The sequence below is a fragment of the Bradyrhizobium iriomotense genome (genome assembly GCF_030160715.1).
Classification (GTDB): Bacteria; Pseudomonadota; Alphaproteobacteria; order Rhizobiales; family Xanthobacteraceae; genus Bradyrhizobium; species Bradyrhizobium iriomotense.
The window spans coordinates 57,672-114,392 of the sequence record NZ_BSOW01000004.1; the positions used below are offsets into that span (position 1 = coordinate 57,672).

Annotated in this window: 54 protein-coding genes (1 of these 54 cut by a window edge); 31 read left to right on the forward strand and 23 right to left on the reverse strand. The window is 63.8% G+C overall.

Going from position 1 to position 56,721, the window contains the following annotated elements; genetic code table 11:
• Positions 1-1,033, forward strand: partial view of an FAD-binding oxidoreductase gene (locus QQL28_RS06800; RefSeq protein WP_284262623.1) — the 3' portion only. Its footprint begins 389 nt before the window's first position; the window shows 1,033 of its 1,422 coding nt (coding positions 390-1,422); its start codon lies beyond the left edge, outside the window; its stop codon occupies positions 1,031-1,033.
• A gap of 334 nt (positions 1,034-1,367) precedes the next feature.
• Positions 1,368-2,129, forward strand: a complete 762-nt coding sequence (locus QQL28_RS06805) for an enoyl-CoA hydratase-related protein (RefSeq protein ID WP_284262624.1) — start codon at positions 1,368-1,370, stop codon at positions 2,127-2,129.
• Between the two features lie 66 nt (positions 2,130-2,195).
• Here the strand turns inward: QQL28_RS06805 and QQL28_RS06810 are convergent, their stop codons facing one another.
• The 6 genes from QQL28_RS06810 to QQL28_RS06835 form a co-directional block, all read right to left on the reverse strand.
• The gene (locus QQL28_RS06810) at positions 2,196-3,560 is read right to left on the reverse strand and encodes an FGGY-family carbohydrate kinase (RefSeq protein WP_284262626.1); all 1,365 of its coding nucleotides are present in this window, start codon (positions 3,558-3,560) and stop codon (positions 2,196-2,198) included.
• 135 nt (positions 3,561-3,695) lie between these two features.
• Positions 3,696-4,811 (reverse strand): autoinducer 2 ABC transporter substrate-binding protein, encoded by a 1,116-nt coding sequence (locus tag QQL28_RS06815; protein ID WP_284262628.1) that lies wholly within the window; start codon positions 4,809-4,811, stop codon positions 3,696-3,698.
• Positions 4,812-4,861: 50 nt separating this feature from the next.
• Complete coding sequence (locus tag QQL28_RS06820; protein WP_284262630.1) at positions 4,862-5,854, reverse strand: ABC transporter permease; 993 nt, start codon at positions 5,852-5,854, stop codon at positions 4,862-4,864.
• Positions 5,851-6,837: an ABC transporter permease gene (locus QQL28_RS06825; RefSeq protein WP_284262632.1), complete on the reverse strand. Its 987-nt coding sequence runs from the start codon at positions 6,835-6,837 to the stop codon at positions 5,851-5,853. The genes QQL28_RS06820 and QQL28_RS06825 overlap by 4 nt, the downstream gene beginning before the upstream one ends.
• Positions 6,834-8,375, reverse strand: a complete 1,542-nt coding sequence (locus QQL28_RS06830) for a sugar ABC transporter ATP-binding protein (RefSeq protein WP_284262634.1) — start codon at positions 8,373-8,375, stop codon at positions 6,834-6,836. Before QQL28_RS06830 ends, QQL28_RS06825 begins: the two co-directional genes overlap by 4 nt.
• Positions 8,376-8,377: 2 nt before the next feature.
• Complete coding sequence (locus tag QQL28_RS06835; RefSeq protein WP_284262636.1) at positions 8,378-9,190, reverse strand: DeoR/GlpR family DNA-binding transcription regulator; 813 nt, start codon at positions 9,188-9,190, stop codon at positions 8,378-8,380.
• Positions 9,191-9,374: 184 nt separating this feature from the next.
• Between QQL28_RS06835 and QQL28_RS06840 the strand changes: the two genes are divergently transcribed.
• Positions 9,375-11,474 carry a bifunctional rhamnulose-1-phosphate aldolase/short-chain dehydrogenase gene (locus QQL28_RS06840; protein ID WP_284262638.1) on the forward strand — a complete coding sequence of 700 codons (2,100 nt, stop codon included), beginning with the start codon at positions 9,375-9,377 and terminating at the stop codon, positions 11,472-11,474.
• Complete coding sequence (gene rhaI, locus QQL28_RS06845) at positions 11,471-12,769, forward strand: L-rhamnose catabolism isomerase (RefSeq protein ID WP_284262640.1); 1,299 nt, start codon at positions 11,471-11,473, stop codon at positions 12,767-12,769. The genes QQL28_RS06840 and rhaI overlap by 4 nt, the downstream gene beginning before the upstream one ends.
• A gap of 57 nt (positions 12,770-12,826) precedes the next feature.
• On the opposite strand, the gene QQL28_RS06850 is transcribed toward rhaI, so the two are convergent.
• Positions 12,827-13,759 (reverse strand): 3-ketoacyl-ACP reductase, encoded by a 933-nt coding sequence (locus QQL28_RS06850; protein WP_348522481.1) that lies wholly within the window; start codon positions 13,757-13,759, stop codon positions 12,827-12,829.
• Between the two features lie 23 nt (positions 13,760-13,782).
• Here QQL28_RS06850 and QQL28_RS06855 point away from each other — a divergent pair, with 23 nt between their 5' ends.
• From QQL28_RS06855 to QQL28_RS06900, 10 genes are all read left to right on the forward strand, one after another.
• Positions 13,783-14,829 carry a LacI family DNA-binding transcriptional regulator gene (locus QQL28_RS06855; RefSeq protein WP_284262642.1) on the forward strand — a complete coding sequence of 349 codons (1,047 nt, stop codon included), beginning with the start codon at positions 13,783-13,785 and terminating at the stop codon, positions 14,827-14,829.
• Positions 14,830-14,834: 5 nt separating this feature from the next.
• The gene (locus QQL28_RS06860; RefSeq protein ID WP_284263545.1) at positions 14,835-15,833 is read left to right on the forward strand and encodes a Gfo/Idh/MocA family protein; all 999 of its coding nucleotides are present in this window, start codon (positions 14,835-14,837) and stop codon (positions 15,831-15,833) included.
• Positions 15,834-15,840: 7 nt separating this feature from the next.
• Positions 15,841-17,430 carry an acyl CoA:acetate/3-ketoacid CoA transferase gene (locus QQL28_RS06865; RefSeq protein ID WP_284262644.1) on the forward strand — a complete coding sequence of 530 codons (1,590 nt, stop codon included), beginning with the start codon at positions 15,841-15,843 and terminating at the stop codon, positions 17,428-17,430.
• The gene (locus QQL28_RS06870; protein WP_284262646.1) at positions 17,427-18,200 is read left to right on the forward strand and encodes an enoyl-CoA hydratase/isomerase family protein; all 774 of its coding nucleotides are present in this window, start codon (positions 17,427-17,429) and stop codon (positions 18,198-18,200) included. The genes QQL28_RS06865 and QQL28_RS06870 overlap by 4 nt, the downstream gene beginning before the upstream one ends.
• A gap of 154 nt (positions 18,201-18,354) precedes the next feature.
• Complete coding sequence (locus tag QQL28_RS06875) at positions 18,355-19,620, forward strand: ABC transporter substrate-binding protein (protein WP_284262648.1); 1,266 nt, start codon at positions 18,355-18,357, stop codon at positions 19,618-19,620.
• 130 nt (positions 19,621-19,750) lie between these two features.
• On the forward strand, positions 19,751-20,707 hold the full coding sequence (locus QQL28_RS06880) for a carbohydrate ABC transporter permease (RefSeq protein ID WP_284262650.1): 957 nt from the start codon (positions 19,751-19,753) through the stop codon (positions 20,705-20,707).
• Positions 20,704-21,651: a carbohydrate ABC transporter permease gene (locus QQL28_RS06885; protein WP_284262652.1), complete on the forward strand. Its 948-nt coding sequence runs from the start codon at positions 20,704-20,706 to the stop codon at positions 21,649-21,651. Before QQL28_RS06880 ends, QQL28_RS06885 begins: the two co-directional genes overlap by 4 nt.
• A 4-nt stretch (positions 21,652-21,655) precedes the next feature.
• On the forward strand, positions 21,656-22,768 hold the full coding sequence (locus QQL28_RS06890) for an ABC transporter ATP-binding protein (RefSeq protein WP_284262655.1): 1,113 nt from the start codon (positions 21,656-21,658) through the stop codon (positions 22,766-22,768).
• Between the two features lie 26 nt (positions 22,769-22,794).
• Complete coding sequence (locus QQL28_RS06895; RefSeq protein WP_284262657.1) at positions 22,795-24,312, forward strand: GMC oxidoreductase; 1,518 nt, start codon at positions 22,795-22,797, stop codon at positions 24,310-24,312.
• On the forward strand, positions 24,309-25,976 hold the full coding sequence (locus QQL28_RS06900; protein ID WP_284262659.1) for a GMC family oxidoreductase: 1,668 nt from the start codon (positions 24,309-24,311) through the stop codon (positions 25,974-25,976). The genes QQL28_RS06895 and QQL28_RS06900 overlap by 4 nt, the downstream gene beginning before the upstream one ends.
• Before the next feature lie 13 nt (positions 25,977-25,989).
• On the opposite strand, the gene QQL28_RS06905 is transcribed toward QQL28_RS06900, so the two are convergent.
• From QQL28_RS06905 to QQL28_RS06930, 6 genes are all read right to left on the reverse strand, one after another.
• Positions 25,990-27,222, reverse strand: a complete 1,233-nt coding sequence (locus QQL28_RS06905) for a Zn-dependent hydrolase (protein ID WP_284262661.1) — start codon at positions 27,220-27,222, stop codon at positions 25,990-25,992.
• Complete coding sequence (locus QQL28_RS06910; protein ID WP_284262663.1) at positions 27,215-28,000, reverse strand: ABC transporter ATP-binding protein; 786 nt, start codon at positions 27,998-28,000, stop codon at positions 27,215-27,217. Before QQL28_RS06910 ends, QQL28_RS06905 begins: the two co-directional genes overlap by 8 nt.
• Positions 27,997-28,770: an ABC transporter permease gene (locus QQL28_RS06915; protein WP_284263547.1), complete on the reverse strand. Its 774-nt coding sequence runs from the start codon at positions 28,768-28,770 to the stop codon at positions 27,997-27,999. Before QQL28_RS06915 ends, QQL28_RS06910 begins: the two co-directional genes overlap by 4 nt.
• 75 nt (positions 28,771-28,845) lie before the next feature.
• On the reverse strand, positions 28,846-29,790 hold the full coding sequence (locus QQL28_RS06920; RefSeq protein ID WP_284262665.1) for an ABC transporter substrate-binding protein: 945 nt from the start codon (positions 29,788-29,790) through the stop codon (positions 28,846-28,848).
• Between the two features lie 85 nt (positions 29,791-29,875).
• Complete coding sequence (hutC, locus tag QQL28_RS06925) at positions 29,876-30,607, reverse strand: histidine utilization transcriptional repressor HutC (RefSeq protein WP_284262674.1); 732 nt, start codon at positions 30,605-30,607, stop codon at positions 29,876-29,878.
• On the reverse strand, positions 30,604-31,962 hold the full coding sequence (locus tag QQL28_RS06930; RefSeq protein ID WP_284262676.1) for a formimidoylglutamate deiminase: 1,359 nt from the start codon (positions 31,960-31,962) through the stop codon (positions 30,604-30,606). The genes hutC and QQL28_RS06930 overlap by 4 nt, the downstream gene beginning before the upstream one ends.
• Before the next feature lie 84 nt (positions 31,963-32,046).
• Between QQL28_RS06930 and hutI the strand changes: the two genes are divergently transcribed.
• From hutI to hutU, 3 genes are read left to right on the forward strand one after another with little or no spacing between them, the layout of a single operon-like run.
• Positions 32,047-33,261, forward strand: coding sequence for an imidazolonepropionase (gene hutI, locus QQL28_RS06935; RefSeq protein WP_284262679.1), 1,215 nt, complete (start codon positions 32,047-32,049; stop codon positions 33,259-33,261).
• The gene (gene hutH / locus QQL28_RS06940; RefSeq protein WP_284262681.1) at positions 33,258-34,832 is read left to right on the forward strand and encodes a histidine ammonia-lyase; all 1,575 of its coding nucleotides are present in this window, start codon (positions 33,258-33,260) and stop codon (positions 34,830-34,832) included. The genes hutI and hutH overlap by 4 nt, the downstream gene beginning before the upstream one ends.
• Positions 34,829-36,499, forward strand: a complete 1,671-nt coding sequence (gene hutU, locus QQL28_RS06945) for a urocanate hydratase (protein ID WP_284262683.1) — start codon at positions 34,829-34,831, stop codon at positions 36,497-36,499. The genes hutH and hutU overlap by 4 nt, the downstream gene beginning before the upstream one ends.
• Positions 36,500-36,544: 45 nt before the next feature.
• On the opposite strand, the gene QQL28_RS06950 is transcribed toward hutU, so the two are convergent.
• Together QQL28_RS06950 and QQL28_RS06955 are read right to left on the reverse strand one after the other, a co-directional pair.
• Positions 36,545-36,718, reverse strand: a complete 174-nt coding sequence (locus QQL28_RS06950; RefSeq protein WP_284262685.1) for a hypothetical protein — start codon at positions 36,716-36,718, stop codon at positions 36,545-36,547.
• A gap of 119 nt (positions 36,719-36,837) precedes the next feature.
• A complete protein-coding gene (locus tag QQL28_RS06955; protein ID WP_284262687.1) occupies positions 36,838-37,098 on the reverse strand; it encodes a hypothetical protein in 261 nt (86 codons plus the stop codon).
• Positions 37,099-37,377: 279 nt separating this feature from the next.
• Between QQL28_RS06955 and QQL28_RS06960 the strand changes: the two genes are divergently transcribed.
• Positions 37,378-37,788: a DUF3775 domain-containing protein gene (locus tag QQL28_RS06960; RefSeq protein ID WP_284262689.1), complete on the forward strand. Its 411-nt coding sequence runs from the start codon at positions 37,378-37,380 to the stop codon at positions 37,786-37,788.
• 106 nt (positions 37,789-37,894) lie between these two features.
• Here QQL28_RS06960 and QQL28_RS06965 read toward each other — a convergent pair whose 3' ends face one another.
• Positions 37,895-38,158 (reverse strand): hypothetical protein, encoded by a 264-nt coding sequence (locus QQL28_RS06965; RefSeq protein ID WP_284262691.1) that lies wholly within the window; start codon positions 38,156-38,158, stop codon positions 37,895-37,897.
• Between the two features lie 286 nt (positions 38,159-38,444).
• On the opposite strand from QQL28_RS06965, the gene QQL28_RS06970 reads away from it, so the two are divergent.
• A complete protein-coding gene (locus tag QQL28_RS06970; protein ID WP_284262694.1) occupies positions 38,445-38,891 on the forward strand; it encodes a hypothetical protein in 447 nt (148 codons plus the stop codon).
• Between the two features lie 117 nt (positions 38,892-39,008).
• Positions 39,009-39,881 (forward strand): DMT family transporter, encoded by an 873-nt coding sequence (locus QQL28_RS06975; protein WP_284262696.1) that lies wholly within the window; start codon positions 39,009-39,011, stop codon positions 39,879-39,881.
• 88 nt (positions 39,882-39,969) lie between these two features.
• On the opposite strand, the gene QQL28_RS06980 is transcribed toward QQL28_RS06975, so the two are convergent.
• Together QQL28_RS06980 and QQL28_RS06985 are read right to left on the reverse strand one after the other, a co-directional pair.
• Entirely contained in the window at positions 39,970-40,233 is a 264-nt protein-coding gene (locus QQL28_RS06980) for a hypothetical protein (RefSeq protein WP_284262698.1), read from the reverse strand.
• 66 nt (positions 40,234-40,299) lie between these two features.
• A complete protein-coding gene (locus QQL28_RS06985; protein ID WP_284262700.1) occupies positions 40,300-41,739 on the reverse strand; it encodes a cryptochrome/photolyase family protein in 1,440 nt (479 codons plus the stop codon).
• 119 nt (positions 41,740-41,858) lie between these two features.
• On the opposite strand from QQL28_RS06985, the gene QQL28_RS06990 reads away from it, so the two are divergent.
• Complete coding sequence (locus QQL28_RS06990; protein ID WP_284262702.1) at positions 41,859-43,595, forward strand: methyl-accepting chemotaxis protein; 1,737 nt, start codon at positions 41,859-41,861, stop codon at positions 43,593-43,595.
• An 81-nt stretch (positions 43,596-43,676) separates the two neighbouring features.
• Entirely contained in the window at positions 43,677-44,072 is a 396-nt protein-coding gene (locus tag QQL28_RS06995) for a DUF2177 family protein (protein WP_284262704.1), read from the forward strand.
• 5 nt (positions 44,073-44,077) lie between these two features.
• Here the strand turns inward: QQL28_RS06995 and QQL28_RS07000 are convergent, their stop codons facing one another.
• A complete protein-coding gene (locus tag QQL28_RS07000; protein WP_284262707.1) occupies positions 44,078-44,737 on the reverse strand; it encodes a peroxiredoxin in 660 nt (219 codons plus the stop codon).
• A 382-nt stretch (positions 44,738-45,119) separates the two neighbouring features.
• On the opposite strand from QQL28_RS07000, the gene QQL28_RS07005 reads away from it, so the two are divergent.
• Positions 45,120-45,704, forward strand: a complete 585-nt coding sequence (locus tag QQL28_RS07005; protein WP_284262709.1) for a hypothetical protein — start codon at positions 45,120-45,122, stop codon at positions 45,702-45,704.
• Positions 45,705-45,742: 38 nt separating this feature from the next.
• On the opposite strand, the gene QQL28_RS07010 is transcribed toward QQL28_RS07005, so the two are convergent.
• Positions 45,743-47,596: an alkaline phosphatase family protein gene (locus tag QQL28_RS07010; RefSeq protein ID WP_284262711.1), complete on the reverse strand. Its 1,854-nt coding sequence runs from the start codon at positions 47,594-47,596 to the stop codon at positions 45,743-45,745.
• 861 nt (positions 47,597-48,457) lie between these two features.
• On the opposite strand from QQL28_RS07010, the gene QQL28_RS07015 reads away from it, so the two are divergent.
• From QQL28_RS07015 to QQL28_RS07025, 3 genes are all read left to right on the forward strand, one after another.
• A complete protein-coding gene (locus QQL28_RS07015; RefSeq protein WP_284262712.1) occupies positions 48,458-48,898 on the forward strand; it encodes a phasin family protein in 441 nt (146 codons plus the stop codon).
• A gap of 197 nt (positions 48,899-49,095) precedes the next feature.
• Complete coding sequence (locus QQL28_RS07020; RefSeq protein ID WP_284262714.1) at positions 49,096-49,308, forward strand: hypothetical protein; 213 nt, start codon at positions 49,096-49,098, stop codon at positions 49,306-49,308.
• A gap of 40 nt (positions 49,309-49,348) precedes the next feature.
• Positions 49,349-49,540, forward strand: coding sequence for a hypothetical protein (locus QQL28_RS07025; protein ID WP_284262715.1), 192 nt, complete (start codon positions 49,349-49,351; stop codon positions 49,538-49,540).
• A 50-nt stretch (positions 49,541-49,590) separates the two neighbouring features.
• Here QQL28_RS07025 and QQL28_RS07030 read toward each other — a convergent pair whose 3' ends face one another.
• Positions 49,591-50,340, reverse strand: coding sequence for a Crp/Fnr family transcriptional regulator (locus tag QQL28_RS07030; protein WP_284262717.1), 750 nt, complete (start codon positions 50,338-50,340; stop codon positions 49,591-49,593).
• 789 nt (positions 50,341-51,129) lie between these two features.
• Here QQL28_RS07030 and QQL28_RS07035 point away from each other — a divergent pair.
• Entirely contained in the window at positions 51,130-51,585 is a 456-nt protein-coding gene (locus QQL28_RS07035) for a hypothetical protein (protein ID WP_284262719.1), read from the forward strand.
• A gap of 9 nt (positions 51,586-51,594) precedes the next feature.
• Here QQL28_RS07035 and QQL28_RS07040 read toward each other — a convergent pair whose 3' ends face one another.
• Positions 51,595-52,434, reverse strand: coding sequence for a GNAT family N-acetyltransferase (locus QQL28_RS07040; RefSeq protein WP_284262721.1), 840 nt, complete (start codon positions 52,432-52,434; stop codon positions 51,595-51,597).
• A 98-nt stretch (positions 52,435-52,532) separates the two neighbouring features.
• Between QQL28_RS07040 and QQL28_RS07045 the strand changes: the two genes are divergently transcribed.
• The gene (locus tag QQL28_RS07045) at positions 52,533-53,237 is read left to right on the forward strand and encodes an SDR family oxidoreductase (RefSeq protein ID WP_284262724.1); all 705 of its coding nucleotides are present in this window, start codon (positions 52,533-52,535) and stop codon (positions 53,235-53,237) included.
• Positions 53,238-53,514: 277 nt separating this feature from the next.
• Complete coding sequence (locus QQL28_RS07050) at positions 53,515-54,363, forward strand: outer membrane protein (RefSeq protein ID WP_284262726.1); 849 nt, start codon at positions 53,515-53,517, stop codon at positions 54,361-54,363.
• Positions 54,364-54,415: 52 nt separating this feature from the next.
• Here QQL28_RS07050 and QQL28_RS07055 read toward each other — a convergent pair whose 3' ends face one another.
• A complete protein-coding gene (locus QQL28_RS07055) occupies positions 54,416-55,471 on the reverse strand; it encodes a serine hydrolase (RefSeq protein WP_284262728.1) in 1,056 nt (351 codons plus the stop codon).
• 286 nt (positions 55,472-55,757) lie between these two features.
• Between QQL28_RS07055 and QQL28_RS07060 the strand changes: the two genes are divergently transcribed.
• Both QQL28_RS07060 and QQL28_RS07065 read left to right on the forward strand, forming a co-directional pair.
• Positions 55,758-56,153, forward strand: coding sequence for an ArsR/SmtB family transcription factor (locus QQL28_RS07060; RefSeq protein WP_284262730.1), 396 nt, complete (start codon positions 55,758-55,760; stop codon positions 56,151-56,153).
• Positions 56,146-56,634, forward strand: coding sequence for an SRPBCC family protein (locus QQL28_RS07065; protein ID WP_284262732.1), 489 nt, complete (start codon positions 56,146-56,148; stop codon positions 56,632-56,634). Before QQL28_RS07060 ends, QQL28_RS07065 begins: the two co-directional genes overlap by 8 nt.
• The last annotated feature ends 87 nt before the right edge of the window (positions 56,635-56,721 follow it).

Below are 56,721 nucleotides of genomic sequence, written 5' to 3' on the forward strand. Positions count from 1 at the left end.
CTTCCCGCTCAGCCTCGGGGCGGAGGGAAGCTGCCAGATTGGCGGCAACGTCTCCACGAATGCCGGGGGAACGAGTGTCTTGCGCTATGGCAACACGCGCGACCTCGTTCTAGGAATGGAAGTGGTCCTGCCGGACGGTCGTATCTGGAATGGTTTGCGCACGCTTCGCAAGAACAACACCGGCTACGATCTGAAGCACCTCTTTATCGGAGCCGAAGGATCGCTCGGCATCGTTACGGCCGTATCGCTGAAGCTTTTCCCTAGCCTGTCGAGTCTGACCTCAGCGCTGATCGCCTTCGACGATATCGCTCACCTGACCGCGATTACCGAACCGCTGCGCCGGACGTTTGATACCTCGATCATTGCGATGGAGTTGATTTCCGGAAGCGAGCTGCGCATCGTCAAGCGGATCTTCCCTGATATCACTTTCCCGTTCGATGAGCGCAATGGCTGGTTCCTTCTGGTGGACATCGCGACTGACCAAGATGTCAGCGTGAACGACAGCCTTGAATCAGCTCTTGCCGAAGCCATGGAGGACAGCCGCATCGCCGACGTCGTCGTCTCGGTCAATGAGAGCCAGAGAGCGACATTCTGGCGCTTGAGACACAGCGTCACCGAATCTCACAAGAAGTATGGCATGGGAATGTCGCACGACATCGCTGTTCCGATCGCGCGCATCCCCGAGTTTTTGCAGGTCGCTCAACGCAAGGTCGAAGGCTCCTTCCCGGAGGCGGAGATCGCGGTCGTGGGCCACGTCGGCGACGGTAACCTTCACTACAACGTGATCTTCGAGAAGTCTCGGTGGGACAGGATTCCAGATCAGGCCCAGACGAGGAAGGATGTATTCAAGGCGATCTATGACATTGCCGTTGGCATGAATGGTACGTTCAGCGCCGAGCATGGTATCGGAGCGCTCCATGTGGCCGAGATGCGATCATACAAGTCGACCGTCGAGCTGGACATGATGAAGGGCATCAAAGCGCTGTTTGATCCCAAGAACATCATGAATCCAGGACGTGTTATTCCGCGCTGACAGCAGTACCAATCGCGATGCATTGCTCGTTACCGTCGCCCTTGCCGCGCTTTAATGACGGGGGCGCATTCTGGTCTCGGCCGCGGTGGCGATGTCGGAGTCCGCGGCCAAGGCCCTGGGCTTGGTCGCAGCCGCGGGAATTCGGGGCCGCCGCTCGAAAACCACCCGAAGGTCGACGAGATGGCGTATAATGCGGGTCTCGACAGGATTCCCGTGCCGGCCGAGAAGTACGATCCGTGAGAAGGGGCGCGCGCCGTCGATCCGGCCAAGCCGCCCAAGAAGTCGAACTAGGACGCGCTCCGGCGATTGTCAGCGTGGATTTGCGAGGGATGCCATGACCGAGCACATCATCGTTACCGACGACGGCGCCACCCGCATGATCACGATGCGACGTCCCGAGAAGAAGAACACGCTTACCCAGGACATGTACCTGGCGATGAGCGACGCCATCAACGCGGCGCAATCCAACCCGGCCATCCGCTGTCTGATCGTGACGGGGCGTTCGGGTGTCTTCACCGCCGGCAACGACATCGGCGACTTTCTCAAGGCTGCAACCGAGGCTGACGATGGCGCGCGGCCGCGCAATTCCGTGATTTTCCTGGAAGCGCTGGTCAACAACAAAAAGCCGATCATCGCCGCGGTCGACGGCATCGCGATCGGCATCGGTATGACGATGGTGGTGCACTGCGACTACGTGATCGCGAGCACGACGACGACGTTCTCCTCGCCCTATATCCAGTACGGCCTCGTGCCGGATGGCGCCACCAGCCTGCTCATGCCGCACATGGTCGGGCACCAGCGCGCCTTTGCGATGCTGGTCATGGGCCGCGAGATGAGTGCGGAGGATGCGAGGGAGGCAGGCCTCGTCAACCAGGTCGTGGCGCCCGGGCACGCCGTGGTCGAGGCCCAGAAGGTGGCGCGCGAAATCTGTGCGCTCCCGGCCGACGCCGTCGCGATCGCACGCAAGCTCCTGAAGCCTCCGACCGACGAGATCGAGCGACGGATCGGACAGGAGAACCACTTCTTCGCGGAGCGCATGCGCTCGCCCGAGGCGCTCGCGGCATTCCAGAACTTCTTTGCGCGCAAGATCAGGTAGATCGGCGTACCGCCTATGTCTTAGGCGACCAGACCGACTGCTGATTGGTCCAATGCGGCGATCGGCTTAGCGACCGATCAGGCCGATCTGTGCCGTCCAAACGTCACGATATGCGTCAAGGCCGGCGACCGGGGCTGCGGGGACGGGCGTCGGGGCCACGATGGGATAGGAGGGTGGCCAATGCGCAAGCATTGCGGCGCCGCGCGCGGTGCCTGCGGCGTCGTCCGCAGCAAACACGCGCTGCGTCGGTCGTAACGCGCCGAGCGTCTGACAGAATGCAAGATTGCCGGCGAAGGTTCCCTCCACGATGAGATCGCCGCTCGTTGCTCCCATGCGCGTCAGCATCAGATCGCTGACCAGAGCGCAATAGAGCGTCGCGAGTGCGGTTCGGTCGCGCGCTGCGACTTCGCCGCGGATCACGCCTTTGGTCGTCGCATAAGGTCCGCCATGGCTGGAGAAGCAGGGTAGGGCCATCGCGCCCGAGGCGATGACGCGCTCGATCGCGTCAAGATCGGGATTACCGCTGCCGCCCGCGATGGCGGCGTATTCGCGTCCGCCCATGAAGCGTCCGCAGGCGATGGGTCGGCCCAGCGCGTCGACGTTGGCGAGCGTATCGTCGCGAGGATCGAGCTGGTCGAGCGAAAGGCCCACACACATCAGGATCACCCAGGTGCCGGTTGACAACACGGTGAACGGCGCCTGGCGCGAGACGAGGTAGGGCAGGAGTGAAGCGTTGGAATCGTGGATACCGCAAAAGACCTGCGTTTCAGGCGCGAGCCCGGTTACGGCAGCGATTTCTGGCCTGATCGGACCGAGCGGATCGAAGGCGCGGCGCAGCGGCGGCAGCAACTGGTCGACGCCGAGAGCTTTGGCGAGGCTCGAGACCTGTCCCCGCCGCGGCGCCCAGAGATCCGTATGGGCGCCGAGCGTGGTGACTTCCGAGACCGCGACGCCGCTCAGGCGCCAGGTCCAGTATTGCGGATAGCCAACGAAGTACTTCGCTTTGGCGAAGAGGTCCGGATAGCGCCACTTCTGATAGGCGAGCTGCCGGCCGAGATTGAGGCCGGCCGGCACTTTCGGCGACAGGCTCTCCGAAAAGGGCGGCCGCAGCCTGGCATAGTCGGGCTCGATCGCTTCTACGCCCGTGAATTCATAGTCCATGACCGGAGCGGCGAGCTCGATCTCGCCGATCAAGGCACCGGCTGCGCCATGCGCGGTCGGAACGATCGCACTGATCTGACGCGTGCGCGCGGCCTCACGGAGTGCATCGAGGAAGAAGTTCCAAGCGCTCTCAACATCTTCGTGCGGATAGGGTGGGCCCGGCAGAACGCGATTGGGCGCCGACTTTTCCCAGAGAAGCCGGCCGCCGTCGAACAAGGCAAGCTTTGCATTGGTCTTGCCGATGTCGAGGACTGCGACGGTCTGGCTCATCGTTTGGCTCAAGGCAAGTGGAACGGCTCGACAGCAACATCAACACCGTGTCACGGCCGGCTTGTCCCGGCCATGACAGTGGAGACCAAAAGTGCGTCGCCCGGCCGCGCCCCGCGGCCGGGCGACGAGTCCAGATCAGAAATCGAAGTCCTTGATGTTCTGCTTCGTGAAGATGAAGGGCGAGCCAAGCAGGATTTCGCTGCCATTGACCACGGTCAGCTTGCCGAGCTTGCCCGCTTCCACCGAGGTTGCGCCGGGCTTCAGGCTGCCGTCCACGACGGCGCGCATCACGTAGGTCGCGGCATAGCCGAGATCGACTGGATTCCATAGCACGACCGACTTGACGCAGTCCGCGTTGACATACGGCTTCATCGCATTGGGTGTGGCAAGGCCGACCACCGCCACCTTGCCGCAGAGCCTGGCCTTGGTCACGGCTTCCGCCGAAGCGGGAGTCGCGACCGAGGTCATGCCGAACAGGCCAGCAAGCTTGTCGCCATGCTTGTTGATCAACGTCGTTGCCTGGTTGAAGGACAGGTTGTTGTCCTCCTGTGCCTCGACCGTTTCCAGCCATTTCAGCTTGGGATGGCACTTCTGCGCATAGGCCCACATCTCGGCGATCCAGCGTGCCTGGTTCGGCGTCGTGAAGGTCGAGGTGACGATCGCAAAGCTCTTGTCCTCGCCGGCCTCCTTGGCCATCGAGTCGATCATCGCCTTGGCGATGCCGTTGAACTCGGCCTGGTTGACGAACCATTCGCGCGCATCCGGCGTCGAATTGGCGTCATAGCCGACGACATGGATGCCCTTCGACAGGGCCTTCTTCAGGACCGGCGCGATCGCCACCGGATCGTTGGCGGCGAAGAGAATGCCGTCGACGCCGCTGGTGATGTAATTGTCGATGAACTTGATCTGCTCGTCGATCTTGGCTTCGGTCGGGCCGTCGGTCTTCACCGTGACATTACCGAGTGCCTTGGCAGCGTCCTGCATGCCTTTCGACGTCGCGTTGAAATATCCGATGCCGATCAGCTTCGGCACGTCGACCAGCGTGATCGGCTTGCCGGCCTTGTCGGCCGCATTGGTTGGCCGGCCGCCGTCATAAGGCTTGGCCGCGGGTGCGGCGTTGGCCTCGCCAGCCGAGCAGGCAAGCGGATTGACCGGCAGGTCGTCCGCGCCGTCCCATCTCTTGTCCGCCGCCGAGGCCGTTCCGGCCAGCAGCGTCGCGCTGAGGAATGCAGCAGCTAATCCGAGTTTCATTTTGTTTTCCTCCCATGTTGAAGCCGCTTGTCCCGCGGCCAGTCACTCCATCAAATTCCCTCACGTCGCCGCTGGAGCGAACTCGCCACAAGAGTTGAAAGGATGAGCACCGTGCCGATGACGACGATCGTCGCGTCGCCTTTGACGCCGGTCAGGGCCAGCCCATTTTTCAAGAGCTGGATCATGGCCAAGCCGACCACCGTGCCCCAGATCGTGCCGACGCCTCCGAATATGCTGGTGCCGCCGAGCACCACCGCCGCGATCACGTCGAGCTCATAGCCGATCCCCATGTCAGAGCGGGTCGTGGTCACGCGCGAGACGAGAACACAAGCCGAAAGGCCGGCCATGAAGCCAGATAGCGTGTAGATGATCAGCTTGGCGCGATCGACCGGCAAGCCGGAAAAGCGCGCGGCGGTCTCGTTGTTGCCGATCGCATAGAGCGTCCGGCCGAAAGTGGTGCGGTCCAGAACGATTGCGGAGACCACGATCGCGATCAGCAGGAGCCAGAGCTGCGCCGGCACGCCGAAGAGGTTTTCCTGTCCGATGAAGTAGAACCATTCCGGGTAGCCGCGCACAGAACGCGCCTGGCTGATCCCCTCGGCGAGCCCGCGGTAGAGAGCAAGCGTCGCGATCGTCATGATCAGCGGCGGCACTTTCACTCTGGTGATGACGATCCCGTTGAGAAAGCCCGCCGCGGCACCGACGAGCAACGAGAAGCAGATCGCCAGCGGCAAGGGAAAGCCGAAATTCTTCCAGGAATAGCCGAGCAAGATCGCGCAGAGCCCGACGATCGAGCCGACAGAGAGATCGATGCCGCCGGTGATGATGATGAAGGTCATCGGCAGCGCGATCAGCCCGACCTCGGTCGTCAGCCTGCCTTGATTGAGCAGATTGTCGAGTGTAAGGAAGCGATTGTTCAAGCCGCCGAGCACGATCAACGCAATGAGCAGGATCACTGCGAGCATCGTCTCGTGGCGCAGCAGCCACCAGGGCACGACGCGCTTGGCGGAGTGGGGGAGAGGGATTTCGCTCATGGCGCTCATGCTCCCGCCATGCGCCGGCGCCGCAGAATGTCGGCGATTACGGTCACGAGGATGAGCACGCCCTGGACCGCGCGGATCCAGTAGGGCGAGACGTCGATGAAGACCAGCGCGCTCGCGATCTCGGCGATCAGTACGGCGGCAAGCGTCGAGCCGGCCACCGTGCCAACGCCCCCGAGGATGCTGACGCCTCCGACGACCGACGCGGTGATGATCGTCAGCTCGAGATTGGGCGGCACGGTCGACTGGATGACGCGCAACTGCGTCGCATAGAGCAGGGCGGCCGCTCCGGCGAACAATCCATGCAGCGCGAAGACCATCACGATCGTGCGCGGCTGCGAAATGCCGCAGAGGCGCGCCGCTTCGGCGTTGCCGCCGACCGCGTAGATGGCGCGGCCCGAGGCCGAATAGCGCATCCACAAGGCTGCCAGGACCGTTACCAGGATCATGAGAAAAACCGGAAACGGCAGCACGCCGGAGAGTTCGATATCGGCGAGATGGAAACTGTCGGGCAGGTCGGTGATCCATTTGCCGCCCGTGACGCTGATCAGGCCGCCTTTGAGGATCGACAGCATGCCGAGCGTAACCACGATCGCCGGAATGCGCAGATAGGCGATGATGACGCCCTGCAAGGCCATCACGAGGACGCCGGCAACGAGCGCTGCCAGCCAGGCAATCACGATCGGCGCGCCGTTCACGGCCAGAGTGCCGCTGATCGTCGCCAGGACGCCGATCAGCGCGCCGACGGAAATATCGATGTTGCCGGAAACGATCACCATCGACATGCCGACCGCGGCGACGGCGATATAGGCGTTGCCGAGCAGCACGTCGGAAAGATTGCGCGCCGCCAGAAAGCGCGGATTGTAAAGGCCGACGGCGACGGCGAGGCCGATCACGGCGATCGCGAGCAAAGCCTCCTGCGAGGCAAGCACTTTCAGCCGCCGCCGCGGATCAGCCTCGGCGCCGGCTAAGGTCACGGCCGTCATGCGGCTTTCTCCGCGTTTTCATGACTGCCCATCATTGCTGCGCCGATCGACTCCTGGGTTGCTTCTTCGTGCGAGAACTCGGCAACAATACGGCCTTCGCGCATCACGAGGATGCGGTCGCTCATGCCGAGCACCTCTGGCAGCTCGCTCGAAATCATCAGGATGGCGAGCCCCTGGGCCGCAAGCTCGCCCATCAGCCGATGGATCTCCGCCTTCGCGCCTACATCGATGCCGCGCGTCGGCTCGTCGAGGATCAATAGCTTCGGCCCGTTGGCGAGCCACTTGCCGAGCACGATCTTCTGTTGATTGCCGCCGGAGAGCTTGCCCGCCGTCTGCTCGAGCGAGCTCGCCTTGACCGCAAAGCGCTTGACGCCGTCGCCGGCAAGCTTGCGCTCGGCGCCGCGATCGATGAAGCCGCCGAATGCGACCTTGCCAAGCGCGGCGAGGCTGAAGTTCTCGCGCACCGTCATCGGCCGCACCAGGCCTTGCGTACCGCGATCCTCGGGAACATAGGCGAGTCCCAAGGACCGCGCCTGCGCCGGCGAGCGAATGTCGACCTTCTGTCCGGCGATCCGGATTTCGCCGCCATCGGCCGGCGTGACGCCGAAAATGGTTTGCGCCAGCTCGCTGCGACCCGAGCCAACGAGGCCGGCAAGGCCGACGATCTCACCGGCGCGCACCGTGAGCGAAATGCTCCGTGTCAGCGGCCGTCGTTCGAGGTCCTTCACCTCCAGCACCGGCTTGCCGATCGGAACCGTGATCTTCGGGAACAGGCTTTCGATCCTGCGGCCGACCATCAATTGCACGAGCTCGGCCGCGTCCGTGTCGGCGACGCGCTTGGTCGCGACATGTGCGCCATCGCGCAGCACGGTGACGCGATCGGCGATCGCGAAAATCTCGTCGAGCCGATGGCTGATATAGATCACGGCGACCCCGCGCGCCTTCAGCTTGCGCACGATATCGAACAGCCGCGTGACGTCGTACTCGGTCAGGGCTGCGGTCGGCTCGTCCATGATCAGTATGCGCGCGTCCTGTGACAGCGCGCGCAGGATTTCGACGCGCTGGCGATTGCCGACGCTGAGCGTGCCGACGACTCGCTCGGCCTCCAGGTCATGAATCTCGAGCGAAGCGAGCAGCGCATTCGTCTTCTCCCGCATCGCTCGCCAGTCGATCCGGCGCAGGCCCGCCCGCGGCGCATGCCCCATGAAGATATTTTCGGCAACGGTGAGCTCCGGAAACAGCAGCAGCTCTTGATAGATCGTGGCGATGCCGGCACGACGGGCATCGTCCGGCCGCGCGAGATCGACCGCCTTGCCGCCCACGAGCACCTCGCCGCGATCGGGCGGGAACACGCCGGAAACGATCTTGATCAGCGTCGACTTGCCGGCGCCATTCTCGCCGAGCAAGGCGTGGACTTCGCCCCTGGCAGCATCGAAGGAGACGCCGGACAGCGCCCGCACGCCAGGAAAGGACTTCTCGATCGCGCGCACCGAGAGAAGCGGTGTTGTGGGGGGGGCATAGTGCGCGCTCGCTGTCATGGTTACGCCGCCGCATTGGTTTGAGCGCTTGCATCGACCACAACGACGCGCACACCGTGTCCGCGCAGCATGTCGAGTGCATCGCTTGGCGCGTCGGAATCGGTGATCAGCGTATCGATGCGCGAAAGCGGACAGACGACGAGGCTGCCGCGTGAGACGAATTTCGAGGAATCGGCGAGCACGATCAGCTTGTCGGCACGCTTCAGGAGCTTCGATTCGGCGCGTGCGAGCAGGGGATCGCCTTCGATCACGCCGAGCGGGCCAATCGATATCGCACTCATGAACATCCGCGTCGCCGAATAATGCTGGATCGCATCCTCTTCAAAGGGAGAGACGATCATGCCCTGCTCACGATAGACCTCGCCGCCCGGCAAGGCGACGCGGCATTTCGACGTGTGGATCAGCGCTTCGGCGAGCAGATAGGAATTGGTCAACACCTTCAGGCGTCGCTCGCGCAGATATTCGCCCATCTGATACGTGGTCGTGCCGCCATTGATGATGATCGTCTCGCCGTCGGCGCAGAGGGCGACAGCCGCTTTCGCAATGGCGCGCTTGGCGTCGATATTGAGTGTCTGGCTGACGTCGAAGGAGCGCGTGGCAAGGGAAAGGACGTCGCCCGGTGCGTTGGCGGTTTCGGGCAGGGCTTCGAGTCCGCCGTGCACCCTTATCGCGACACCTTGCTCGGCGAGCCTCGCGAAATCGCGCCGTATCGAGGCTTCGGACACTCCGGTCGCGCGGCAGGCATCGGCGATGCGCACCAGCGACCGCTCGCGCAAGAGTGCCTTGATGACCTGCCAGCGTTCCCGCTCGTGCACGTCGCCCTCCCTTTTGCCCGTAAATAGGTCACGCTCTCGACCAGTGGTCAACTCCAAACCGTCAGATTCGCTCAATATCGCGCTGCATCAATCATGCCGCGTCGCGATGATGAGCGCGGATGATTGACCGTGATTGGATGCCTGACATAAGCTGCCCGAAGATAAAGCACAGGGAGAATGCCTAATGAGCGAGGTCGTCGCGGCCACGCCCCTGCCAAGTCTATGGGACGATGCGCTCGCCGCGGAGCTCGATGAGGCAGGTCAGTTGCTGTACCGCTCGAACCTGCTCGGGGCCGATCTGCGCATCACAAATTTCGGCGGCGGCAACACCTCGGCCAAGATCGAGATGAAAGATCCGCTAACGCGCGAGAACGCACGCGTGCTCTGGGTCAAGGGTTCGGGCGGCGACCTCGGCTCGATGAAGCGCGATGGCTTTTCGACGCTGTATCTCGACAAGCTCGAGGGCCTGAAAGGCCTTTATCGCGGCCTCGCCCATGAGGACGAGATGGTCGCCTTGTTCAATCACTGCACCTTCGATCTCAATCCGCGTGCGACTTCGATCGATACGCCCTTGCACGCCTTCGTGCCGCACCGGCATGTCGATCACGTCCATGCCGATGCGGTCATCGCCATCGCCGCCTCAGTCGACGCCGAGCGTCTGACACGTGAGGTTTTTGGTGGCAAGCTCGGGTTCCTACCGTGGCAGCGGCCCGGCTTCGATCTCGGCCTGAAACTCGGCGAGATGGCCGCGCGCCATCCCGACTATATCGGCGTCGTTCTCGGTGGGCACGGTCTCTTCACCTGGGCCGAGACGTCGAAAGCCTGCTACGAGATGACCTTGCGCGTGATTCAGCAGGCCGCCGATTGGCTTGCCGCGCATGAGCAGAAGTCGGCTTTCGGCAGCGCCAAGGTCCAAGCGGCCCTGCCGGAAAAGCGCCGCGCGATCGCGGCTAGGCTGATGCCGCTGATCCGCGGCAAGATCTCAGCGGACGAGCGCAAGATCGGCCATTTCACCGATGCCCCGGAGGTGCTGGAGTTCGTCAACTCAAGCGGGCTGACGAAGCTGGCTCCGCTCGGCACCTCCTGTCCGGATCACTTTCTTCGCACCAAGATCCGGCCGCTGTTGCTGCCCTACGATCCTGCGCGCGACAATCTCGACGAGGTGATCGCCGGCCTCGACGACGTTCTCGCCGACTACCGGCGAGATTACGCCGCCTACTACGAACGTTGCAAACATCCGAACTCGCCGGCCATGCGCGATCCCAACGCGGTCGTTTATCTCGCACCCGGAATCGGCATGTTCACGTTTGCCAAGGACAAGGCGACCGCGCGCGTTGCGGCCGAGTTTTACGTCAACGCCATCAACGTGATGCGCGGCGCCTCGGGTGTCAGCGCCTATGTCGGCCTTGCCGAGCAGGAGGCCTTCAATATCGAATACTGGCTGCTGGAAGAGGCCAAGCTGCAGCGCATGCCCAAGCCGAAATCGCTCGCCGGGCGGATCGCCTATGTGACCGGCGGCGCCGGCGGCATTGGCGGGGCGACAGCGCAGCGGCTGCTCGGCGAAGGCGCTTGCCTCGTCATTGCCGATATCGACGAGAAGGCGCTCAGCGAGCGCGTTGCGGCGATCACGAAGCGCCATGGTCGCGACGCGGCCATCGGCGTGAAGCTCGATGTGACCGATGAGACGGCGGTGGTCGCTTCGTTCGAAGAGGCCGCGCGCGCCTTTGGCGGCGTCGACATCGTCGTCTCGAATGCGGGGATCGCCTCGGCCTCGCCCGTCGAGGACACGAGCCTCGGGCTCTGGCAGAAGAACATGGACATTCTCGCCACGGGCTATTTCCTCGTCTCGCGAGAGGCGTTCCGGTTGATGCAGCGTCAGAACATTGGCGGCGCCATCGTCTTCGTCGCCTCGAAAAACGGTCTCGCCGCTTCGGCGGGCGCTGCGGCCTATTGCGCGGCCAAGGCGTCGGAGATCCATCTCGCGCGCTGCCTGGCGCTGGAGGGCGCTACGCATGGCATCCGGGTCAACACGGTCAATCCGGACGCGGTGCTGCGCGGCTCGAAGATCTGGGAAGGCGAGTGGCGCCAGCAGCGCGCGGCGTCCAACAAGGTCGGGGAAGACCAGCTCGAGGAACTCTACCGCCAGCGCTCGATGCTCAAGCTGTCGGTTTTTCCCGAGGATATCGCCGAGGGCGTCTACTTCTTCGCGTCCGACCTTTCGGCCAAATCGACCGGCAACATCCTTAACGTCGACGCCGGCAATGCCCAGGCCTTCACGCGATGAGCACGCCATTCTCGATCAGCGCCGATTTCATCGCCGACCATAACAGGCGGCTCGAAGACGCGACCACCGAAGACTACGACGCCCTGAAGCGAGCGCTGGCGCGGCACGGGATCAATGCCGACGCTCTGGTGGACAAGGTCATGGCCTTCGGCGTCGCCATTCCGACCTGGGGTGTCGGCACGGGTGGCACGCGGTTCGCCCGCTTTCCCGGGCCCGGTGAGCCACGCAATGTCTTCGAGAAGCTCGACGATTGCGCCGTGATCCAGCGATTGGCGCGCGCGACGCCGACCATCTCGCCGCACATTCCGTGGGACAAGGTCGACGATTATGCCGGCTTGCGCGAACAGGCCGCGACGCACGGCCTTGCGTTCGATGTGGTCAATTCCAACACGTTCCAGGACCAGCCGGAGCAAGAGCTGTCTTACAAGTTTGGTTCGCTGTCACATACCGATGCACGCGTGCGGGCACAGGCGGTCGCGCATAATATCGAATGCATCGAGATCGGCCGCAAGCTCGGCTCGAAGGCGTTGACAGTCTGGATCGCGGACGGATCGAACTTTGCCGGCCAATCGAATCTGACCAAGACGCTCGACCGCTATATGGACGCGATGCGCGAGATCGTCACGGCGCTGCCCGCCGACTGGCGGGTGTTCCTCGAACACAAGCTTTACGAGCCGGCATTCTACTCGACCGTGATCTCGGATTGGGGCACGAGTTTCGCAGTCGCGCAGGAGCTAGGCTCCAAGGCGTATTGCCTCGTCGATCTCGGCCATCATGCGCCGAACGTGAATATCGAGCAGATCGTCGCCCGGCTGGTTCGGTTCGGGAAGCTCGCCGGCTTCCATTTCAATGATTCAAAATACGGCGACGACGATCTCGACAGCGGCTCGGTCGAGCCGTTCCGGCTGTTTCTCGTCTTCAACGAGTTGATCGACGCGGAGCGCCGCAAGGCGGAAGGCTTCGCGCCCGCTTATATGATCGACCAGTCGCATAACGTGACCGACCCGATCGAGAGCCTCATGCAGTCGGCGATCGAGTTGCAGCGCGCCTATGCGCAGGCGTTGATCGTCGATCGCGCGGCGCTCGAAGCGGCGCAAGAGGCCAATGACGCGCTCGGCGCCCATCTCGAATTGAAACGCGCCTTCACGACCGACGTCTCGCCGCTGCTCGCCATTGCCCGCCTGCGCGCCGGCGGTGCGATCGCGCCGATCTCGGCCTATCGCGCATCCGGCTATCGGTCGCAAAAGGCGAAGGAGCGTCCCGCTGTCACTGGGACTTCGGCGGGAATTGTGTAGGCGAGGCGAGGGGGCCTTCGCACGGCGCATCGATATCTGATTGCCTTGCTTCCGCCGTCAGAGCTTCCGCAGCGCCAGACCGCCATCGACGTGGATGACATCTCCCGTCGAATAGCCGAGTTGGCCTGTCGCCAGGGTTGCGACGGCCTTTCCGATATCCTCGGGCTCACCCCAGCGCCTGAGAGGCGTGAGACCTTCGCCAACGAGCCGGTCGTACTTATCCTTGGCGACAGCGGTCATCTGCGTTCGGATGATCCCTGGCCGAAGCTCGTAGGACCCGATGCCGTGATCGGCAAGCCGGATAGCAAAAAGCCGAGCCATCATGGATAAACCCGTCTTGGAGATGCAGTACTCACCGCGGTCAATCGAGGCGAATTCGGCATTGATCGACGAGATCGTGATGATGCTGCGAAAGTGGTGCGATTTCGCGCCGATCATCCGCCGCGCGACCTCCTGGGTCAGGAAGAAGGGACCGCGCAGGTTGATCCTCATGACGCGGTCATAGCTCTCCGGCGTCATCTTTAAGAGATCGTCGCGGACGCTAACGGATACACCAGCATTGTTGACGAGGCAGTCGATACCGCCGAAGGCATTCCAGGCTTCGTCCACGAATTGATGGTGCTGCTCGAGCTGCGAAATATCCATCGCGATGGCGTCTGCATCCCCGCCTGTTTCGCGGATGGCTGCCACCGTCTCGTCGAGATCTTTCGAGCCGGGAAGATCATTCACGATGATCGAGAAGCCGGCTCGCGATAGCGCGAGCGCGATGGCGCGGCCGATGCCGCGCCCCGCTCCTGTCACCAGAGCGCCAGGTCGTCGCTGATCGTCCATATCGGTTTCCTTCATGCGATCGTGCCCAGGCGAACGAACGTCGTTTGATTTGGAACGTTCTATAATATGAAGGTTCTGGCGTTCGAGGTAAAAGTTCCATATTCGCCTTAATTTGAGCCCTTGTGTGTTAAAGAGAATGGGAGTATTGGAACGTTCCAAATACGGGGAGGCTCGCGAAGGACATGGCGCGTGCGGGGCGCAAGACTCGTGCGGTGACGATCCTCGACATTGCCAAGTCGGCGGGCGTGTCGAAGTCGACGGTATCGCTTGTGCTCAAGAGAAGTCCTCTCGTCAGGGAGGAGACGCGCCAGCGGGTGGCGGGGGCGATGGACGCTCTCGGCTATGTCTACAATCGCGGTGCTGCCAGCTTGCGACGCGCGAGGGCCGACATCGTTGGGATGGTCATCAACGACCTATCGAACCCGTTTTTCGCCGAGCTTGCCATCGGCATCGAGCGCGCCTTGCAAAATTCGGGCTTTGTTCCGTTCATCGCCAATACCGCCGAGAGCGTCGTCCGTCAGGCCGAGGTGGTACGCTCGATGCGGGAGCATGGCGCTGCCGGCCTGATCCTCAGTCCGGCGCTCGACACCGACGTGGCGGAGATCTCGCGGCTCGAGGCACGCCTGCCCATCGTGCTTGCGATCCGGCGGATCATCGGGGCCCGCGCCTCGCTGGTGGTTTCGGATAATCTGGCCGGTGCAACGCGGGCGACCGAGCATCTGATCGAGCTCGGCCATCGCGATATTGCTTTTGTCGGTGGCGTCGGCCGGATGGTCGTCTTCCAGGATCGTGTTGCCGGGTTTACGGGCGCTATGGAGAAGGCGCGACTTGCCGTCGAGCCCGCGCGGATCATTGAGAGCATGCCAACGAAGGACGGCGGCTTCGATGCCATGAAGCGCCTGCTGTCGTCGGAGGGGCGACCAACGGCGGTGGTTTGCTTCAACGACGTCGTGGCCATCGGCGCGATGTTGGCGATCGCGCGACACGGGCTGACCGTCGGGCGCGATGTTGCCGTCGTCGGTTTCGACGATACCGCAGAGGCCCGTCATGTCTCTCCCGCTCTGACCACCGTGTCGGTCGATGCCGGCAGTCTCGGAGAGCGCGCCGCGCAGATGCTGCTGAGGCAGATCAACGAGGGCGAGCGTCGTCTCGAGAATTACGTGGGCGAAGCGCGGTTGGTCGTTCGAGAGAGTTGTGGAGCGACATTCAAACGGAGGATCGCATCTTGAGTGGCCTGCGTTGGGGATTAATCGGTGCAAGTACGATCGCGCGCGAATGGATGATCGAGGCCATCCGCGGGGCGGGCGGCGAGGTGATGGCTGTGATGAGCAGCGATCCGGAGCGGTCGCAGCGATTTGCCAGCGAGAACGGGATCGCGGCAGCAACGACGGATCTCGACGCGTTGCTCGGAAGCGGTATCGATGCGGTCTACATCTCGACAACGAACGAGCATCATTGTTCGCAGACGCTGGCCGCAGCCGCGGCCGGCAAGCACGTGCTGTGCGAGAAGCCGCTCGCGTTGAACTTGGCGGACGCAAGGCGAATGGTCGCGGCCTGCAAGGCGGCAGGGGTGCAGATGGGGACGAACCATCATTTGCGCAATGCAGCCACCCATCGCGCAATCCACGCGGCGATCAAGGCGGGCCATATCGGCAAGCCTCTGTTCGCCCGTGTGTTTCATGCGGTCTACCTTCCGCCGCACTTGCAGGGCTGGCGGATTGAGAGGCCGGGGGCGGGTGGCGGCGTAGTGCTCGATATCACCGTTCATGACGCCGACACCATGCGCTTCGTGCTCGACGAGAATCCCGTCGCCGTGACCGCGATGATGTCGCGGGGCGGTATGGGCCAGGCAGGTCTCGAAGACGGCGTCATGGGGGTGGTCCGCTTCGAAAGCGGGCTTATTGCCCAGTTCCACGATGCCTTCACGACTCGATACGCGGTGACGGGCTTCGAGGTCCATGGCGAAGAGGGGTCGTTGATCGGGACCGACTGCATGACCCAGCAGCCCAAAGGTGAAGTCCTGCTGCGAACCAGGGATGGCGAGAAGCAGCTCTCGATCGCACACGAGAATCTCTATCTGCGAGCGGTGCGCCTGTTCGGCGATGCGGTTGCGGGCCGTGGGGCACCCTCTGCTACTGGCGAGGATGGGATCAAGTCCCTGAGCGTTGCGCTGTCGACGCGCGAGGCTGCGCGAACGGGGCACGAGACGCCCATCGATCTGACGACGAACTGAGGCGGATATGGCACGAACGAAGGTCTTGAGCGCTTCGGAGGCGGCCCGTCTGATCCCCGACGGCGCCGTCGTCACGGTCTCTTCGTCGTCCGGGCTGGGCTGCCCGGATGCGGTGCTAGCCGCCATCGGCGCAAGATTTGATTCCGAAGGCCACCCGCGCAACCTCACGACGCTGCATCCGATCGCTGCCGGCGACATGTGGGGCGTCAAGGGCATCGACCATCTCGCCAAGCCTGGATGCCTCAGGAAGGTTCTGGCTGGCTCTTATCCATCCGGTCCTTCCTCAGCCGCTCCCCCTGCGATCTGGGAGATGATCTCGGGGGATACCATTCCCGCCTACAACGTGCCGTCGGGAATCCTGTTCGACATGCATCGTGAGGCCGCTGCGAAGCGCCCGGGCGTGCTGACCAAGGTCGGCATGGACACCTTCGTCGACCCGATGCGTGAAGGCTGCGCGATGAACGCCAAGGCCGCCGCTGAGCCGATCGTCAGCCGCGTGAACTTCGCAGGCGAGGACTGGTTGTTCTTCCCGAGCATCATTCCACAAGTCGCGATCATTCGCGCCACCACCGCGGACGAGCGCGGCAACCTCTCGTATGAGCACGAGGGCGGCATTCTCGGGCCGCTCGACCAGGCGCTGAGCGTACGCAACAATGGCGGCCTCGTGATCGCGCAGGTCAAGCGCCTTGCGGCTGCCGGCACCTTGCGTCCTCACGACGTCGTCGTGCCCGGCGTGCTCGTCGACGCTATTGTCGTGGCCCCGGACCAGCTCCAGACCACGAACACGCCGTATGAGCCCGCGATTTCCGGCGAGATCTTTCGGCCAATCGCCTCGTTCGAGACGCCAAGATTCGACGTCGGCAAAGCCATCGCCCGGCGCGTCGCGATGGAGCTTCGCGACGGCGACGCCGTCAACATCGGATTCGGTATTTCGGCCAACGTCCCGCGTATTCTGATCGAGGAAGGCCGGCACGGAGCGGTCACCTGGGTGATCGAGCAGGGCGCCATCGGCGGCGTTCCGCTGCTTGATTTCCAGTTCGGCTGCGCGTCCAATGCCGAGGCCATCGTCCAGTCGCCGCATCAATTCACCTACTTCCAGGGTGGTGGCTTCGACATGTCGCTGCTCTCGTTTCTCCAGATCGACCGCTCGGGCTCGGTCAACGTTTCGAAGCTCGGCCTCCGTCCCCATGTGACGGCAGGGGCTGGCGGCTTCGTCGACATCACGGCGCGGGCCAGGCGCATCGTGTTCTCGGGTTACTTCACCGCGGGCGCGGGTCTCGAGATCGTCGATGGCTCATTGCGGATTGCCAGGGAAGGGAAAGTCAGGAAGCTCGTCAACGAGGTCGAGCAGGTGTCCTTTTCGGGCAGGCGGGCGGTCGCGCAGGGACAGGAGATCGTCTACGTCACCGAACGCTGCGTCTTGAGGCTCGAACCCGAGGGCGTCACCGTCGTCGAGATCGCGCCCGGTGTTGACTTGCAGCGCGACGTACTTGCACAATCGGAATTCCCACTGCGAGTGGCGGGCAATCTGAAGTTGATGCCGGCCGTGCTGTTCCGTCCCGAACCGATTGGCCTCGAATTGCGGAGAGCAGCTTGAGCCCGTTTGTCGAATTGACCTTCCAGGGATCGATCGCCCGCCTCGGCCTCAAGCGCCCCGACAAGCTCAATGCGCTTGATCGTGACATGGTCGAGGCGCTCGGCGAGGCAGCGCGGGCCATCGAGGCCTCGCGCGAGACCCGCGTGGCGATCCTGTTCGGGGAGGGGAAGGCATTTTGTGCCGGCGGCGATATCGCGGCCTGGGGCGACTTGCCCGCGCTCGACATGTGGCGCGACTGGACGCGCGCGGGTCATCGCGCATTCGAGGCGCTGGCACGCCTGCGCGTGCCGCTGATTGCGGCGCTTACCGGCCACGCGTTCGGTGGCGGACTGGAACTCGCCGCGGTGGCGGACGTGCGCATCGCCGAGCGCGGCATCAAACTCGGACTACCGGAGACGGGATTGGGCATGGCGCCGGGCTGGTCGGGAACGCAGCGCCTGGTTCGCCGGTTCGGCGCCTCCGTGGTGCGCCGCATGGCGCTCACGGGCTGTCTGTTCACGGCCGAAGAAGGTTGCGAGCTCGGGCTGGTCGACGAAGTGACCGATGGCGGCCAAGCACTGACGCGCGCCGAAAGCTTGGCGTCGGATGTTGCCGCGCGTGGGCCGCTCGCCGTGCAGATCGTCAAGGCGATGATCAATTCGGCCGAAGGGGAGGATAGTGACGTCCCCATCGAAGGGCTTGCCGGCGCGCTCACCGCCACGACCGATGATCTCGCCGAGGGCGTTGCCGCCTTCAGGGGTAAGCGCGCCCCTCGTTTTGTTGGACACTAGGAAAGGAGCTTTGAAGGCGGGCCGCTTTGCTGGGTTCGGCGGCAACCGCAGGCGACAATGATAATGAAATTCAAGAGCCGATTGAACAGGCCTCTCGAAACGGTGCCGGACCGCTTCCGGCAGGAAACGACCAAAAAAGGGAAGGGACACGCGTATGAAGTTCCGCGCATTTCTGATCTCGACGGCTTTGACGGCCGTCACCATCAGCTATGGGACGCTGGCGCACGCGGCGGACGTTAAGGAAGTGCAGATGCTGCATTGGTGGACGTCAGGCGGCGAGGCGGCCGCGCTCGACGTCATCAAGCAGGCCGTCGCCAAGCAGGGATTTGCCTGGAAGGACGTGCCGGTCGCCGGAGGCGGCGGCGGCGCGGCGATGACCACGCTGAAGGCCAATGTCGCCGCGGGCAATCCGCCGACGGCGTCGCAGATCCTCGGCTACTACGCGCTCGAATATGCCGAACAGGGCTCGCTCGCCGACATTTCGTCGCTTGCGGGCAAGGACGGTTGGGACAAGGTCGTACCGGCTGCACTGCAGAAGTTTGCCAAGACCAACGGCAAGTGGGGTGCCGTTCCGATCAACATTCATTCCGTCAACTGGATCTGGTTGAACAAGGCCGTGATGGAGAAGATCGGCGGTACGGAGCCGAAGAACTTCGATGAGTTCGTCGCGCTGCTCGACAAGGCCAAGAAGGCAGGCGTCATTCCGCTCGCACTCGGCGGCCAACCCTGGCAGGAGGCGACGATGTTCGATTCGATCGTCGCCTCGACCGGCGGCACCGACTTCTACAAGAAGGCGTTCGTGGACCTTGATGAGGGCGCGCTCAAGTCCGACACGATGAAGAAGTCGTTCGACAACCTCGCCAAGCTGCGTGACTACGTCGACCCGAACTACACGGGACGGGACTGGAACCTCGCGACCGCCATGGTGATCAAGGGCGACGCGCTCGTTCAGGTGATGGGCGACTGGGCCAAGGGCGAGTTCGCGGCAGCGCACAAGGAGGCGGGGAAGGACTACCTCTGCTACCGCTTCCCGGGCACCGACGGCTCCGTCTTCTACAACTCCGACATGTTCGCCTTCTTCAAGGTCCCGGCCGATCGCCAGGCCGCGCAACTCGCGCTCGCTCAGGTGACGATGAACCCTGACGTCCAGTCGGCGTTCAACGTCATCAAAGGCTCCGTCCCGGCGAGAACGGACGTTTCCGACGCCGCCTTCGACATATGCGGCAAGAAGGGCATCGCGGACGTCAAGACGGCCAACGCAAAGGGAACGTTCTTCGGCTCGCTTGCCCAGAACTACGCCCAGCCGCCGGCCATCGCCACGGCCTATTATGATGTCGTGACCAAGTTCATGCACGGCGGGATCAAGACGTCGGACATCGCCGTGACCGAGCTGGTGAAGGCAATCAACGCCGCCAAGTAATGGCTCGGCGGCTGCTCTCCCGTTTGCGCTACTCTGCAAACGGGAGAGGCTGTCAAAATCGAAGTCATCACGCCTGCGTCGCCGTCCAGGGCTCGTCGCGGCGACGGGGCGTGGCTTTCGGAGGATCATCATGACCGCGACGACCGAACGCGAGGCGGCAACCGGGATGACCCGGCAGCAACTCGGCCCGTCGCTGCGCGGGTGGTTACAGGACTGGTTGCCGCGGCTTGTGCTGGCGCCGTCGTTCCTGCTCGTGCTGGTCTTCGTCTATGGCTTCAATCTCTGGACCGTGTTTCTGTCGTTCACGAATTCGAGGGCGTTTCCGACTACAAACCTGATCGGCTTCACCAACTACGTGAGGCTGTGGAACTGGACCTTCGAGACCGATCCGCCGTCGAACTGGTACACCGCACTCGTCAACATGGGTCTGTTCGGCGGACTCTACATCTTCTTCTGCCTGTTTCTCGGGCTGCTGCTGGCGATCCTGCTTGATCAGAAGATTCGCGGCGAAGGAATTTTGCGGCCGATCTATCTCTATCCGTTGGCGCTGTCATTCATCGTCACCGGCACGGCCTGGAAGCTGTTCCTGGATCCGCGCATTGGACTCGAAAACGCCTTGCACGATTGGGGATGGATCAGCTTCCATTTCGACTGGGTGGTCGATCCGAAGATGATGATCTATTGCGTCGCGATCGCCGGCATCTGGCAGAGCTCGGGCTTCGTGATGGCGATGTTTCTTGCGGGGCTGCGCGGTGTCGACGGCGAAATCCTCAAGGCGGCGCAGATCGACGGTGCCTCGGCCTACCAGACCTATCGCCGCATCGTCATTCCGATCATACGCCCGGTCTTCTTCTCGGCGCTGATCGTGCTGGCGCACATGGCGATCAAATCCTACGACCTCGTGCTGTCTGTGACCGGCAAGAATCCCGGCGGCGCGGCGGAGCTGCCGTCGACCTTCATGTACTCCTATACATTTACCCGCAACCAGATGGCGGTCGGATCGGCCAGCGCAGTGATCATGCTGATGACGATCGCGGCGATCATGGTTCCCTACATCTATTCGGAAACCAGGGAGAAGAGCCGATGAGCGCCGCCGACCTGGTTACGTCTGCGCCGGGGCGCCGTCCCTCCGGTCATTCGCTGACGACTCGTATCGTCATCTACGGCCTGCTCCTTTTGTTCGCCTTCGTCTACCTTGTGCCGCTTGCGGTCATGGTGCTGACCTCGCTCAAGCCACTCGATGAGGTCACGGGCGGCAATATGTTCGCGCTGCCGCGGCATCTGACCTTGGAACCCTGGTTGAGGGCTTGGGGCGAAGCGCGCATCGGCGTGTCGGACACGCGCGGGATCAGCGGCTACTTCTTCAATTCGGTCAAGATGGTCGTGCCGGCGGTCCTGATCTCGACCCTGCTCGGTGCATTGAACGGCTACGTCCTGACCAAGTGGAGCTTCCCCGGGCACAAGCTTGTGTTCGGCATGATGCTGTTCGCCTGCTTCATCCCTTTCCAGTCGGTCATCATCCCGATGGCCGTGATCCTCGGCGCACTCGGCAGGTTCGGCATGACGCTCGCCGATTTCACCGGCTGGTCGTTCGGTCTCGGCAATGCGACGGTCAATCTCGTCATCGTGCACGTGATCTATGGGCTGGGTTTCACCACGCTGTTCTTCCGCAACTACTACGCGGCGTTCCCGACCGAGCTCATCAAGGCGGCGATGATCGATGGCGCGAGCTTCTTCCAGATCTTCCGCCGGATACTGCTGCCGAACTCGACGCCGATCTTCATCGTTACCGTCATCTACCAGTTCACCAACATCTGGAATGATTTCCTGTTCGGCTCGACCTTTGCGGCGGGGGACACCGCGCCCATGACGGTCGCACTCAACAATCTCGTCAACACCTCGACCGGCGTCGTCGAATACAACACCAACATGGCGGCCGCGATCATCGCCGCCGCGCCGACGCTGCTCGTCTATGTCATTGCCGGTCGATATTTTGTCCGCGGCCTGATGGCGGGCGCCATAAAGGGATAGAGACATGGCTACGCTCGAGATCAGCTCGCTTCGCAAGCTCTTCGGCACCATCGAGGTCCTGAAGGGGATCGACATTACGCTCGAGAAGGGCGGCTTTCTAGTGCTGGTCGGCCCGTCGGGCTGCGGCAAGTCGACTCTGCTCAACACGATTGCGGGCCTCGAAACGATCTCTTCGGGTGAGATCCGCATCGGCGGCAACGTTGTGAATCATCTGCACCCGTCAAAACGGGACATTGCAATGGTTTTCCAGTCCTACGCGCTCTATCCGAACATGTCGGTTGCCGAGAATATCGGGTTCGGCATGGAGATGCGGGGAGTTGCCAAGGCGGAACGGGAGAAGGCTATCACTGCGGTCGCAAAAACTCTGCAGATCGAGCACTTGCTGGCGCGCCGCCCGAGCCAGCTTTCCGGCGGCCAGCGGCAACGCGTCGCGATGGGGCGCGCGCTTGTCCGGCGGCCCAGCATCTTTCTGTTCGACGAGCCGTTGTCGAACCTCGATGCCAAGCTGCGCGTCGATATGCGGGTCGAAATCAAGCGTCTGCATCAGACGACCGGCACCACGATCGTTTATGTCACGCACGATCAGATCGAGGCCATGACGCTGGCGACGAAGATCGCAGTGCTCAGGAATGGCGAACTTCAGCAGGTAGGAGGTCCGAGCGAGATCTATAATCGGCCCTCCAACATGTTCGTCGCGGACTTCATGGGATCGCCGGCGATGAACCTGCTGGAGGGCACGGTTACGCAGGCGGATGGCCAACAGCGCATCGCGCTCGCGCGCAAGGATGGGACGCCGATCATGCTGCCCGTGCCGGCGAGTGCCGACGCTGCCGGGCTCAAGGACGGTGCCAAGGTGATCTTCGGCATTCGCCCCGAGGCCGTCAAGGATGACGAGAGCATGGACCGCAACGCCAGATCCGTTGTCAGGTTCGATGCGGGCGTGGAGATCATCGAACCTGCCGGATCGGACACCTACGTCGTCATCCGGGTCGCGGGCAAGGAGGTGACCGCCCGCATGCGTGCCGATGCCGACGTCCGGCTCGGGCAGCCGCACACTTTCGCGTTCAACCTCGACAAGGCGGTGCTGTTCGATCCAGCAACGACGCGCCGCATCTGACTGGCGATCGAGCGCTGCGAGAGAGCATGAAGATCACGGAGACAGCCGATGTCCTCGTCATCGGATCGGGAATGGGCGGTGCGACCTTCGCCGCGGGTCTCGCGCCGACCGGCGCAAAGATTGTGATTCTCGAGCGCGGCGAGCGTCTGCGCGACTGTGAGGCCGCGCGGGACGCGAGGGCGATCTTTCAGCGCGGGGTTTTCCGGCCGCAGGAGTCCTGGCTCGATGGGGCAGGGAAGACCTTCAACCCCGGCAACTACTACTACGTCGGCGGCAATACCAAGCTCTACGGGGCGGTCCTGATCCGCTACCGCGCGGAGGACTTCGCTCCCATCGCGCATCGCGATGGAACGACGCCGGGCTGGCCGTTCGGCTATGACGAACTGGAGCCGTGGTATACCCGCGCGGAGCAGCTCTATAACGTGCGCGGCGCGCTCGGGGATGATTCCTCGGAGCCTTTTCACTCGGCGCCTTATCCGTTTGGCCCGGTGCCGGACGAGCCGGCGATATCAGCGGTGCGGCAGCGCCTCAAGAAGATCGGGCTCAAGCCGTTTTCGCTGCCGCTCGGCATCGACATCGAGCCTTGGCTCAAACGCGCCAAGACGCCTTGGGATGCATTCCCGGACACCGGGCACGGCAAGATGGATGCCGAGTCCTGCGGGCTTGCTTGTGCACTCGCTCACGACAATGTCGAACTGCGCGAAGGTGCACAGGTCGAGCGGCTGGTCGCCGAGCCGGACGGCAAACGCATCGCCGGCGTTGAGGTCATCCAAGCCGGTGAGCGGACCGTGATCGGCGCCGGAACCGTCGTGCTCGCGGCCGGCGCCGTCAATTCGGCCGCGCTGCTACTGTGCTCGTCACAGGCCGGCATCGCGAACCGCTCCGATGCGGTCGGTCGTTATTTCATGAACCACAATTCCTCGGCTGTGCTGGCGATCGACCCGCGGGTCGTGAACGACTCGATCTACCAGAAGACGATCGGCATCAACGATTTCTATCTCGATGACGGGCACGGCGGACCGCCACTCGGCAACATCCAGCTGCTTGGACGTGTCACAGCGCCAATTCTGAAGGCCAACATGCCGTTCGCGCCGGAATTGGCGCTCGGGCTGATGAGCCGGCATGCGGTCGACTGGTACGCGATGAGCGAGGATCTGCCGAGCGCCGAGAGCCGTGTGACGGTCGATGGTGCGAATATCCGGCTCGACTGGCAACGTTCAAACTGGACGACCCATCTGGCGCTGGTGGCGACGTTGAAGGAACGGCTGCGCGCGGCAGGTTATCCGATCGTACTCTCAAAGGCGTTCGACCGACGCACGCCCTCGCATCAGTGCGGAACGGTGCGCGTCGGGCTCGATCCCGCGACATCGCCGCTCGATCCGTTCTGTCGCGCCTTTGATCACCCCAATCTGTTCGTTGTCGATGCGTCGTTCCTGCCGACCTCGGCGGCCGTGAACCCGTCACTGACGATCGCCGCCCAGGCGTTGCGCGTCGCAGATCATGTTGCGAGGACCGATCTTCGAGCTCATAGGGAGATGAGATGACGGTTTACGATTATATCATCGTCGGCGCCGGCTCGGCCGGCTGTGTACTCGCCAGCCGTTTGAGCGTCGATGCGTCGACCAGGGTGCTCCTGATCGAGGCAGGCGGCAGCGACAACAACCCGCTGTTCAGCATGCCAGCGGGTTTTGCCAAGATGACCAAGGGTATCGCCTCCTGGGGATACGCGACGGTGCCCCAGCGCCACCTCGGTGGGCGGTCGCTGCGCTATACCCAGGCGAAGGTGCTTGGCGGCGGCTCCAGCATCAATGCGCAAGTCTACACCCGTGGAAATGTCCGCGACTATGATGGCTGGGCGGCGGATGGCGCGACAGGTTGGGGCTACGCGGATGTCTTGCCGTATTTCAAGCGCGCTGAAGACAATCAGCGCTTCGTCGACGCTTACCATGCGCGTGGCGGTCCCCTGGGTGTTTCGGTGCCCGTCAACCCGTTGCCGATCAGCGAGGCTTTTCTGCGAGCCGGGCAGGAATATGGAATTCCCTACAATCCCGATTTCAACGGTGCCCGGCAGGAGGGCGTCGGCCATTACCAGGTGACGGTGCGAGATGCGCGGCGGTGCTCGACCGCCACCGCCTATCTGAAGCCAATCTATGGCCGACCGAATCTCGCCGTCTTCACCGACGCCTACAGCACGCGAATCGTGGTCGAGAATGGGCGCGCGGTCGGACTGGAGATGCTGCGCCGAGGGCAGCGGGAGATCGTTCGGGCCGAGCGAGAAGTCATCCTTGCGTCCGGCGCCATCGGATCGCCGCGCCTTCTGTTGCTATCGGGGATCGGTCCGGCCGACCATCTGGATTCAGTCGGCGTCAAGCCGATCCACGATTTGCCAGGTGTCGGCGAGAATCTTCAGGATCACCTCGACCTCTATGTGATTGCTGAGTGCAAGGGCGACTTCACCTACGACAGCTATGCGAAGCTGCACCGCACGATCTGGGCGGGACTGGAATATCTGCTGTTCAAGCGCGGACCGGTCGCGTCCACCCTGTTCGAGACCGGGGGCTTCTGGTACGCGGACCCGGCGGCGAGGGCGCAGGAATGGCCGGACGTGCAATTCCATCTCGGGCTCGGCTCTGGAATCGAGGCGGGTGTGGAGAAGCTGAAGCATGCAGGCGTCACGCTCAATTCGGCATTCTTGCGGCCCAATTCGCGTGGCACCGTGCGGCTCGCAAGCGGCGATCCCTCCGCGATGCCCTTGATTGACCCGAACTACTGGTCTGACGCGCGCGATCGCTCGGCGGCGATCGAGGGGCTGAAGATGGCCCGTGAGATTCTCCGGCAACCTGCGCTCGAGCCGTTCGTCATGGTCGAGCGGATGCCCGGTGTTGCAACCACAAGCGAAGCTGCTCTCGCCGACTATGCGTTCAGGACCTGCAAGACCGATCATCATCCTGTAGGCACCTGCCGGATGGGCACTGACCAGCTGGCGGTGGTCGATCCGTCGCTGAGGCTTCGTGGAGTCGATGGTCTGCGGATTTGCGATGCTTCCGTGATGCCGCGCATCACGTCATCCAACACGAACGCGCCCACCATCATGATAGCGGAGAAGGCGGCAGACCTGATTCTCGGAAAGACGACGTTCTCCGCGCCACACCTGGCGAGCACGGAACCTGACGTGTTGAAAGGGCCGCTCAGTTGCCCTGCGACATGAGTATTGGCCGCGCTTATCCCGCGAGAATGCGCCGGCAGGCGTCCACGAACACCTGGGCGCCGGTGACGATATCGGCGTCAGCCGTGTTCTCGGTCCAGTGATGGCTGATGCCGCCGATCGAGGGCACGAACAGCATTGCAGCGGGCATGATGGTGGCGAGAACCTGGGCGTCGTGGCCGGCGCCGCTGGGCATGTGGACGGAGCGTCCGCTCGCAAAGGCCTTGCTCGCAGCTTCAATGGCCTCCTGGAAGGGCGGATGCATTTTGGCGGGCACGCCGGTGCGCAGCCGCTCCAGGGCCGCCTGACAGGGGCCGCTCGCGTTGGCCTCATCGATCATCGTCCGCAGCAGGTCCTCCAGCCGGGCGATCACGGCTGGATCGTCGTCACGGATCTGGAACAGCATCTCCGCGCCGCCCGGAATGATGCTCGGTGCCCCCGGATCGAGGGTGATGCGGCCCGTCGTCCACACCGTGCGCGGCCCGGCCACGGCCGGAAAACGCGCGTCGATCGCCACGCAGAATTTGGCCAGCGCCAGGCCGGCGTCCTTGCGCGAGGCCATGCGGGTCGTGCCCGCGTGGTTCTGCTCGCCGACGAAATTGATGCGGTACTGCCAGATACCCACGATGGAGGTGACCACGCCGATCGCGAGGCCGCTCGTCTCGAGCGCGTCGCCTTGCTCAATATGGGCCTCCAGATATCCGATGTGACGTCCCGGCTCAGCCTCGATACGCGCCCGGCCGGCAAGGCCCGCATCGCGCAGTGCCTCGCGCATGCTCTGCCCGCTGGTGCGGTCGCGCGCCGCGTCGATGTCGGCTTCGCTGACGCCGCCGACATAAGACCGCGACCCGAGGAAGTGACCGAAATGGCCTTCCTCGTCGCACCACGCCGCGACCTCGACGGCGCCGCGCAGCGACGCATCGGAATTGATGACGCGGGCGGCTTCAAGCGCATAGATGACGCCAAGCGGACCATCGAGCCAGCCGGCGTAGTTCTGGCTTTCGAGATGAGATCCGGCCAGCAGTTTCGGGCCCGTGCGCGCGCTCGTACCGAGGATGTTGCCGATGCCGTCGATCGTACCGGTAAGACCTGCTTCGGGAAGCTTTTCGACCAGCCATGCGAGCGAATTGCGATGCGGCTCGGACAAGGTCGGCTTATGCACGCCGGTCTTGTAGGCGCCGATGGCGCGGAGCGCATTGAGATCGGCGAGAACGCGCTCGCCGTTGGCAATGGGTCGATTGTCAGGCATGTTCGGCAACCTTCAGCGCCTCGGTGCGGATTTCCTCGACGAGCCGTTCCTTGAGGCGGACGAACTCCGGCGTGGTCTTGATCTTGTAGGAGCGTGGATGCGGCAGGTCGATCGCAATCTCGGCCTTGATGCGGCCGGGCCGTGCGCTCATGACGATGACGCGGCTGCCGAGGAAGATCGCTTCCTCGATGTCGTGCGTCACGAACAGCACGGTTTTCTGATCGCGTTCCCAGATTCCGAGCAGCATCTCCTGCATCAGCGCGCGGGTCTGGTTGTCGAGCGCGCCGAAGGGTTCGTCGAGCAGCAGGATCTTTGGATCATTGGCGAGCGCGCGCGCGATCGCGGTGCGCTGCTGCATGCCGCCCGACAGTTGCTTCGGCCAGTGATTTTCAAAGCCGGACAGCCCCACCTGGCGGATGAAGGCGTCAGCGATCCTGCCGCGCTCGCCTTGCGAAATCCCGCGCTCGCGCAGGCCAAAAGCGATGTTCTCCCGCACGGTCAGCCAGGGGAACAGCGTGTAGGACTGGAACACCATGCCGCGATCCGCGCCGGGACCGCTCACCTCGCGCCCGTCGAGGAGAACGCGGCCGCTGGTCGGTCGGTCGAGACCGGCGACGATGCGGAGCAGGGTGGATTTGCCACAGCCGGACGGACCGAGAATGGTGACGAAGTCGTTGTCGCCGACGTCGAGGCTGGTCGGCTCGAGCGCCTTCGTCGGGGCGTGACCCGCCCGTGCAGGAAAGGTTCGCGAAACCTGATCGATCCTGAGCTTGGTCATGCGAGCTTCCACGGAAACAGCCACGCATTGAATGCCTTGAACAGGAAGTCGGAAACGAGTCCGATCAAGCCGATGACGATGATGCCGAAGATGATCTGTCCGGTGTTGAGCAGGGCCTGGCTGTCGGTGATCATGTGGCCGATGCCTGACGATGAGCCGATCAGCTCGGCGACGATGACATAGGTCCACGCCCAGCCCAGCACCAGCCGCAGAATCTCGGCAATCTCCGGGGCGGAGGAGGGCAGCAGCACGCAGCGGATGATGCCGCGGTCGCTGGCCCCTAACGTATAGGCCGCCTCGACCAGATCGCGCCGTGTGGCGCCGACGGTCACGGCGACCATCAGGATGACCTGAAACACCGAGCCGATGAAGATGACGAGCAGCTTTTGCAATTCGCCGATGCCGGCCCACAGGATCAGGAGCGGGATGAAGGCGGAGGCCGGCAAGTATCGCGCGAAGGACACGAACGGCTCGAGAAAGGCCTCGATCGGCTTGTAGGCGCCCATGAGCACGCCGAGCGGCACGGCAATGACGGCGGCAAGCGCAAACCCGCCGACCACACGCCAGACCGTCATGCCGATGTCGAACAGGAAGCCGTGTCGGGTCAGGAGCTCAAAGCCTTCCTGCACCATGGTCAGCGGGTTGGCGAGGAAGGTCTTCGATACATGGCCCCCGAAGGTCGCCCAGGACCACAAGGCAACGAACAGCACGAAGAACGCGAGGCCGTAGGCCGTACGTTGCTTCGCAGTCACTGGATCGAGGGGACGCATCACGGGCGAGGTTTCCAGACGGGGCGAGATCATGTGCCGGTTCGCTTCGCGCGAAACGAACCGGCATGGCGCTGGCTACTTGATGAAGCTCGCGTCGAAGAGATCCTCAACCTTCGGCGCGGCCTTGATGATGCCGATCTCGAGCAGCAGGTCCGCGGCATCCTTGTTGAAGGCCAGAAACTCGCCGCCGAAGAACTTCTGGTTCGCGGCCTTGTCCTGCCAGCGCAGGTACTTTGCCGAGTTGCCGAACTGCTCGCCGGTCTGCTTCACGTCGGCGCCCATGATCTCATAGGCCTTGGCCTGGTCCTTCGCAATCATGTCGAGCGCCTCGAAATAGCTGTCGGCCAGCGCCTGCGCTGCCTTCGGATTCTCGCTCAGGAATTTCGGCGTGCAGCCGAACGTGTCCATCACCATCGGATAGTCGAGCGTGGTGGCGATGATCTTGCCCTTGTCGGGCGCGGAGCGCACCGTCGAGAGGTAGGGCTCATAGGTCATCGCGGCATCGTTCTGGCCGGAAACAAAGGCCTGCGCGGCCGCGGCCGGCTCCAGGTTCACGACCGTAACGTCCTTCACCGACAGGCCGTTCTTCTTGAGCATCCACGCCAGCGCGAAGTAGGGCGAGGTGCCCGGCGCCGAAGCCGCGACCGTCTTGCCCTTCAAATCCTTGATCGCCGCGAGATCGTTGCGCACTGCCATGCCGTCGGCGCCGTAGCTCTTGTCGAGCTGGAAAATCTGCTTGGTGGCAACGCCGTTGGCGTTCCAGGAGATCCAGGTCTCGACCGTCGTCGCCGCGCACTGGACGTCGCCGGAGGCGATGGCGAGGTGGCGGTCCTTCTGCGGGATCTTCTTGATCGTGACGTCGAGGCCGTTCTTCTTGAAGATGCCGGCCTCCTTGGCGAGCGTCAGCGGCGCAAAGCCGGTCCATCCGGAGATGCCAACGCCGACCTTGACGTCATCGGCGATCGCCGGCGTCGCCACTGCGAGAGCAATGATGGCTGCGAATGCTTTTGAATTACGCATGTTTGTTGTCCTCTTGCCGATCGATGTACTGAACCAAGTTGATCTCTTCACGTTGCGCGAATTGTGCCGCTTGCGACATCGCCGTTCAACCTCCCTTGAAGCGGGCAACGAGACGGTGTGACTCGCCCGGATAGAGCAGCCGAACCGCGGTCAGCGTCCGCGCGCTGCGCCAGGTGTAGCGGTCGATCACGAGGCAGGGCGCGCCGACGGCGATGCCGAGCGCGTCCGCCGTGCGATCATCCGCAACGACGGCGCTGATCGTGTGCTCGGCTTCCGTCCATGGGACATGATGAAGCAGCCACGAGCCGGGCGGCTCGGCCGCAAAGTCGGCACTTGCCGCCTCCGGCACCGCCTCGAGGTCGATCAGCCTGTCCTCGAGCGCGAACGGCACGTTGTCGGCGCTGTGGCGACAGGTGATTGCGATTACCTTGCCGGTTTTCCGTACCCCGAGACGCGCGCGATCAGTGGCGCTTGCGGCGCGGCGCGTGCATTGAACGAGTTGATAGCCATAGCTGCGACCAAGCGCGGTGATCTCCGCGCGAATGTCGGCGATCTTGAGCACGGCGGACAGATGCTGCGGACGACGGACGAACGTGCCGGCGCGCCGGCGCCGCTCGATCAGGTCGGCCTGCGCAAGCTCCGACAGCGCCTTGTTCACCGTCATGCGCGAGCAGCGATAGCGCGCCATCAATTGATGCTCGAACGGGATGCGATGACCCGGCGGCCACTCGCCGGTCAAGATCCTGCTCTCGATGTCCCGCCTGATCTGCTTGTAAAGCGTCGGCTTGTCGTCGAGCTTGTCGGTGGCGAGACTCATGCGATGAGCCTTCGCACGGTCGTGTTGAAGCGTTCCCGCGCCGGGCGGCGAAGCGCATGTCGGCCGCCTTCAACGACCTTCCTGCCCCCGGCCCAGACACAATCGATCGCACCGGCGCCAGCGGCAAAGATCCAGCCGTCGAGGACGGCGTCGCCGCGGCGGCCGGCGAGCGAGGGGTGGGTGGTGTCGAGGGTGACGATGTCGGCGCGTGCGCCAACTTCAAGTCCCACGACGGCTTGCGCGAGTGCCTGGCTGCCCCCGGCCAATGCGCCGTCGAGCAGCGCGCGTCCGGTCGAGACGCCTGGTCCGTTCGACAGGACGTTGCGCTCGCGGTGCTTGAGCCGCTGGCCATATTCAAGCTGGCGCAACTCATCGGCAATGCCGACCAGCACATTGGAGTCGGTACCAACGCCAAAACGGCCTTGCGCATCGAGGAATTCGCGCGCCGGAAAAATGCCGTCGCCGAGGCTTGCCTCGGTGACGGGGCAGAGCCCCGCGACTGCACCGGTCCTCGCAAGCGAAGCGACCTCCGTCGGCGTCGTATGGGTCGCGTGAATGAGGCACCAGCGCTGATCGAGAGGCGCGTGTTCGAGCAGCCATTCCACGGGGCGCTTGCCGGACCAGGCGAGGCAATCCTCGACTTCCCGCATCTGTTCCGCAGCGTGGATATGAACCGGACCGCCGTAGGCAAGCGGAACGATCGCGGCCAGTTCGTCCGGCGTCACGGCGCGCAGGCTGTGCGGCGCAATGCCGACATTGGCGCCGGGCAACCTGCCGACGGCTTCGCGCGATGCGACAAGCAATTTTGCAAACTGATCGACCGAGCAGATGAAACGGCGCTGGCCGCCATGTGGCGCGGCGCCGCCGAACGTACCGTGCGCATAAAAGCTCGGCAGCAGCGTGAGCCCGATGCCAGAGGTTTCGGCGGCGTGCGCGATGCGCATCGCCATCTCGGCGGGGTTGGCGTAGGCCGCGCCGTCATGATCATGGTGCAGATAGTGGAACTCGCCGACGCGGGTAAAACCCTGCTCGAGCATCTCGACATAGAGCAGGGTGGCGACGCTCTCGACGTCATCGGGCGTCATTGCGAGCGCGAAGCGATACATCGCCTCGCGCCAGGTCCAGAACGTGTCGGCGGTGGTGCCGCGCGTCTCGGCGAGCCCTGCCATGCCGCGCTGGAACGCGTGGCTGTGCAGGCTCGCGATGCCGGGAATGGCGAGTTGATGGCGCTCGTCTCCGCTTGCAGGCGCGACGCCCGCTGCGACTTCGGCAATGGTGCCGTCGGTGACGACGACCTGCACGTCGTCGGCCCAGCCCGAGGGCAGTAGCGCGGATGCGAAATGCAGTCGTGTCATGTTTCCTGCCGGCTGGACAGAACCGCGCCACGATTATATGTCTAGACATATAAGTCAAGCGTCCGGCAGCGAAGGAACACCTGCATGGCAGAGCGCTTCGATCGGATCTGGCACAATGCCCGGCTCGCCACGATGCGAGACGATCTGCCCGATCTCGGCGAGATCGCGCACGGCCTGGTCGCGGCGCGCGATGGCCGCATCGTCTTTGCGGGCGCACGCTCCGATTTTCGGGCAGATGCAGATGCGGCGGAGTGGATCGATTGCGCGGGGCGGTGGATCACGCCTGGCCTCGTCGACTGCCACACGCATCTGGTTTACGGCGGCAATCGCGCGCACGAATTCGAGCTGCGGCTTAGGGGTGCCAGTTACGAAGAAATCGCGCGCGCCGGCGGTGGCATCGTCTCGACGGTTGCGGCGACGCGGGCCGCGGGCGAGGCGGAGCTGGTTGCGAGCGCGCTACCGAGGCTCGACGCGCTGATCGGCGAGGGCGTGACGACGCTGGAGATCAAGTCCGGCTATGGCCTCGATACGGATACCGAGCTGCGGCAGCTTCGTGCCGCGCGTGCGCTTGCGCGCGTGCGGCCGGTTGCGATCCGCACGAGTTTCCTCGGCGCGCACGCGCTGCCCGTTGAGGCCGGCGGCGACAAGGATCGCTACATCGATCTGGTGTGCCGCGAGATGCTGCCTGCGGTGGCAGCGGCCGGGCTTGCCGATGCCGTCGATGCGTTCATGGAAGGCATCGCGTTCTCGGCAGAGCAGACCACGCGCGTGTTCGCGGCGGCGAGGGCGCTCGGTCTGCCGGTGAAGCTGCACGCCGATCAACTCTCCAATCTCGGCGGGGCGGCGCTCGCCGCGAAATTCTCCGCACTATCGGCCGATCATCTCGAGCACACCGATGAGGTTGGTGCGTCGGCGATGGCGCAGGCGGGGACAGTGGCCGTCCTGCTGCCCGGCGCCTTCTATTTCATCCGCGAAACGCAGAAGCCGCCGGTTGAACTGTTCCGCAAGCATGGCGTCAGGATCGCGCTGGCGACCGACTGCAATCCTGGCAGCTCGCCGCTCACCTCGCTTCTCCTCACGATGAACATGGGTGCGACGTTGTTCCGGATGACCGTCGTCGAATGTCTCGCCGGCGTGACGCGTGAAGGGGGGCGCGCGCTGGGCATGCTTTCGGAAGTCGGCACGTTGGAGGCCGGCAAATGGTGCGATCTCGCGATCTGGGATGTCGAGCGGCCGGCCGAACTGGTCTACCGGATCGGCTTCAATCCGTTGCACCGCCGTATCTGGAGGGGCCAGTGAGCGGCATTGCGACACCGATTGTAGTCACACCCGGCCGCGTCAGCCTCGGCGATCTCGCGCAGGTGCTTGCGGGCGCGACCGTAGAGCTCGATCCGTCGTTCTGGCCCGCGGTCGACGCTGCATCGGCGATCGTAATCGCGGCCGCGAAGGCGCCTGCGCCGGCCTACGGCATCAACACCGGGTTCGGAAAGCTGGCCTCGAAGCGCATTTCGCCCGACCAGACGGCGACGCTTCAGCACAATCTGATCGTGTCGCATTGCTGCGGCGTGGGGCCGCCGACGCCGGGGCCGGTGGTGCGCTTGATGATCGCGCTGAAGATCATCTCGCTGGGGCGCGGCGCATCAGGCGTGCGGCGCGACGTCATCGTGCAGCTTCAGGCGATGCTGGCGCGTGGCGTCTTGCCGCTGGTGCCGCAGCAGGGTTCGGTCGGCGCCTCCGGCGATCTGGCGCCGCTCGCGCACATGGCCGCGGTCATGATCGGCGAGGGGCAGGCGGTGGTTGGCGGAACGACCATGCCGGGCCGCGAAGCCCTGGCCCGCGCCGGTCTTGCGCCATTGACGCTTGGTCCCAAGGAAGGCCTTGCACTCATCAACGGCACGCAGTTCTCCACGGCCTATGCGATCTCCGGCCTGTTGCGCGCGCACGCGCTGTCCTGCGCGTCGCTGGTGACGGGCGCCCTATCCGTCGATGCGGCGATGGCCTCGACGGTACCGTTTCGTCCGGAAATCCACGCGCTGCGCGGCCATCCCGGACAGATCGTGGCCGGCGCGACGCTGATGGCCTTGCTTGAGGGCAGCGATATCCGCCAGTCGCATCTCGAAGGCGACGAGCGGGTGCAGGATCCCTATTGCCTGCGCTGCCAGCCGCAAGTGGCCGGTGCGGCGCTCGACGTGCTGACGCAAGCGGCGAGCACGTTGATGATCGAGGCCAATTCCGTCACGGACAATCCGCTTGTGCTGGTCGAGACCGGCGAGATCGTGTCGGGCGGCAATTTCCACGCCGAGCCGGTCGCCTTTGCCGCCGACGGAATCGCGCTCGCGCTGTCGGAAATCGGCGCCATCAGCGAGCGGCGCATCGCAACGCTGGTTGATCCCGCGCTGAATTTCGGCCTGCCGCCTTTTCTCACGCCCGATCCCGGCCTCAACTCCGGCTTCATGATCGCCGAGGTCACGGCGGCGGCGCTCTATGCCGAAAACAAGCAGCGTGCCGCGCCATGTTCGATCGATTCGACGCCGACCAGCGCCAATCAGGAAGATCATGTGTCGATGGCCGCGCATGCCGCGCGGCGGCTCTCCGACATGGCGGATAATCTCGGCTCCATCCTCGGCATCGAGCTGCTGGTCGCCGCGCAAGGCATCACGCTGCGCCTCCCGCATTTGACCAGCCCCGCGCTCGCGTCTGTCATTGCAGCCTTGCGTGAGGTGGTGCCGGCACTCGGGCCCGACCGCTACATGGCCGACGACCTCGCCAGGGCCAAGGCGCTGGTCGAGGCCGGCGCGCTGCCGCGCATCGCGAGCTCTGTGCTCGCGAAAGATCCGTTTCCATTGCTTGCCTCAGAGGTCGCCTCATGAACCGCCGAATGGACAATGAACGCACGATCCGCGCGCCGCACGGCTCCGACATCAGCGCAAGAAGCTGGCTGACGGAAGCGCCGCTCCGCATGCTCATGAACAATCTCGATCCCGATGTGGCCGAGCGGCCGGGTGAACTCGTCGTCTATGGCGGGATCGGCCGCGCGGCGCGCGACTGGGAGAGTTTTGACCGGATCGTTGCTTCGCTGCGCAAGCTCGAGGGCGACCAGACGCTGCTCGTTCAGTCGGGCAAGCCGGTCGGCATCTTTCGCACCCATGCCGATGCGCCGCGGGTGCTGATCGCGAACTCCAATCTCGTGCCGCACTGGGCAACGCTCGATCACTTCAACGCGCTCGACAAGGCCGGCCTGATGATGTTCGGCCAGATGACGGCCGGCTCCTGGATCTATATCGGCAGCCAGGGCATCGTGCAGGGTACCTACGAGACCTTCGTCGAGGTCGGGCGCCGCCATTATGGCGGGAGCCTTGCGGGCAAATGGATCTTGACGGCGGGTCTCGGCGGCATGGGCGGCGCGCAGCCGCTGGCGGCGACGATGGCCGGTGCTTCGCTGCTCGCGATCGAGTGCCAGCCGAGCCGCATCGAGATGCGCCTGCGCACCGGCTACCTCGATCGTCAGGCGAGCTCGCTGGATGAAGCACTCGCGCTGATGGCGGAGGCAGCGCAAACCAAAAAGGCGGTCTCTGTCGGCTTGCTCGGCAATGCCGCCGACGTCTTTCCCGAGCTTATGCGCCGGAGCGTCAAGCCCGACATCGTGACCGACCAGACCAGCGCCCATGATCCGATCAACGGGTATTTGCCGAAGGGATGGACGCTTGCGGAGTGGGAATCGAAGCGCAAGGACGATCCCAAGGCCGTGGAACTCGCGGCAAAGTCCTCCATGGTCGACCACGTCAAGGCGATGCTGGATTTCCATGCGCAGGGCATTCCGACGCTCGACTACGGCAACAACATCCGCCAGATGGCGAAGGACATGGGGCTGATCAATGCGTTCGATTTCCCGGGCTTCGTGCCGGCCTACATCCGCCCGCTGTTCTGCCGCGGTGTCGGGCCGTTCCGCTGGGCCGCGCTGTCAGGCGATCCCGAGGATATCTTCCGCACCGATGCGAGGGTGAAGGAGCTGATGCCGCACGACAAGCACCTGCACAACTGGCTCGACATGGCCAAGGCGCGCATCAAGTTCCAGGGGCTGCCGGCGCGGATCTGCTGGGTCGGTCTCGGCGACCGGCATCGGCTTGGGCTCGCCTTCAACGAGATGGTGGCGCGCGGCGAAGTGAAGGCGCCGATCGTGATCGGCCGCGATCATCTCGACAGCGGCTCGGTGGCAAGCCCGAACCGCGAGACCGAGGCGATGCGCGACGGTTCGGACGCGGTGTCGGACTGGCCGCTGCTCAATGCGCTCTTGAATTGCGCCAGCGGAGCCACCTGGGTGTCGCTGCATCACGGCGGCGGCGTCGGCATCGGTTATTCGCAGCACGCCGGCATGGTGATCGTCGCCGACGGCACGGCGGATGCCGCCCGCCGTCTCGAACGCGTACTGTGGAACGATCCGGCGAGCGGCGTCATGCGTCACGCCGATGCAGGCTACGAGACGGCGATCGACTGCGCTCGCGCAAGTGGGCTCGATCTGCCGAGCCTCACGGGCTAGTTGGCGGCCTTCGGGATGAATGCCAGACGTTGGGTGCCGAGCCGCTCAGCGATTCCGGCTCATCGGCTGTCCGGACACCAGATCGATGAAATGGACGCGCGCACAGGCGGGGCAGGTGAAGGCCTCAAAACTCCGCCCTTCGGCTCCCTGCTGCTTTTCCAAATGAGTTTGCACATTCATGCCCGTCTGGGGGCAACGAAAAACGATCAAATCGGCCATCGCGACAGCATGTAGGGATGGCCTGTTTCGTCCTTGATCTAGATCAGTTTTGGAAACGCTCTGAGCCCGACGATAGCATCTCGCATATGCGAAGGGGCCCCGGAGGGCCCCTCGAAATCTCACCAACGGCGCCAGCCATAATAGCGCGGGGCATAGTAGCGCGGCCCATAATATCTGGGAGCATAATACGGCGCGTAACCGTAACCCATGTAGTAGGTCGGCTGCCGCCAGCAGCGTCCCCAGGCGTCGCAGACCAGGCGAACCTGCTCGGCGCCCGATGAGACCTGCGGGGCAGGTGCCAACGGCATGGCCGACGCGGCCGGCGATGCTGCGACCGCAGCGAACAATGACGCGGCAACGAGGCCAATTCTAAGCTTCATGATGCGTGTTTTCCTCTGCTTACCGGCGCGAAGATACCGAACAGGTTCTGATCAAATTGTGGCGGAACCAAAATGTAATGCTGATGAACAATTCTTCAGCCCGGCGGCCACGGCCCAATTCCAACCGGCAAAAAGCGCGTCATGCCGCCGGGACGTTGGCTCTCCCGCGCAGCACCGCTTTGATACTTGATCTCGCGCAATTCGCGCGCCCTGCGGCGCCGCTAGGCTGCATGTCGTGGGAGCGGCGACGCGCCGGTTCCCTCAAGAAGGTGAACCACCATGCGGAGCATTCCCAGCCTGTCGATCTCGCCCGAGAAGGTCTTCTTCATCATCGCGAAATCGCGTCAATCCGACAGCGGGGCGGACAGTGGCGGCGTCATCCTGGATAGCGGCGACGACGACATGAGCTACGGCCGCAGCGGCCGGGGAGAGGCGACCGACCGCGCGGAGCTGGCCGGCTTTATCCGCGACCTCAATGTTGACGAGCAGATTGATCTCGTGGCGCCGACGTGGCTCGGCCGCGGCGATGGCGACCTTTCGACCTGGCGCGAGCTGCAGGCCCAGGCCGCCCAGGCCCACAACAATCGTACCGCCTCCTATCTGATCGCGACGCCGATGCTCGCGGACTATCTCGAGGAGGCGATGACGCAGTTCGGCAAGTCCTTCGAAGAGTTCGAAGAGCATCTCTGACCGGCCGCGCGCCCGGCATGATTCGGGCCGATTACTCGGCCGCCATGCGCAACGCTCTGCATCGCGAGGTCGGCAAGGACCTCCCGCCGGCAGCGCGTCGGTGCCCTCAGTAGCAGGGGTGCCGGCGCCTATCCTGGCCGATATAGGCCGCCGAGCTCTGGTAACACTGGATGGTCGACGTTCCGTCGTAATAGGCGAAGCTGCCGGGCGTGGCCCCCGGACCGTAATTGTGGATGTAGCTGATCGGGTAGGGCAGCGGATTGGCGTAATAGCGGTGGTACCGGTGATGGACCCGCGCCTCGGACAGGCTCGGAGCGAGCGTCACCACCGACAGGGCGGCGACCGCCGCAAGGCACTTCAACTTGCTCATCTTGATTCTCCGGAACCCGACCTACGGGCAACGATGTTATAGCGATTTGCGACCCGTAGGGCACCCGCTTTGCGACCGTAAACCGGGTGAAATTCCACAGATTTACCCTTGGTGCGGCTGGGACGGCCGACGAGCCCCAAGGTCTGCCCATTTTTGGCCTTTTCCGGATGCTTAACGAATTCCCAACACAGTTTGGCCAAGAGTTCGTTCGCACTAGGTGGCCGGCCCCTTGGGGGGCTCTTTGAGGTCGGCTCACTTCAAACAGGGCTTCAGCCGTTACTCTGCAATGCGCATCACGCTCATCAGCTTGCTGTTGCTGTCCTGCGTCGCCGCGGCGCCCGCGCGCGCGGATTTGCACATCACGCGCGACCACGGCGGTTACGTCGAGGAATACAAGGTCAAGTACAAGCGCGTCCGCGACAAGGGCGAGCGTGTCATCATCGACGGCATCTGCAATTCGGCCTGCACCCTGGTCCTGGGTATCGTGCCCATGAGCAAGATCTGCGTGACGCCGCGCGCCAGCCTCGGCTTCCACCAGGCCTACTACGACAAGGCCTTCACCTTCGGCATCAAGGTGACGAGCGCGTCGGGCACGTCCGATCTGATGTCCTACTACCCGGACACGGTGAAGGACTGGATCCAGCGCAATGGTGGGCTCACCACCGAGATGAAGAAGATCAAGAACGGCGTCGATCTCTGGAAGATCGTCGATCCCTGTCCCGACGAATGGTGAGCCGCCGGGCCGCCTGACGTCGTCCCCGACGCGGCTTGCGCGTCCCTCCTACCGCAGCATCAGACCCGCCCAAATTCGCATTGCCGCGCTGCCCGTGGTCGGGCAATGAGAGCGGCAATGAATCATAATCAAGAAAATTGGGCCGCGCGCGCGGCGCCGGTCCTCTTCGTCGTGTTGTGGAGCACCGGGTTCATCGCCACCAAATCCGTCGTCAACAACGCCGATCCCTTGACTTACCTCGCCATCCGCATGGCGATCGTGGTCGGCTTGATGGCGATCATCGTGGCAATTGCACGTCCCAAATGGCCCGACGGCACCGGCATCGCCCACAGCGCGGTCGCGGGTATTCTCGTCCACGGCTTCTATCTCGGCGGCACCGCGATCGCGATCGCGCATTCGATTCCCGCCGGCCTCTCCGCGCTCATCCCGGGCCTCCAGCCGATCTTGACCTCGACCATTGCCAATCGCTGGCTCGGCGAGCGGGTGACGCCGCTGCAATGGGGCGGGCTCTTGCTGGGTCTCGGTGGCGTGGTGCTGATCCTGCACAACCGTCCGATGACGGGGGAGGCGGGCCTCGGATGGCTCGCCTCGGTGGTCTCGCTGATCAGCATCACGCTCGGCACGCTCTACCAGCGCCGCTACTGCAACCACATCGACTGGCGCGCCGGCAATCTCGTGCAATATGTCGCAGTGACGCTGTTCTTTGCGGTCGGCGCCTTCGCCTTCGAGGACCGCGTGGTGCACTGGACGCGAGAGTTCGTGCTGGGGCTGGCCTGGCTCGCGGTGGTGCTCTCGATCGGATCGATCGGCCTGTTGTACTGGCTGATCCGGCATTCGGCCGCGACCGCGGTTGCGAGCCTGTTTTATCTGGTGCCGGCGGTCACGGCGCTGATGGCCTATCTGCTGTTCGGCGAAAGGCTCGATGCGGTGGCAGTTGCCGGCATGGCGATCTGCGCCGCGGCGGTCTTCCTGGTCAACAGGCACTTCTAGCCGCGGGCGGACTTCGACGCGGCGGGCGAGAAGAGTGTGCAGGCCGCCGGACACAGGGCATCCGGAGGCCTGGCCTTTAGGTCCGCGATCAGCGCTTGGCTTTCTTCTTTTTCTTGGCGGCTTTCTTCACGGCCTTCTTGGGAGCCTTCTTCGCGGCTTTCTTCTTGGTGGCCTTCTTCTTGGAAGCCTTCTTGGCCTTCTTTGCCGTCTTCTTCTTCGCCGCTACTTTCTTTGCGACCTTCTTGGCGGCTTTCCGCGCCTTCTTCGGCGCGGGCTTTGCAGCCGCTTTCGGCGGCTCCGCAACGGGCATAGCTTCGATCGCCGGCTCAATGACGGGTGTGTCGTCGTTCATATCGTCCCCCAGGGTTTGAACGGAGCGATGACGATAGCGGGATTCGACAACCTGTCAAAGCAGCGCTCAACCTTTGCGGATCTTCGCGTAGGCTGCGAGCGCGCGCTCGCGCCCCCTCGCATGATCGACGAACGGACAGGGATAGCTGCGGCCGAGCTCGACGCCTGCGCTCGCAAGCTCGATCGGAGTTGCCTTCCAGGGTTGATGGATCAGCTTGGCCGGCAGATGCTTCAGCTCGGGCACCCAGCGCCGGACATAGGTGCCATCAGGATCGAATATCTCGCCCTGGAGCACCGGGTTGAAGACGCGGAAATAGGGCGCAGCATCGGCGCCGCAGCCGGCGACCCATTGCCAGTTGGCGGGGTTGCTGCCGGCGTCGGCATCGACCAGCGTGTCCCAGAACCACGCTTCGCCCTGTCGCCAGTCGATCAGGAGATGCTTGACCAGGAAGGAGGCCACGACCATCCGCACCCGGTTGTGCATCACGCCGGTGTGCCAGAGCTCGCGCAGGCCGGCATCGACGATCGGATAACCGGTCCGGCCGCGCTGCCAGGCGGCAAGCGCGGTCTCATCACGCCTCCACGGGAAGGAATCGAAGCTGGATTGCAGATTCTCGGTCGCAAGATCGGGATGGTCGAACAGGAGGTGGCGGCAGAACTCGCGCCAGCCGAGCTCGCTGAGGAATTTCTCGACGCCGCTCGCAAGAGCGGGGTCCTCGGCGGCGGCGAAGCGCGCGGCGTGCCAGAGCTGGCGTGGGCTGATCTCGCCGAAGCGCAGATGCGGCGACAGCCGCGAGGTGCCCGGCAGGTCGGGCCGGTCGCGATCGCTGGCATAGCCACGCGCGGTGGTCTTGAGGAAGTCGCGCAGCCGGCCGCGGGCCTGGGTCTCGCCGGGCTGCCAGGTCGCGCGCAAGCCGCCGGTCCAATCGGGTCGCGTCGGTTCGAGCCCGTAGCTTTCGAGGGTATCGCTCGCAAGCGCCAAACCAGCCCGCAGCGCTTTCGGTGCCGGTAGAGGCTTTGGTGGATCGCCCAGCGCCAACACGCGCCGCCAGAATGGGGTGAACATGCGCAGGCCACGGCCCTCCTTGTTGCGGATCGCGCCAGGTGAGGCCAGGAGGTCGCCAGGGAAGCTTTGTGGGTCCACGCCGAGCTTTGCAAGGCTCCCCTTGAGTTTTGTCTCAAGCGCTTGATGCGGTGCCTGCGCAATCTCGTTCCAGTAGACCGCGGCTGCCTCGCTTTCGCGTGCCACCTCGGGGATCACCTTAACCGCTGGTCCTCTGCGTAGCGTGAGCACGCCGCCGATCGCGGCGAGGCCTGCGGCAAGCGACCGCAGCGACTGCGCCAGCCACCAGCGCGCCGCACCCCCCGGCGGCCGTCCCACGGTGTCGTCGAGGACATGGAGGCAGATCACCGGTGCGCCGGCGCGCGCGGCGGCGTGGAGGGCCGGGTGGTCGGACAGGCGCAGGTCATCCCGAAACCAGACGATGAGCGGTCGCGGGCTTGGCATGGTCGCAGATGACCCTCGTTTACCTTTTGGAAAGCATGCCGTACGCGGCGATACGAACCGCCGTTAATGCGTTCGTAAGCCGGTTCCCTCAAATATACGCCGCTTTTTGGGGGAGTTTCATGTCCAATCAGTTGACTGGGAAGTACGTTCCGCAGTTCAAGTTCAAGCTCGGCACCAAGGCGGTGCTGTGCGCGGTGCTCCTGATTGCGGTGAATACGGCACTCGTGGTCGGTGCGGGCTATTGGTCTCTCACGTCCGAGTTCAACGATCGCGCGCTGCGCGACATCGAGGTCAATCTGCGCACGCTGGCGCTCGCCTTCTCCGAGATCGTGCCCGACGCCAAGATCACGACGAAGGACGGCATGGTCGTCCGCGCTGAGATCCCCAAGATGCCCGACTTTAGGGATCACGCGATCGTCGATCGCGCCGTATCGTATGTCGGCGGCAATGCCACGCTGTTCGTGTTCGACGATGCCAGCGGGCAGTTCGTCCGCCGCTCGACCAACGTGAAGAAGGAGAATGGTGACCGCGCCGTCGGCACCCAGCTTGCCGCCGATCACCCCGGCCAGGGCCCCCTGCGCAAGGGCGAGGCGTATAAGGGACCGGCCACGCTGTTCGGCAAGTCCTACATGACCGCCTATTTCCCGGTCTCGGATGCCGCCGGCAAGGTCGTCGGCATTCTCTATGTCGGCATCCCCATGGCGCAATTCGAGAGCATGTTGGCGGAGGCGATCCGCAACATGGCGATTGCGGCCGGCATCGCAGCGCTGCTGGTGCTCGCTCTCACCATGTTGGTCGTGCGCCGCGTGACCAGGCCGCTGAGCTCGGTGACGAATTCGCTGACGGCGCTGGCCAATGGCCAGAACGACATCAGCATCGATTGCGAGGACCGGGCGGACGAGATCGGTGAGATCGCGCGCACGGCCGCGGTGTTCAAGAGCAATTCGCAGGAGCGGGCACGCCTGCGCAGCGAGCAGGCTGCGACCGCGGCGGCGGCCGCCGAGCAGCGCAAGTCCGAGCTGCGCAACTTCGTCGACCAGTTCCGCGGCAGCGTCGGCGGCATCCTCAACAACGTGCTGGACTCATCGAGCGAGTTCGAGCGCGTTGCGCGGCAACTGACCGATGCCGCTCGTTCGACCGCCGAACTGTCGGCACACTCCGCCGGCGCCTCGGAGACCGCCTCCGACCACGTGAGGTCGGCGGCTGCGGCCTCCGACGAGCTCTCCAAGTCGATCAGCGAGATCACCCGCAGGGTGCAGGAGTCGAACGAGATCTCCGCCGAGGCGGTGAAGCAGGCGGAGGCCACCGATCAGCGCATCGCGCAGCTGTCGGAAGCCGGCGCCCGCATCGGCGACGTCGTCAAGCTGATCACCTCGATCGCCGAGCAGACCAATCTGCTGGCGCTCAACGCCACGATCGAAGCTGCCCGCGCGGGCGATGCGGGACGCGGCTTTGCCGTGGTGGCACAGGAGGTCAAGACCCTCGCCGGCCAGACCGCCAAGGCGACCGACGAGATCTCCAGCCAGATCGCCAGCATGCAGCTCGCGACCGAAGAGTCGGTCGCCGCCATCAAGGCGATCGGCCAGACCATCGAGCGCATCAGCGGCATCGCCACGTCGATCTCTGCGGCGGTCGAGCAGCAGAAGGGCGCCACCCACAACATCGCCGGCAGCGTTCGGGCTGCGGCGAGTGGCACGGCGGATGTCGCCGCCAACGTCCGTCATGCGGCCAAGGGTGCGAACGAGACCGGCGAGACCTCGAGCCGGATGTTCGCCTCCGCCCAGGCGCTGTCGGGCGAGAGCCTCAATCTGAAGTCCGAGGTCGAGAAATTCCTCGACCGCGTGCGCGCGGCTTGATCGGCGCGGCGGGCTGAAACCATCCGGCCCGCCACGCCGTAGCTTGCGGCATCATGTGGCTGTCCGGACGGGGAGGCTGCCGTGAACCGCATTGTCGTGCTGTACCTTGCCACCCTGGTCGTCCTGATGGGCCTGGATTTCCTGTTCCTGGGCCTGATCGCGAAGGGCTTCTTCGTCGCTGAAGTCGGCGACATGCTGGGCGAGCTGAAGCCGGTCCCGGCGGCGCTGTTCTACCTTCTCTATGTCGTCGGCGTGCTGGTCTTCGTCAGTGGACCGAAGGATGCGACCTGGCAGTCGACGCTGCTCTATGGCGCCCTGTTCGGTCTGTTCTGCTACGCGACCTTCGACCTCACGGCGCTGGCTCTGCTCAGGCACTGGAGCTGGCCGGTCGCGCTGGTCGATATCGGCTGGGGCGCAGTGGTGACCGCGGTCTCATCGACCGCGGGTCTCTTGGTGGCGGAGCGTACGACCGGGTAGGGCCGTTATTTCGGCTGCGGCACGATCCGGATGTAGGGCTTCGGCTCCTTCCAGCCCTGCGGCCAGATCGTCTTGGCTTCGTCGTTGGACACCGAGCCCGCGATGATTACGTCCTCGCCCTGCTTCCAGTCGGCTGGCGTGGCGACGCGGTGCTTCGCCGTCATCTGCAGTGAGTCGATGGAGCGCAGAATTTCCTGGAAGTTGCGACCGGTGGTCATCGGATAGACCATCACCAGCTTGATCTTCTTGTCCGGGCCGATGACGAAGACGTTGCGGACGGTCTGGTTGTCGGCCGGCGTCCGGGTGAGTGGATCGCCCGAGGTCGAGGCCGGCAGCATCTCGTAGAGCTTGGAGACGTTGAAGTCGGTGTCGCCGATCATCGGGTAGTTCGGCGCGGCGCCTTGCGTCTCCCTGATGTCCTCCGACCACTTGGCGTGGCGGTCGACCGGATCGACCGAGAGACCCATCAGCTTGACGCCGCGCTTGTCGAATTCGGGCTTCAGCTTGGCGAGCGCACCGAGCTCGGTGGTGCAGACCGGGGTAAAATCCTTGGGATGCGAGAACAGGAGCACCCAGCTGTTGCCGATCCAGTCGTGGAACTTAATTTTCCCTTCGGTGGTTTCGGCTTCGAAGTCGGGGGCGGTGGTGCCGATCGGAAGTGGCATGGTTTTACCTCATCTCATTGAAGTTGCTGGTAAATTCATTTTGGAGGCAACCCCGCCAGTATAAGACGGAGAAGGCCTCAAGTGAACCGGTTCAAGTAAAATGTGAAATCATTCTCTCAAGGCGTCGATCTCCTAGCATCTTCTTGCTCACCGCGCCGCTGCGGCGAAATATCCCCGCCGGCGGGAAGAGGCTGGATTGCCGCGATATTGCCTTTTATGACCCGCATCACGCCCGCCCGACGTTTGATGGAACCAAATTGGTCCTGACAGCGACCAATCGGCAACCATCTAGAAAAGTCGCAACCCCCGTATCGAATCGTTAACCACTCGTTTAGGCCCGCATGGAAATGCTGGTCGATCAGAAGAAATCTGGAAGTGAACTATGTCTGCCGCTGCCAAGTCCGTTGAGTTCAAGTCCGTTGAGTCGTCGTCCCTCGAACCGTCCTGCCGCGATACCGCGGCTCATGCGCTCACCATCGTGCGCGACGGCGTGATCACCGGCGAGGGCCCCACCACCAAGGGCCGCGTACATTTCTCCCGCTCGCTCGATGCCGATGACGCCGCCTGGTGCGCGCGCATCCTGACGGCTGTCGCCGTCAACGACCAGCCCGTCAGCCGCGCCGAAGCCGAGGCGCTGTTCGAGATCAACGAGGCCGCGACCGAGCGCACCGACGCCGGCCGGTTCGACGACCTCCTGGCGAAAGCCGTCGCCCATCACGCCGCGAGCGCCTCCGGCCTGCCGGTGCCGCCGCGCAGCGTCGCACTGTCCCCCGAGACCGACATCGAGAGCTGGGCGCCGGCCTATGCCTCGAAGGTCAAGACCGAGATGCTGGAATGGATCGCCGGCCAGATGCGCGGCAAGCGCCAGGGCAACCGTCGCCTGATGGCGATGGTGGCAACCTTCCTGGGTGCCACCGCGCTGCCGCTGGCGGGCCAATTGCCGAACGTGTTCGACATTGGCATGTGAGATCGCGCGATGCGCTGATCGCTTGAGGGACGGCGGGGTTATTTCCCCGCCGTTTTTTGTTTGTCGCTGTCGGGCTCGAGCCCGAGCGTTCGGCCCGGGAAGCCGGCCGTGTCGAAATAGCGCTGGCTGCCGACACGCTGGAAGTTCAGGACCGTGCGCAGGCCATTCTCGGCAGGCTTCGATTTGATCGAGCCGGTATAGGCCTTCGGCGTCTCGCCGTTCGGCATCGCTTCCGTCATCACGCGTCCGACAAGGCTGCCCTTGGGCTTGGTCGTGAAGCCCATCAGCTTGGCTGCGGTGGCGCCGACGTCGGCATTGCTGACGGGGAGGGCATCGGCATAGCCCGCTTTGAAGTCCGGCCCGATCGCCGCCATGAAGTTCATGGTGTCGCCGCGGCTGAAGCTGCCGTGCATGCCCTGGCCCTGGCGCAGCACGGTGTCGGCGACCTGCACCGAGCAGTTGGTCGGCGCCTCGCCGCAGTTGCTGGCATAGGAGCGGAAGTTGACGACGATTGCCGGCGTCGGCGTCGCCGCCTTGCCGCGCAGGTTGATGAGCGACAGCGGCAGCGTGCCGGGGAAGCGGCCGAGCTGATCGTCGACGAACAGGCCGGAGACATAATCCTGCTCGAGCAGCGCCTTGATCGTCTTCACGGCCAGCTTCTTGTCATTGTTCGGCAGATAGATCAGGTCCGATCCGCCGTTGGTGGCGACGACGAGATCCGGCTTGGTCGGATCCTTGCCGAGCACGCCGTTGCCGGCCTTCGGATGCGCATTGCCGGTGACGGCGGCGTTCTTGTCGTTGGGGTCGAACAGCGGCAGGTCGAGCGCCTTGGCGAGGTCGAGCGCGAGGAAGCCCATCGGCAGGAAGTCCTTGGGCGTGTCGTCATAGCTGACCTTGGCCGAGGGGCTGGTCTTGCTTTCCTTGGAGATGGTCGAGAAGCCGTGGTCGGCCTGGACCATGATGTTGGTCGAGGCTGCAAGCCCGAGCTCGTCCAGCGCCTTGCGGAGCTGGGCAAGGTTGTTGTCGGCATTCTTGATGCTCGCCATCGTGCTCGGCCCGTTGATGCCGGGCGTAATGGTGTTGAGGCTGTCGCCCTGGTTATGCTGGGTGCCGTCGGGGTCGCGTGACCAGAACACCAGCACGAACGGCTTGTTGCGCGCCTTGAACATCGGCAGCACGACCTTGGTGGCGACGTCGGCGAAATAGGCCTGCTGCGCGACGTTGGCGACCGTGGTGCCCGGCGTCTTGGCATCGCCCGCCTTGGCGTTGTCGCCGCGCGAGGGCGCGGCGACGGGCAGGCCGGCCCTGGTCAGCGCGTCCTTCATCTCGTCCGACAGCGCCACGCCGGTCTTGCCACCGGTCGAGTCGTCGATCACGACGGAATGCAGGCCGGGCTTCTCTGGATGATCAGTGTGGTCGAATTGGTAGGCCGGGCCGACCTTGCCGATCGCTGCCGTGCTCAGGCCCTTGTCGCGCGCCATCTTCAGGATGGTCTCTTCGTTGAGGTAGTTGCCGTTGAAGTGCTCGTCGATGTCGCCGAGCACGGCGTCGTTCTCGATGAAGGGGACCACGGTGTCGCCGGCGGGGCCGGAGGTGTAGCCGGACCAGATCGTGTTGGAGAACACACCGGTGTCGCCGAGATAGTGCCCGGTCGACATTGCCGAGCCGTTCGCCATGGTGAAGGTCGGGAACAGCGAATGCGAGTTCTTGAAATTGACGCCCTTGTCGCGGACTTCGGCCATGGCCGGCGCCGTCTCGGGGGTGACTTTGAGCGCGCGCAGGCCGTCCGGGATGAACAGGATCAGGTTATGGGGCGTGTTGTTCTGCGCGGACGCAAGCCCGGTGGACAGCATGGTCAGTCCGGCGGACAGCAACAGCAGTGAACGGCGCATCAAATCTCTCCCAGCAGTGGTGAGGGGGCTTGGCGGCCGACCGCGGCCGCCGCCTTCGTTTAGTTTTGCTGCATGACGGTTTTGTTACAAGGGGAGTGTTTGTGCAAAGATGATGGGGAAGGACCGCTTCGGTGTCGTCGCAACGCCGTCATTGCGAGGAGTTCTTGCGACGAAGCACTCCAGAATCCCACCGCGGTGACAGTCTGGATTGCTTTGCGGAACCTGTCATCGGGCCGCGCTGCGCGCGGACCCGGTGGCTCGCAATGACGGAGCAAGGTGCAGAGTCGTCGTTCTCCAACTCGAAATCCGAAATTGTAGTCGTGCTTGATACGCCTCTCTGAGTTGGGCGAGGTGCGGCGAAGATACGATAATGCCGAATTTCGTCAATCGATATGAGCTGAGCGAACTGACCTGTCTCCGCCGTGATTTGTCCGTCGGGCAGCGCCAGGGATCCTGGCTGGGCCAACTGGTGGGGCGCAGAACCCAAATACTGCGGTACCATGCTGTCGCGGTCGGACAAACTCCGTTCCGCCTTCGTTGGGCCACCCGCGCGAGTTCCGCCAGCCGCGCGATATCCCCACTTTGCACCGTGTCACCTCTCTGACATACGAGAGTTTGTATTGACATTCGTGAAAAAAATCCCGCGCGAGAGTCGCAAATCGAACGGACGACCCTGCCTTCGTCAGGCATAGTTGCCGTGCGGGCTGGGTTTGAAGCTCATCAAAATGGCTGATTGATACACGGAAGCGGGAGCAAGCCTCGTATCCGTGGATTCCGATGGCGCAATGCATGCGTCGCGGGAAATGACTTCGCTTGAGTAGAGGGTAGGACGCAGTGAGTGAAAGTGAAACGAAAGCCGAAGTGAAAGAAGCGAACGGTTTCGGAATGTCCCCGTTCGGATTACCGAAGGTCGCGTGGCAGACGATGTTCGGGGAGTTAACTGAGCAGCGAGCCGCTCGCGCGCAGGAAGGTTACGAGAAAATCAAGACCGCTTCGCAGGAGCTGACGGAAGCGCTTCGCGAGACCTATTCGAACAACGCCAGGACTGCGACCGACTACGGGCTCAAGGTCATCGAAATCTCGAATGCGAACGCCAACTCCGCAATCGATTTCTTCGCTCGTATCGCGAGCAGCAAGTCGGTGACGGATGTCCTCACCACATCGGCGGCGGAAGCGCGTAGGGCCTTTGATGCCGCCTCGGCGCAAAACAGACAATTGTGGGAGCTTGGGCAGAGGCTCGCAACGCAATCTGGCGAGCCGATCAGACAGCACGTCACCAAAGTTTTCCAAAAGGCCAGTTGAACGTCCGCGGTTCCCAGAGGAGGGCAATCCGGCCGGTTGGAAGAAGCCCCGCCATTCGCATGGCCCCACACCATGCTCGATCAGACAAAGATGGCCAGGTGCGCGACGCCCCCCCAAGCGCACCAACACAAGAGGCGTAATCCAACCGGCTGGTTTCCTGCTCCAACAATGAAGTCGATTCCGAGGAGGAGGAAGAGATGGGTATGCTCATGGTCAAATGCCCGCAAACGGGACGCGCGATTCCGACCGGGATCGCGACGGATCGCGAGCGCTTTCGGTGCAGCGCGGTGTTTTTTGGGCGCACCCGCTGCCCAATCTGCTCCGTCGATCACGCCTGGTTCGCACAGGAGGCTTGGGTTGACGAGCCGGCGCTCCGTGCGCGGCGTCGCGGCACGGGCGTTTTGGCCTGATATCGCACACTGTCATCGATGACTGTGATAGGGGCATACCATGGCGAACAGGAACATTTCCGGTGAAGTCTCCACATTGCTGCTGCAAGCAAAGGATTTTCTTGACGAAGCGCGGCGGCTGAAGCCGGGCCCCGCGCGCAATGAATTGCGAGAGGTGGCCAAGGTCCTGCACGAGCTTGGCAAGCTGGAGACGCAATCCAAATTTGCGCCTGATCAGCCGGACACAAGATAGTCGACGCTGGGAAGTCCAAATCGAGGTATAGGCGCGCCGCGCGGCAAGGCTCAAACAGCCTTGTCCGTGTCCGTTGCATTGGCCGGTACGGTCCAAGCGCGGGATCGGGGCGCGCTCGTCGAGAAGATCTCCGCGATCTGGCGGCGCATGCTGGCGTGGCATTCGCATGCGGCCGCCGCGAGCCGCGGCCGATCAACCTCGATTTTGCCCCGTCGATCGGATCGGATCGCTCCAGACTCGCGCAGATTGCGCATCAAGAGTGTAACTGTGGTTCGTCGCACACCGAGCATTTGCGACAGCGCCTCCTGAGTGAGCGGAAGGATGTCGCTATCGGTACAGTCGCGCAGCTGTAGCAGCCAGCGGGCCATCCGGGCTCCGACCGGATGGAGTGCATTGCAGGCCACGCCAAGTTGAAACTGCGTCAGTAACGACGTGATGTGAACCTGGACCGCCTGCCGGATCGCGGGACTTCGGCTAAAGGCAGCATGAAATCGCGCGGCGGGAATCCGCGAGGCGGTTCCCGCCATGCGAACGCTGGCGGTTATGACCGAAAGCGACGGTCCGAACACGGAGAGTATGCCGATTGCGCCTTCGCGCCCGATTGATGCGGTGGCAACCGTCTGTCCGTTTGCCATCTCGATCATGAGGGAGATCGCGCCGCTATGAGGGAAGAAGACATGCTCCATCCGCTCGCCCGCTTGCGAGAGGACCACATCCTGGTCGAGCGCGACCTTCTCGAGCTCGGGCGCGAGCAGATCGAAGTCGGCTTGCGGCAGTATTCCCAGAAGGCGGTTGCCCATTCCCCTAGGGATCGTCACTGCACGTGACTCGCCGTGAGGCGCCCGCCACACTCCTGAACCGTGTCGGACAGCGGTTCTAGCACATGTTCGTATCTGCTCTCTCGACGGACGTCGGCTTCCAACTCACGTAAAAACGCCTTCATCGCAACAAAACCAGAGGCTCAATTGTGCTCTCACGAGTCTCATTTTCTGCTCGGAGCACTTTCGCAATCAGTGTGTAAACGCGTTGAAGCAGATAAGTCGTCAGAAACAAATTGCAAAACAGGAATGGGTATCACCGTAGGGAGGGCGTGCTGCGCGAGCCAATTTTCCACATGTTGATCGCAAATGACGCCACCACCTGGAATTTGGCAGCCGCGAGGCGTTGTTCCCGTTGGTTCCACGAGGGCGTCTTTGGCGGACAGCGGAACTCGAGGCGCCTTCAATGCTCCACCCGTTGCCGAGGCAGAGCATTTGCAGAGCTCGTGATCGACTCTTCGTCATCCTCTCAACTCTTTCCGCAATCACGCAGCGCATCGCCCGGTAGCGCGAACGACGGCGCAAGACACGCATCGCCACCCGGCAATCCGTCGGCGGCAGGAACGTCGACTGGCCGGAGCCTGTGAGCGAGGCGCAATACCGAGGGTGACGCGAGGTCCCTATATGCTGCATTGACAGGGCGGGCGGGAACCGCTCCTGTTAATCGCGTGCCTTAACCAACAATTAATTATACGTTTGCGGGGGGCCGATGGCCCGGCCTAGCGTGCTGATGGGGAGCTGAATCGCAGGCCAAACGAGTTGGTGCGTACCATGACGTATAGATCATATGGGGCATTGCTCGCCTCGCTCAGCGCAGCCGCGCTGCTTCTTGCCACCAGCAATAGCTTTGCGAGATCGGGCGGCGTCGCGGCCCATGGCGTGGTCAGGGCACCGGCGACCGTCCACCCGCCGGTCGCGCCATCGGCGCGGTTCCATCGCCGGAATTCGTTTGCTTTTTGGCCGGGCGGCGGCGGCTTCTACTACGGGCCTTCCGGGAGCGACTTCTATGCTGCCGATATGGCTCAGCCGCTCTCCAACATGGCTCAGCCACTCTCCAACGACGTCCGCTACACGTATACCTATGACGTGCCTTGGGACTGGGCACATCGTTTTCCGCCGAACGTCGTGCCGTCGGATCGGCCCTATGTGCCGAGCTGCCCGACAGAGACCGTGACGGTGCCCGGCCGCGGCGGCGAGCAGACCGTCAACATCATGCGCTGCTACTGAGCGCGCGGGCTAGCCGAGCTCAAAGCTGGTCACGCCGAAGAGACGGTCGAGCTGTAGCGGCGGGATCGCACCCGTGTACATGCGCGCCGTCTCGAAGGTCGGCGCAAGGCCAAAACTTTCCGCCAGCGCCACCGCCTCGCGATTGACGCCGGGCACGTCGAGGAACACCTCGCCGCCGCCTGCACCGGCGAGCAGCGCCCGCATGATGACCTCCGCGCCGGCGCGGTCGTCGGCGACCAGCGGCCCGATCTTGTGGCCGTGACGGCACGGGCGGATCACGCCCCATCCAGCGAGCTTTCCATCGCGCATCAGCGCGCGGCCGATATGGCCGGGTGCACTGATCCAGACGCGCAGGAAGGCGCTGCGCGAGGCCGGGAAGACGGTGGCGTCATCCGTTTCGATCAGCGCCAGCGGAATTTTGTCGAGCGCGACGACGTCGGTGGGCTGCGCCGGCGCCGCGACGATCCCGCCATAGCGGATATTGGCGTAGGCGAGCGTGAAGCCGGACTTTCTGTAATTGTCCTGCTGCGCGACGACGCCGTCGAGCCCGATCACGCGCGGGCCCGCATGCGCGATCGCCGCATTCCAAATCCGCAAGCCGTAGCCGCGGCCGCGCAGCTCGCTGCGCACGATGTAGAAGCCGAGGAAAGCGAAGCGATCATCGTAGTTGACGCAGGACACGGTGGCGACCGGCTCTCCGTCGATTTCGCCGATGAGAAAGCCCGAGGGATCGACGACGGCGAAGCAGCCGGCATCCGAACACCCCGGATTCCAGCCTTCGGCCGCCGCCCAGTCGGCGGCGAGCACGATGTCGTCGGCGCGCATGGCGCGGATTTGCAGATCACCCATGGTCGATCATCGTGTGCAGGGCCTCATGATCGGACTATACGTCCGGACGGGCGGCGCATAAACCTGCCACCAGGTCATGACAACAGCCGGGGATCAACATGGCAGCAGAGAAGGTCGCACTCGTCACCGCAGGCGGCAGCGGCATGGGGGCGGGGGCCGCGCGGCGACTCGCGGCCGACGGATTTCGCGTTGCGATCCTGTCCTCTTCCGGCAAGGGCGAGGCACTTGCGAGCGAGCTCGGCGGGCTCGGCATCACCGGCTCGAACAAATCCAATGACGATCTCAAGCGCCTGGTCGACGGCGCCATGGCGAAGTGGGGTCGCATCGACGTGCTCGTCAACAGCGCCGGTCACGGGCCGCGCGCGCCGATCGTCGAGATCACCGACGAGCAATGGCACACCGGCATGGATACCTACCTGTTAAACGTGATCCGCCCGACGCGGCTGGTCACGCCGATCATGCAGGCGCAGAAGCAAGGTGCAATCATCAACATCTCGACCGCCTGGGCGTTCGAGCCGAGCGCGATGTTTCCGACCTCGGCGGTGTTCCGCGCCGGCCTTGCCGCCTTCACGAAGATCTTCACCGATGCTTATGCGACCGAGAACATCCGCATGAACAACGTGCTGCCGGGCTGGATCGACAGCCTGCCGGCGACGGATGCGCGCCGCGACAGCGTGCCGATGCGGCGCTACGGCAAGGTGGAGGAGATCGCCGCGACGATCTCGTTCCTCGCCTCCGACGGCGCGGCCTACATCACCGGGCAGAACATCCGCGTCGACGGCGGGCTGACGCGGTCGGTGTGAGGTCGCCGCGGCCTAGGTAAACTCGCATCTGTCAGCCTCGGCTCGCACCGGGGCCCCGGTTTTGCACGTCGTGTCGTCGCTACGGACCAGGGACGATCGGTGTGAAACGTGGCTAATTGGTCACACCCGCTCAGCGATGATCTCCTAAGTTCGCCGCACTCCAAGCGAAGTTCGCCAGAGTCCAAGACTGCAGGATGCGCGGAGACTATTCCCGATCCTGCGCCGGATGCGTTCGGCGGCACGTGAGCGCGCCTCGCGTAGGAGTATGGAGATCGGAATGAGATTGGCTCTGGCAGGTTCGCTGGTTCTTTTGGGTACAATTGCTGCGTCGGCGGCGGATCTGGCACCAACCTACACCAAGGCGCCCCTCGTCGCACCCGTCAGCAGTTGGACGGGCTTCTATGTCGGCGGCAATCTCGGCGGGGACTGGGGCCGATCAGACCAATCGTCGGACATCACCAGCGCCGGAGCTTTCTTTGGTCCGGGCTGTTTTGCTCCAAGCAACATCTGCCAGGTCAACGTCGTGGACGTGCAGAATGCTGGGACCCAAAGACTGAATACCAGCGGATTCACGGGCGGCGGCCAGATTGGGTACAACTGGCAGGCTGGTGCTGCGGTGTTCGGCATCGAGGCTGATTTCGACTTCTTCCGCAGCCAGGGGAGCGGCAGCAGGACGGTGTCCCCCGTGTCGGGAGTAGCCGGGACCGTGACTGTCACCGACACCATGTCAACAGACTGGCTTGTCACGCTGCGGCCGCGAATTGGTTGGGCGGTCAACAACTGGCTCTTCTACGGCACCGGCGGTCTGGCTGTGAGCAATCTGAAGTCCGACTGGACCTTCGCCGAAACGCGCTTCGGTAACGCTGCCGCTGGTTCCGTGTCGGGGACCAAAGCCGGCTGGACCGTTGGCGCCGGCGTCGAGACCAAGCTCGCGGGCGGATGGAGCCTTGGCCTCGAATATCTCTTCGTTCACTTCGACAACGTCTCGGCGACAGTGCCTGTCGTTTTACCGGCTGGCGGCGGACCTGCTCCGCAGAATTTCTTCCACAGTGCCGACCTGGAAACCAATATCGTCCGAGCCAAGTTGAACTATCAATTCGGCGGCCCGGTTGTCGCAAAGTTCTGAGAGCTTCTCTCCGATCCGTTCAAAGCCCCGGCACGGTCCGGGGCTTTTTCGTTCATCGCGCCGCGACCAGCCGCGTCAGCGCCGGCAGGATCTTGTAGCGCGCGATCTCGTGCGGATATTCGCCGCGATTGGCGAGCAGGACGATGCCGAGCCTTCGTGCGGGCACGAGGCCGAAATAGCCCGAGGCGTTGTTGAGACCGCCCGGCTTGTCCACGACCGTCACGCCGTCCAGATGCACGGTCTCCCAGGCCATGGCCTGGCCGAATTTCTCGTCGACGCGAAAGCTCTCGTGCTGCGTCATCCGGATGGCCTCGCGCAGCTCGGGTTCGATCGATCCGCCGTCCGCGCAGGCCGCGACGAAGATCGCGACGTCGCGCGCTGAGGAAAACATCTGGCCCGTGCCCGGAAAATCGAAATAGCTCTGCTGATTGCCGGGCGGCCCGATCGGCGTGCCCTGATCGGAATAGCCCTGCGCGGCGCGCGCCATCTGCGCATCACTCAGCATTGCGCGGTTGTCGGGCGCGCGCTCCGGCACGAATGTCGAGCTCATGCCGAGCGGCTTCAGGATGCGATTTGCGATCAGCTCGCGGATCGGGACGCGATAGCGGCGCTCGAGCACGAGCTGGAGCAACACATAACCGGCATGAGTGTAGATGCGCTGCTTGCCGGGTTGCTCGCCCGAGGGCGGCGTGAAGGCATTGAGCATGTCGAGGAACTCGCCGAGGCTGAACGACTCGTTCGGCCAGGGCGGATGATCCGTCGGCAGCAGCAGTCCGGACGTATGGGTTACGAGCTCGCCGACGGTGACATGGCGGATGTAGTCGCCGTGGAGTTCGGGCAGGTACGCCGCCACGCGCTCGTCGAGCCGCAATTCGCCGCGGTGCACGCCGAGCGCGACCAGCGTCGCCTCAAAGGTCTTTCGCAAGGAGGCAAGGTTGAACAGCGTGTCCGATGTGACCGGACGCCTGGTGGCGTCATCGGCGAAGCCGTAGTTGAAGAATTCGACGTGACGGCCCGCATAGAGCGCGGCGGCAAGGCCACCGGGATGATCCGGCGTCGCTGTCGGCGCCAGCTCTGTCGCCACGATGTCCCGCAACATCGGAATCATGTCGGGGTCCGCGTGGGCAGGGCGAGCGAAACCAAATGCGAGCGGCAGCAGCGCGGCCTTGGCAAGGGACCGCCGGCTGATGACAGGGCGCGGTGAGGGAACAAGAGGGTGCACGCGGTCTGATGAATCAGTTCGAAGCGCCCCCGTTTCACTCCTATCGGTAAATGTCGCGCATCCCAATTCACGATTGCGCGGGGACGGTTCCGCCCGTCCGCGGCGGCAAAAAACTAAGCTGAACGGCTAACAATCATTGACGGCGTTCGGCGTCCTGTCTATAGTTAGCTGAATGGCTAACCAATTATCCCGACTCGACCAGGTCTTCGGCGCGCTGTCCGATCCGACGCGCCGGGCGATCGTGATGCGGCTGTGCGCCGGCGAGGCGTCGGTCGGCGAGCTTGCCGATCCCTTCGCAATGGCGCTGCCGAGCTTCATGAAGCACATCCGCGTGCTCGAGGAGAGTGGCCTCGTCGAGTCCGAAAAGTCCGGACGCGTGCGCACCTGCCGGCTGCGGCCGGAGGCGATGGCGGGCGCGGAGGATTGGCTCCAGCAGCAGCGGGCGATCTGGGAAGCGCGCCTCGACCGCTTCGAGGCCTATGTGATGGCGCTGAAGACAACCAAGAAGGGACGGGGCGTGAAGCGCCCGCCGTCCACAACCAAGGGAAAGGTCCTGCGTGATGACTAGTTCTGCCAACCCCGCCCTGTCGCAATGGTCGCTCGATCGCGAGATCGTGCTGTCGCGCGTGATCGATGCGCCGCGCGAGCTGGTGTTCGAGGCGTGGTCCGACCCAAAGCACATGTCGCAATGGTTCGGACCGGCGGGCTTCAGGACCGAGACCAAGGAAATCGACGTCCGCGTCGGCGGGGTCTGGCGCTTCGATATGATCGGGCCTGACGGCACGGTCTATCCGAACCGCATGCGCTTCCTGCGCATCGACAAGCCGCGGCTGATCGAGGTCAATCACGGCGCGGACAAGGACGAGGACCCCGGCATGTTTCGCATGACGGTCACCTTCGACGCCCACGGCGACAAGACTGTGCTGACGCTGCGGCAGCTGCACCCGACGGCTGCGCAACGCGAGACCGTGATCGGCTTCGGCGCCGTCGAGCTCGGCTACCAGACGCTGGACAAGCTGGCGGCGCATGTGGGCGGGATGAAGAAATAAATTCCTTGCGTCATTCCGGGACCGCCTCGAAGAGGCGGCTCCGGAATGAACTTGGGAGCGGCTGATGGAAGCAGCCCCTTTGCAAAT

Coding starts and splice junctions, on each gene's coding strand:
- QQL28_RS06805 (WP_284262624.1), top strand. CDS start 1,368: ATGACCGAGCACATCATCGTTACCGACGACGGCGCCACCCGCATGATC.
- QQL28_RS06810 (WP_284262626.1), bottom strand. CDS start 3,560: ATGAGCCAGACCGTCGCAGTCCTCGACATCGGCAAGACCAATGCAAAG.
- QQL28_RS06815 (WP_284262628.1), bottom strand. CDS start 4,811: ATGAAACTCGGATTAGCTGCTGCATTCCTCAGCGCGACGCTGCTGGCC.
- QQL28_RS06820 (WP_284262630.1), bottom strand. CDS start 5,854: ATGAGCGCCATGAGCGAAATCCCTCTCCCCCACTCCGCCAAGCGCGTC.
- QQL28_RS06825 (WP_284262632.1), bottom strand. CDS start 6,837: ATGACGGCCGTGACCTTAGCCGGCGCCGAGGCTGATCCGCGGCGGCGG.
- QQL28_RS06830 (WP_284262634.1), bottom strand. CDS start 8,375: ATGACAGCGAGCGCGCACTATGCCCCCCCCACAACACCGCTTCTCTCG.
- QQL28_RS06840 (WP_284262638.1), top strand. CDS start 9,375: ATGAGCGAGGTCGTCGCGGCCACGCCCCTGCCAAGTCTATGGGACGAT.
- rhaI (WP_284262640.1), top strand. CDS start 11,471: ATGAGCACGCCATTCTCGATCAGCGCCGATTTCATCGCCGACCATAAC.
- QQL28_RS06855 (WP_284262642.1), top strand. CDS start 13,783: ATGGCGCGTGCGGGGCGCAAGACTCGTGCGGTGACGATCCTCGACATT.
- QQL28_RS06865 (WP_284262644.1), top strand. CDS start 15,841: ATGGCACGAACGAAGGTCTTGAGCGCTTCGGAGGCGGCCCGTCTGATC.
- QQL28_RS06875 (WP_284262648.1), top strand. CDS start 18,355: ATGAAGTTCCGCGCATTTCTGATCTCGACGGCTTTGACGGCCGTCACC.
- QQL28_RS06880 (WP_284262650.1), top strand. CDS start 19,751: ATGACCGCGACGACCGAACGCGAGGCGGCAACCGGGATGACCCGGCAG.
- QQL28_RS06885 (WP_284262652.1), top strand. CDS start 20,704: ATGAGCGCCGCCGACCTGGTTACGTCTGCGCCGGGGCGCCGTCCCTCC.
- QQL28_RS06890 (WP_284262655.1), top strand. CDS start 21,656: ATGGCTACGCTCGAGATCAGCTCGCTTCGCAAGCTCTTCGGCACCATC.
- QQL28_RS06895 (WP_284262657.1), top strand. CDS start 22,795: ATGAAGATCACGGAGACAGCCGATGTCCTCGTCATCGGATCGGGAATG.
- QQL28_RS06900 (WP_284262659.1), top strand. CDS start 24,309: ATGACGGTTTACGATTATATCATCGTCGGCGCCGGCTCGGCCGGCTGT.
- QQL28_RS06905 (WP_284262661.1), bottom strand. CDS start 27,222: ATGCCTGACAATCGACCCATTGCCAACGGCGAGCGCGTTCTCGCCGAT.
- QQL28_RS06910 (WP_284262663.1), bottom strand. CDS start 28,000: ATGACCAAGCTCAGGATCGATCAGGTTTCGCGAACCTTTCCTGCACGG.
- QQL28_RS06915 (WP_284263547.1), bottom strand. CDS start 28,770: ATGCGTCCCCTCGATCCAGTGACTGCGAAGCAACGTACGGCCTACGGC.
- QQL28_RS06920 (WP_284262665.1), bottom strand. CDS start 29,790: ATGCGTAATTCAAAAGCATTCGCAGCCATCATTGCTCTCGCAGTGGCG.
- hutC (WP_284262674.1), bottom strand. CDS start 30,607: ATGAGTCTCGCCACCGACAAGCTCGACGACAAGCCGACGCTTTACAAG.
- QQL28_RS06930 (WP_284262676.1), bottom strand. CDS start 31,962: ATGACACGACTGCATTTCGCATCCGCGCTACTGCCCTCGGGCTGGGCC.
- hutI (WP_284262679.1), top strand. CDS start 32,047: ATGGCAGAGCGCTTCGATCGGATCTGGCACAATGCCCGGCTCGCCACG.
- hutU (WP_284262683.1), top strand. CDS start 34,829: ATGAACCGCCGAATGGACAATGAACGCACGATCCGCGCGCCGCACGGC.
- QQL28_RS06950 (WP_284262685.1), bottom strand. CDS start 36,718: ATGGCCGATTTGATCGTTTTTCGTTGCCCCCAGACGGGCATGAATGTG.
- QQL28_RS06955 (WP_284262687.1), bottom strand. CDS start 37,098: ATGAAGCTTAGAATTGGCCTCGTTGCCGCGTCATTGTTCGCTGCGGTC.
- QQL28_RS06960 (WP_284262689.1), top strand. CDS start 37,378: ATGCGGAGCATTCCCAGCCTGTCGATCTCGCCCGAGAAGGTCTTCTTC.
- QQL28_RS06965 (WP_284262691.1), bottom strand. CDS start 38,158: ATGAGCAAGTTGAAGTGCCTTGCGGCGGTCGCCGCCCTGTCGGTGGTG.
- QQL28_RS06970 (WP_284262694.1), top strand. CDS start 38,445: ATGCGCATCACGCTCATCAGCTTGCTGTTGCTGTCCTGCGTCGCCGCG.
- QQL28_RS06975 (WP_284262696.1), top strand. CDS start 39,009: ATGAATCATAATCAAGAAAATTGGGCCGCGCGCGCGGCGCCGGTCCTC.
- QQL28_RS06980 (WP_284262698.1), bottom strand. CDS start 40,233: ATGAACGACGACACACCCGTCATTGAGCCGGCGATCGAAGCTATGCCC.
- QQL28_RS06985 (WP_284262700.1), bottom strand. CDS start 41,739: ATGCCAAGCCCGCGACCGCTCATCGTCTGGTTTCGGGATGACCTGCGC.
- QQL28_RS06990 (WP_284262702.1), top strand. CDS start 41,859: ATGTCCAATCAGTTGACTGGGAAGTACGTTCCGCAGTTCAAGTTCAAG.
- QQL28_RS07000 (WP_284262707.1), bottom strand. CDS start 44,737: ATGCCACTTCCGATCGGCACCACCGCCCCCGACTTCGAAGCCGAAACC.
- QQL28_RS07005 (WP_284262709.1), top strand. CDS start 45,120: ATGTCTGCCGCTGCCAAGTCCGTTGAGTTCAAGTCCGTTGAGTCGTCG.
- QQL28_RS07010 (WP_284262711.1), bottom strand. CDS start 47,596: ATGCGCCGTTCACTGCTGTTGCTGTCCGCCGGACTGACCATGCTGTCC.
- QQL28_RS07020 (WP_284262714.1), top strand. CDS start 49,096: ATGGGTATGCTCATGGTCAAATGCCCGCAAACGGGACGCGCGATTCCG.
- QQL28_RS07025 (WP_284262715.1), top strand. CDS start 49,349: ATGGCGAACAGGAACATTTCCGGTGAAGTCTCCACATTGCTGCTGCAA.
- QQL28_RS07030 (WP_284262717.1), bottom strand. CDS start 50,340: ATGGGCAACCGCCTTCTGGGAATACTGCCGCAAGCCGACTTCGATCTG.
- QQL28_RS07035 (WP_284262719.1), top strand. CDS start 51,130: ATGACGTATAGATCATATGGGGCATTGCTCGCCTCGCTCAGCGCAGCC.
- QQL28_RS07040 (WP_284262721.1), bottom strand. CDS start 52,434: ATGGGTGATCTGCAAATCCGCGCCATGCGCGCCGACGACATCGTGCTC.
- QQL28_RS07045 (WP_284262724.1), top strand. CDS start 52,533: ATGGCAGCAGAGAAGGTCGCACTCGTCACCGCAGGCGGCAGCGGCATG.
- QQL28_RS07050 (WP_284262726.1), top strand. CDS start 53,515: ATGAGATTGGCTCTGGCAGGTTCGCTGGTTCTTTTGGGTACAATTGCT.
- QQL28_RS07055 (WP_284262728.1), bottom strand. CDS start 55,471: ATGATTCCGATGTTGCGGGACATCGTGGCGACAGAGCTGGCGCCGACA.
- QQL28_RS07060 (WP_284262730.1), top strand. CDS start 55,758: ATGGCTAACCAATTATCCCGACTCGACCAGGTCTTCGGCGCGCTGTCC.
- QQL28_RS07065 (WP_284262732.1), top strand. CDS start 56,146: ATGACTAGTTCTGCCAACCCCGCCCTGTCGCAATGGTCGCTCGATCGC.